This window comes from Synechococcus sp. O70.1 (genome assembly GCF_047462215.1).
Lineage (GTDB): Bacteria > Cyanobacteriota > Cyanobacteriia > Thermostichales > Thermostichaceae > Thermostichus.
Window position 1 is genome coordinate 1 of the sequence record NZ_JANSIT010000015.1, and the last position, 54,678, is coordinate 54,678.

The 54,678-nt window shown below is 60.1% G+C and carries 57 protein-coding genes and 1 tRNA gene; 35 read left to right on the top strand and 23 right to left on the bottom strand.

Annotated elements, in window-relative coordinates:
• On the bottom strand, window positions 1-1,606 hold a 1,606-nt coding region (locus tag NW833_RS08970), incomplete at its 3' end, for an FAD-dependent oxidoreductase (RefSeq protein ID WP_414412249.1).
• On the opposite strand from NW833_RS08970, the gene metG reads away from it, so the two are divergent.
• Window positions 1,584-3,140: a methionine--tRNA ligase gene (gene metG / locus NW833_RS08975; RefSeq protein ID WP_414412250.1), complete on the top strand. Its 1,557-nt coding sequence runs from the start codon at window positions 1,584-1,586 to the stop codon at window positions 3,138-3,140. The two genes, NW833_RS08970 and metG, sit on opposite strands and share 23 nt — an antisense overlap.
• Here the strand turns inward: metG and NW833_RS08980 are convergent.
• Together NW833_RS08980 and NW833_RS08985 are read right to left on the bottom strand one after the other, a co-directional pair.
• Entirely contained in the window at window positions 3,137-3,652 is a 516-nt protein-coding gene (locus NW833_RS08980) for a hypothetical protein (RefSeq protein WP_414406299.1), read from the bottom strand. The two genes, metG and NW833_RS08980, sit on opposite strands and share 4 nt — an antisense overlap.
• Window positions 3,649-4,020 carry a YtxH domain-containing protein gene (locus NW833_RS08985; protein ID WP_414406298.1) on the bottom strand — a complete coding sequence of 124 codons (372 nt, stop codon included), beginning with the start codon at window positions 4,018-4,020 and terminating at the stop codon, window positions 3,649-3,651. Before NW833_RS08985 ends, NW833_RS08980 begins: the two co-directional genes overlap by 4 nt.
• A 148-nt stretch (window positions 4,021-4,168) precedes the next feature.
• On the opposite strand from NW833_RS08985, the gene deoC reads away from it, so the two are divergent.
• From deoC to rpaB, 3 genes are all read left to right on the top strand, one after another.
• Window positions 4,169-4,870 (top strand): deoxyribose-phosphate aldolase, encoded by a 702-nt coding sequence (gene deoC, locus NW833_RS08990; RefSeq protein WP_414394546.1) that lies wholly within the window; start codon window positions 4,169-4,171, stop codon window positions 4,868-4,870.
• Window positions 4,867-5,769, top strand: coding sequence for a DNA repair protein RecO (gene recO / locus NW833_RS08995; protein ID WP_414412251.1), 903 nt, complete (start codon window positions 4,867-4,869; stop codon window positions 5,767-5,769). Before deoC ends, recO begins: the two co-directional genes overlap by 4 nt.
• A 419-nt stretch (window positions 5,770-6,188) precedes the next feature.
• Window positions 6,189-6,929 carry a response regulator transcription factor RpaB gene (gene rpaB / locus NW833_RS09000; RefSeq protein ID WP_414394542.1) on the top strand — a complete coding sequence of 247 codons (741 nt, stop codon included), beginning with the start codon at window positions 6,189-6,191 and terminating at the stop codon, window positions 6,927-6,929.
• Here rpaB and NW833_RS09005 read toward each other — a convergent pair.
• From NW833_RS09005 to NW833_RS09015, 3 genes are all read right to left on the bottom strand, one after another.
• Complete coding sequence (locus NW833_RS09005) at window positions 6,926-8,662, bottom strand: tetratricopeptide repeat protein (RefSeq protein WP_414412252.1); 1,737 nt, start codon at window positions 8,660-8,662, stop codon at window positions 6,926-6,928. The two genes, rpaB and NW833_RS09005, sit on opposite strands and share 4 nt — an antisense overlap.
• Window positions 8,663-8,768: 106 nt before the next feature.
• Window positions 8,769-8,969, bottom strand: coding sequence for a DUF2811 domain-containing protein (locus NW833_RS09010; RefSeq protein WP_414412253.1), 201 nt, complete (start codon window positions 8,967-8,969; stop codon window positions 8,769-8,771).
• Between the two features lie 543 nt (window positions 8,970-9,512).
• Window positions 9,513-10,187, bottom strand: coding sequence for a RibD family protein (locus NW833_RS09015; RefSeq protein ID WP_414412254.1), 675 nt, complete (start codon window positions 10,185-10,187; stop codon window positions 9,513-9,515).
• A gap of 74 nt (window positions 10,188-10,261) precedes the next feature.
• On the opposite strand from NW833_RS09015, the gene NW833_RS09020 reads away from it, so the two are divergent.
• Together NW833_RS09020 and clpS are read left to right on the top strand one after the other, a co-directional pair.
• Window positions 10,262-10,657 (top strand): hypothetical protein, encoded by a 396-nt coding sequence (locus NW833_RS09020; RefSeq protein WP_414412255.1) that lies wholly within the window; start codon window positions 10,262-10,264, stop codon window positions 10,655-10,657.
• 246 nt (window positions 10,658-10,903) lie between these two features.
• On the top strand, window positions 10,904-11,215 hold the full coding sequence (clpS, locus tag NW833_RS09025; protein WP_414409933.1) for an ATP-dependent Clp protease adapter ClpS: 312 nt from the start codon (window positions 10,904-10,906) through the stop codon (window positions 11,213-11,215).
• On the opposite strand, the gene cobT is transcribed toward clpS, so the two are convergent.
• Window positions 11,164-12,291: a nicotinate mononucleotide-dependent phosphoribosyltransferase CobT gene (cobT, locus tag NW833_RS09030; protein WP_414412256.1), complete on the bottom strand. Its 1,128-nt coding sequence runs from the start codon at window positions 12,289-12,291 to the stop codon at window positions 11,164-11,166. The two genes, clpS and cobT, sit on opposite strands and share 52 nt — an antisense overlap.
• A 124-nt stretch (window positions 12,292-12,415) precedes the next feature.
• Here cobT and NW833_RS09035 point away from each other — a divergent pair, with 124 nt between their 5' ends.
• The 5 genes from NW833_RS09035 to NW833_RS09055 all read left to right on the top strand — a co-directional run bounded on the left by NW833_RS09035 (window position 12,416) and on the right by NW833_RS09055 (window position 15,951).
• Complete coding sequence (locus NW833_RS09035) at window positions 12,416-12,739, top strand: DUF1825 family protein (protein WP_414412284.1); 324 nt, start codon at window positions 12,416-12,418, stop codon at window positions 12,737-12,739.
• Window positions 12,740-12,770: 31 nt separating this feature from the next.
• A complete protein-coding gene (locus tag NW833_RS09040) occupies window positions 12,771-13,187 on the top strand; it encodes a Fur family transcriptional regulator (RefSeq protein ID WP_414412257.1) in 417 nt (138 codons plus the stop codon).
• Between the two features lie 32 nt (window positions 13,188-13,219).
• Window positions 13,220-13,720: an AbrB family transcriptional regulator gene (locus NW833_RS09045; protein ID WP_414412258.1), complete on the top strand. Its 501-nt coding sequence runs from the start codon at window positions 13,220-13,222 to the stop codon at window positions 13,718-13,720.
• 171 nt (window positions 13,721-13,891) lie between these two features.
• Window positions 13,892-14,485, top strand: coding sequence for a chorismate pyruvate-lyase family protein (locus NW833_RS09050; RefSeq protein WP_414394521.1), 594 nt, complete (start codon window positions 13,892-13,894; stop codon window positions 14,483-14,485).
• A gap of 113 nt (window positions 14,486-14,598) precedes the next feature.
• Complete coding sequence (locus NW833_RS09055) at window positions 14,599-15,951, top strand: serine/threonine protein kinase (protein WP_414412259.1); 1,353 nt, start codon at window positions 14,599-14,601, stop codon at window positions 15,949-15,951.
• On the opposite strand, the gene NW833_RS09060 is transcribed toward NW833_RS09055, so the two are convergent.
• On the bottom strand, window positions 15,939-16,250 hold the full coding sequence (locus NW833_RS09060; protein WP_414405941.1) for a hypothetical protein: 312 nt from the start codon (window positions 16,248-16,250) through the stop codon (window positions 15,939-15,941). The two genes, NW833_RS09055 and NW833_RS09060, sit on opposite strands and share 13 nt — an antisense overlap.
• A 122-nt stretch (window positions 16,251-16,372) precedes the next feature.
• Window positions 16,373-16,669 (bottom strand): hypothetical protein, encoded by a 297-nt coding sequence (locus tag NW833_RS09065; RefSeq protein ID WP_414394512.1) that lies wholly within the window; start codon window positions 16,667-16,669, stop codon window positions 16,373-16,375.
• A gap of 301 nt (window positions 16,670-16,970) precedes the next feature.
• Here NW833_RS09065 and NW833_RS09070 point away from each other — a divergent pair, with 301 nt between their 5' ends.
• Genes NW833_RS09070 through NW833_RS09080 form a run of 3 tightly spaced genes read left to right on the top strand, consistent with a single transcriptional unit; the run spans window position 16,971 to window position 19,024 of the window.
• On the top strand, window positions 16,971-17,300 hold the full coding sequence (locus tag NW833_RS09070; protein ID WP_414394511.1) for a phasin family protein: 330 nt from the start codon (window positions 16,971-16,973) through the stop codon (window positions 17,298-17,300).
• Between the two features lie 48 nt (window positions 17,301-17,348).
• A complete protein-coding gene (leuD, locus tag NW833_RS09075) occupies window positions 17,349-17,954 on the top strand; it encodes a 3-isopropylmalate dehydratase small subunit (protein WP_414394509.1) in 606 nt (201 codons plus the stop codon).
• A complete protein-coding gene (locus NW833_RS09080; RefSeq protein ID WP_414412260.1) occupies window positions 17,933-19,024 on the top strand; it encodes an SAM-dependent methyltransferase in 1,092 nt (363 codons plus the stop codon). Before leuD ends, NW833_RS09080 begins: the two co-directional genes overlap by 22 nt.
• On the opposite strand, the gene NW833_RS09085 is transcribed toward NW833_RS09080, so the two are convergent.
• Window positions 19,000-19,194 carry a hypothetical protein gene (locus NW833_RS09085; RefSeq protein WP_414412261.1) on the bottom strand — a complete coding sequence of 65 codons (195 nt, stop codon included), beginning with the start codon at window positions 19,192-19,194 and terminating at the stop codon, window positions 19,000-19,002. The two genes, NW833_RS09080 and NW833_RS09085, sit on opposite strands and share 25 nt — an antisense overlap.
• Window positions 19,195-19,327: 133 nt before the next feature.
• On the opposite strand from NW833_RS09085, the gene NW833_RS09090 reads away from it, so the two are divergent.
• Window positions 19,328-19,561, top strand: a complete 234-nt coding sequence (locus NW833_RS09090; RefSeq protein ID WP_414394500.1) for a hypothetical protein — start codon at window positions 19,328-19,330, stop codon at window positions 19,559-19,561.
• Window positions 19,562-19,621: 60 nt separating this feature from the next.
• The gene (locus NW833_RS09095; RefSeq protein WP_414394497.1) at window positions 19,622-20,047 is read left to right on the top strand and encodes an NfeD family protein; all 426 of its coding nucleotides are present in this window, start codon (window positions 19,622-19,624) and stop codon (window positions 20,045-20,047) included.
• 20 nt (window positions 20,048-20,067) lie between these two features.
• Here NW833_RS09095 and ndk read toward each other — a convergent pair whose 3' ends face one another.
• From ndk to NW833_RS09110, 3 genes are all read right to left on the bottom strand, one after another.
• On the bottom strand, window positions 20,068-20,523 hold the full coding sequence (ndk, locus tag NW833_RS09100) for a nucleoside-diphosphate kinase (protein WP_414394494.1): 456 nt from the start codon (window positions 20,521-20,523) through the stop codon (window positions 20,068-20,070).
• Between the two features lie 88 nt (window positions 20,524-20,611).
• On the bottom strand, window positions 20,612-21,283 hold the full coding sequence (locus NW833_RS09105) for a HupE/UreJ family protein (RefSeq protein ID WP_414412262.1): 672 nt from the start codon (window positions 21,281-21,283) through the stop codon (window positions 20,612-20,614).
• Window positions 21,284-21,332: 49 nt separating this feature from the next.
• On the bottom strand, window positions 21,333-21,845 hold the full coding sequence (locus NW833_RS09110) for a hypothetical protein (protein WP_414394490.1): 513 nt from the start codon (window positions 21,843-21,845) through the stop codon (window positions 21,333-21,335).
• 66 nt (window positions 21,846-21,911) lie between these two features.
• On the opposite strand from NW833_RS09110, the gene NW833_RS09115 reads away from it, so the two are divergent.
• The 8 genes from NW833_RS09115 (at window position 21,912) to NW833_RS09150 (ending at window position 29,454) form a co-directional block, all read left to right on the top strand.
• A complete protein-coding gene (locus NW833_RS09115) occupies window positions 21,912-22,232 on the top strand; it encodes an MGMT family protein (RefSeq protein ID WP_414394488.1) in 321 nt (106 codons plus the stop codon).
• 107 nt (window positions 22,233-22,339) lie between these two features.
• A complete protein-coding gene (locus tag NW833_RS09120; protein WP_414412263.1) occupies window positions 22,340-24,397 on the top strand; it encodes a bifunctional metallophosphatase/5'-nucleotidase in 2,058 nt (685 codons plus the stop codon).
• 109 nt (window positions 24,398-24,506) lie between these two features.
• Entirely contained in the window at window positions 24,507-25,034 is a 528-nt protein-coding gene (locus tag NW833_RS09125; RefSeq protein ID WP_414412264.1) for a hypothetical protein, read from the top strand.
• A 40-nt stretch (window positions 25,035-25,074) separates the two neighbouring features.
• Window positions 25,075-25,533 (top strand): GUN4 domain-containing protein, encoded by a 459-nt coding sequence (locus NW833_RS09130; protein ID WP_414405948.1) that lies wholly within the window; start codon window positions 25,075-25,077, stop codon window positions 25,531-25,533.
• Window positions 25,534-25,546: 13 nt separating this feature from the next.
• Complete coding sequence (locus tag NW833_RS09135; RefSeq protein WP_414412265.1) at window positions 25,547-26,254, top strand: DUF1995 family protein; 708 nt, start codon at window positions 25,547-25,549, stop codon at window positions 26,252-26,254.
• 253 nt (window positions 26,255-26,507) lie between these two features.
• Window positions 26,508-26,996, top strand: a complete 489-nt coding sequence (gene sufU / locus NW833_RS09140) for a Fe-S cluster assembly sulfur transfer protein SufU (RefSeq protein ID WP_414405950.1) — start codon at window positions 26,508-26,510, stop codon at window positions 26,994-26,996.
• A 211-nt stretch (window positions 26,997-27,207) separates the two neighbouring features.
• The gene (locus NW833_RS09145; protein WP_414412266.1) at window positions 27,208-27,801 is read left to right on the top strand and encodes a hypothetical protein; all 594 of its coding nucleotides are present in this window, start codon (window positions 27,208-27,210) and stop codon (window positions 27,799-27,801) included.
• Between the two features lie 129 nt (window positions 27,802-27,930).
• Window positions 27,931-29,454: a S10 family peptidase gene (locus tag NW833_RS09150; RefSeq protein ID WP_414412267.1), complete on the top strand. Its 1,524-nt coding sequence runs from the start codon at window positions 27,931-27,933 to the stop codon at window positions 29,452-29,454.
• A gap of 18 nt (window positions 29,455-29,472) precedes the next feature.
• Here NW833_RS09150 and cysS read toward each other — a convergent pair whose 3' ends face one another.
• The gene (cysS, locus tag NW833_RS09155; protein WP_414412268.1) at window positions 29,473-30,978 is read right to left on the bottom strand and encodes a cysteine--tRNA ligase; all 1,506 of its coding nucleotides are present in this window, start codon (window positions 30,976-30,978) and stop codon (window positions 29,473-29,475) included.
• A 441-nt stretch (window positions 30,979-31,419) separates the two neighbouring features.
• On the opposite strand from cysS, the gene NW833_RS09160 reads away from it, so the two are divergent.
• The 4 genes from NW833_RS09160 (at window position 31,420) to NW833_RS09175 (ending at window position 36,075) form a co-directional block, all read left to right on the top strand.
• Window positions 31,420-32,889, top strand: coding sequence for a LysM peptidoglycan-binding domain-containing protein (locus NW833_RS09160; protein ID WP_414412269.1), 1,470 nt, complete (start codon window positions 31,420-31,422; stop codon window positions 32,887-32,889).
• A gap of 86 nt (window positions 32,890-32,975) precedes the next feature.
• Window positions 32,976-34,298 carry an FIST N-terminal domain-containing protein gene (locus NW833_RS09165; protein WP_414412270.1) on the top strand — a complete coding sequence of 441 codons (1,323 nt, stop codon included), beginning with the start codon at window positions 32,976-32,978 and terminating at the stop codon, window positions 34,296-34,298.
• 190 nt (window positions 34,299-34,488) lie between these two features.
• Window positions 34,489-35,244 (top strand): response regulator transcription factor, encoded by a 756-nt coding sequence (locus NW833_RS09170; protein ID WP_414412271.1) that lies wholly within the window; start codon window positions 34,489-34,491, stop codon window positions 35,242-35,244.
• A gap of 48 nt (window positions 35,245-35,292) precedes the next feature.
• Entirely contained in the window at window positions 35,293-36,075 is a 783-nt protein-coding gene (locus tag NW833_RS09175) for an S-adenosyl-l-methionine hydroxide adenosyltransferase family protein (protein ID WP_414412272.1), read from the top strand.
• 369 nt (window positions 36,076-36,444) lie between these two features.
• On the opposite strand, the gene NW833_RS09180 is transcribed toward NW833_RS09175, so the two are convergent.
• Window positions 36,445-37,506 (bottom strand): histidinol-phosphate transaminase, encoded by a 1,062-nt coding sequence (locus NW833_RS09180; RefSeq protein WP_414412273.1) that lies wholly within the window; start codon window positions 37,504-37,506, stop codon window positions 36,445-36,447.
• A gap of 85 nt (window positions 37,507-37,591) precedes the next feature.
• A tRNA-Asp gene (locus NW833_RS09185) sits at window positions 37,592-37,665 on the bottom strand.
• A gap of 49 nt (window positions 37,666-37,714) precedes the next feature.
• Here NW833_RS09185 and NW833_RS09190 point away from each other — a divergent pair.
• Window positions 37,715-38,191, top strand: a complete 477-nt coding sequence (locus NW833_RS09190) for a hypothetical protein (protein WP_414412274.1) — start codon at window positions 37,715-37,717, stop codon at window positions 38,189-38,191.
• Between the two features lie 9 nt (window positions 38,192-38,200).
• Here the strand turns inward: NW833_RS09190 and NW833_RS09195 are convergent, their stop codons facing one another.
• Window positions 38,201-39,862 carry a protein kinase domain-containing protein gene (locus tag NW833_RS09195; protein ID WP_414412275.1) on the bottom strand — a complete coding sequence of 554 codons (1,662 nt, stop codon included), beginning with the start codon at window positions 39,860-39,862 and terminating at the stop codon, window positions 38,201-38,203.
• A gap of 238 nt (window positions 39,863-40,100) precedes the next feature.
• Here NW833_RS09195 and alaS point away from each other — a divergent pair, with 238 nt between their 5' ends.
• A complete protein-coding gene (alaS, locus tag NW833_RS09200; protein ID WP_414412276.1) occupies window positions 40,101-42,752 on the top strand; it encodes an alanine--tRNA ligase in 2,652 nt (883 codons plus the stop codon).
• A gap of 48 nt (window positions 42,753-42,800) precedes the next feature.
• Window positions 42,801-43,760, top strand: a complete 960-nt coding sequence (locus tag NW833_RS09205) for a GDP-L-fucose synthase family protein (protein ID WP_414394442.1) — start codon at window positions 42,801-42,803, stop codon at window positions 43,758-43,760.
• Here NW833_RS09205 and NW833_RS09210 read toward each other — a convergent pair.
• From NW833_RS09210 to NW833_RS09220, 3 genes are all read right to left on the bottom strand, one after another.
• Window positions 43,757-44,494 (bottom strand): DevA family ABC transporter ATP-binding protein, encoded by a 738-nt coding sequence (locus NW833_RS09210; RefSeq protein WP_414394439.1) that lies wholly within the window; start codon window positions 44,492-44,494, stop codon window positions 43,757-43,759. The genes NW833_RS09205 and NW833_RS09210 overlap by 4 nt on opposite strands.
• Window positions 44,495-44,558: 64 nt before the next feature.
• Complete coding sequence (devC, locus tag NW833_RS09215) at window positions 44,559-45,737, bottom strand: ABC transporter permease DevC (RefSeq protein WP_414412277.1); 1,179 nt, start codon at window positions 45,735-45,737, stop codon at window positions 44,559-44,561.
• A gap of 8 nt (window positions 45,738-45,745) precedes the next feature.
• Window positions 45,746-46,909 (bottom strand): ABC exporter membrane fusion protein, encoded by a 1,164-nt coding sequence (locus NW833_RS09220; protein WP_414394433.1) that lies wholly within the window; start codon window positions 46,907-46,909, stop codon window positions 45,746-45,748.
• A gap of 208 nt (window positions 46,910-47,117) precedes the next feature.
• Between NW833_RS09220 and murC the strand changes: the two genes are divergently transcribed.
• From murC to NW833_RS09235, 3 genes are all read left to right on the top strand, one after another.
• Window positions 47,118-48,590 carry a UDP-N-acetylmuramate--L-alanine ligase gene (gene murC / locus NW833_RS09225; RefSeq protein WP_414409959.1) on the top strand — a complete coding sequence of 491 codons (1,473 nt, stop codon included), beginning with the start codon at window positions 47,118-47,120 and terminating at the stop codon, window positions 48,588-48,590.
• Window positions 48,591-48,643: 53 nt separating this feature from the next.
• Complete coding sequence (murB, locus tag NW833_RS09230) at window positions 48,644-49,651, top strand: UDP-N-acetylmuramate dehydrogenase (RefSeq protein ID WP_414412278.1); 1,008 nt, start codon at window positions 48,644-48,646, stop codon at window positions 49,649-49,651.
• A 376-nt stretch (window positions 49,652-50,027) separates the two neighbouring features.
• Window positions 50,028-50,810, top strand: coding sequence for a DUF3598 family protein (locus NW833_RS09235; RefSeq protein WP_414412279.1), 783 nt, complete (start codon window positions 50,028-50,030; stop codon window positions 50,808-50,810).
• Here NW833_RS09235 and NW833_RS09240 read toward each other — a convergent pair.
• Both NW833_RS09240 and NW833_RS09245 read right to left on the bottom strand, forming a co-directional pair.
• Window positions 50,776-51,558 (bottom strand): alpha/beta hydrolase, encoded by a 783-nt coding sequence (locus NW833_RS09240; RefSeq protein WP_414412280.1) that lies wholly within the window; start codon window positions 51,556-51,558, stop codon window positions 50,776-50,778. The two genes, NW833_RS09235 and NW833_RS09240, sit on opposite strands and share 35 nt — an antisense overlap.
• 36 nt (window positions 51,559-51,594) lie before the next feature.
• Window positions 51,595-52,368, bottom strand: coding sequence for a ZIP family metal transporter (locus NW833_RS09245; RefSeq protein ID WP_414412281.1), 774 nt, complete (start codon window positions 52,366-52,368; stop codon window positions 51,595-51,597).
• Window positions 52,369-52,673: 305 nt separating this feature from the next.
• Between NW833_RS09245 and NW833_RS09250 the strand changes: the two genes are divergently transcribed.
• Window positions 52,674-53,333 carry a hypothetical protein gene (locus tag NW833_RS09250; RefSeq protein ID WP_414412282.1) on the top strand — a complete coding sequence of 220 codons (660 nt, stop codon included), beginning with the start codon at window positions 52,674-52,676 and terminating at the stop codon, window positions 53,331-53,333.
• On the opposite strand, the gene NW833_RS09255 is transcribed toward NW833_RS09250, so the two are convergent.
• On the bottom strand, window positions 53,330-54,337 hold the full coding sequence (locus NW833_RS09255) for an aspartate-semialdehyde dehydrogenase (protein ID WP_414412283.1): 1,008 nt from the start codon (window positions 54,335-54,337) through the stop codon (window positions 53,330-53,332). The genes NW833_RS09250 and NW833_RS09255 overlap by 4 nt on opposite strands.
• Between the last annotated feature and the right edge of the window lie 341 nt (window positions 54,338-54,678).

A 54,678-nucleotide genomic window follows, 5' to 3' on the forward strand; every position in this document is an offset into this window, starting at 1 on the left:
CGTCTTGGTTGTGGCTGGGGGGCAGCGAAAAATCCGGCAGTAGACACTCGTGGAAGTCGATGGGGTACTGGCCCACCCCCACCGAGTCGTAGAAGATGAAGGGGCGACCGCGGTTCAACTCCGATTCCCGCGTGGTGATATCCGACTCGTAGATGGTGAACCCTCCTGGATAGGAGACGCTGGGCTGCCCGATGATGCGCCGCGACTCGCGAATATAGGGGTACTTGGAAAGACCACTGGCAGTTCCCATGGGGCTGTTGGGCCCTTTGAGGTAGCGATAGCGCAAGTAAAAGTCTTTTTGAAAGTTGGGATCCGCCTGCTGCAACAGAAAGTCCGTCCTTCCCGCTACCAGCCAGTAGAAGAAGCCCTTGGCATGCTGCTCGGCCCGACGCAGGGCTTCCACCCGCAAGCCCCCCATCCAGCCACCCGGCTGCAGTTGGCCCGAGGCCTGCAGTTGCTCGTGGGTGAGGATGAGGTTCATCTCTGGCCCGGTGATGCGCCAGTCGTTGCCCCAGGTCCAGTTCTGCATGGATTGATCCCCCACGCGGATGGCCTCTTCCCCGAAGCCGAATACCTGCCCCCAGATGCGGCGGTAGGTGAAGACCCTGCCAAAGTTAAAGCGCGGGTGTTCAAAGCTGTAGTAGGGGCCGTGCAGCGGGTCGTCGTAGAACTCAGGCTTGATGGGCACCTGCGGCACAGCGGAGCGCTCTATGACAAAGGTGTAGGTAAACCCCTGGGTGCAATAGGGATCCCTGTAGGGCTTGGAGCTGGGCTCCCAGCGGCTTTCCCCATCCGTGCCGAGACGGTAGGGCACCCGCGCCAGAGGCAGCAGCTCGCCGGTTTCGGTAGCATCAACCACTATCCAAGGCAGGGTTTTTCCCTGCCGCTCGGGAGGCGGCTCAAAGCGCAGGATCTCCTTATCCCAGTCCTTCGTGGGCTCCCAGCGGTAGAAGTCCAAAAAATAGCTAGAGAGATCCCCCCGCTGCTCCGGCGCGACGCCAGCGTGCTTGGGGAGGTTGCGGATAGCCACTACCCTGCGGATCTGGTAGCCCTCAATCTCCAAGTCCTTCACTACCGTCTCCGTAAACAGCCGCAACTGCCCCGACCGCAGATAGGGATCCAACATCTCCCGGAGTACCTGATGTCCCACCTGGGGAGAAAAACAGAGCACGCTCACCCAGCACTTGCCGGGGTTGGGATCCCCGCCATACTTTTCCCGCACCCGGCGGCGAAACTCTCTGTAGCCTCGCGGGAAGATCTCGTTTTCCCGCTGTAGGGGCCGCTCGTCCAAAGCCGAGACCCCTTGGGCGCTCACCTGGCCGCCAATCCAGTCGGTAATTTCGGTCATGCACACCTGTCGCCCCAGTTGCAGGGCCTCGTAGGCCGCTGCCACGCCTCCCAGCCCGCCCCCAGCGATGAAAATCTCACAGGGGATGCGGGTTGCCGACACGGGCTGAGCTAGGGCCGCCCCGGCGCCCAAGATCCCAGCCCCCAGGATGCCGCAGCTCCATCCCTTGAGGGTGAACATAGCCTGTCGGACTTTCCGGCAACTTTTATCATGGGGGAAAGCGCTGCGAGGGCTCATGCCGGGTTCCACTTTCGTCATCACCACACCGATCTACTACGTCAACGCTGCCCCCCACATCGGCAGTGCCTACACCACCATGGCAGCCGATGCCATCGCCCGTTACCACCGCCTGCGGGGTAGGGAGGTGCTGATGGTAACGGGAACCGATGAGCACGGCCAGAAGATCCAGCGCACCGCTGAGGAGCGCGGCCTTCCCCCGCAGCAGCACTGTGACGAGATCGCGGCCCAGTTTGCCCAGCTTTGGCAGTTGCTGGATATCCGCTATGACCGCTTCATCCGCACCACTGACCCTCGCCACAAAGCCATTGTGCGGGAGTTTTTCCAGCGGGTTTGGGATCGGGGAGATATCTTTGTTGGGCGGCAGCAGGGGTGGTATTGTGTTGCCTGCGAAGAGTTTAAGGACGAGTCAGAGCTCTTGGAAGGCGGGTTTTGCCCGATCCATCCCAACAAAAAAGTAGAGTGGAAAGACGAAGAAAACTACTTTTTTCGCCTCTCTCGCTACCAGGAAAAACTAGAAGCTCTCTACGCGGAGCATCCAGAGTTCATTCAACCAGAAAGCCGCCGCAATGAGGTCATTAACTTTGTCAAGCAGGGCCTGCGGGACTTCTCCATCTCTCGCCCTAGCGTCTCCTGGGGGATCCCCTTCCCAGTGGATCCCAGCCAAACCCTTTACGTCTGGTTTGACGCCCTCATCAACTACATCAGCGCCGCTCTAGATCCCGAGGACGAGCCGACGCTGGAGAATGCTCTGCGCCGCTACTGGCCTGCCGACGTGCACCTGGTGGGCAAAGATATCGTCCGCTTCCACGCCATCTACTGGCCGGCCATGCTCATGTCGGCGGGGTTGCCTTTGCCTAGGCAAATCTTTGGCCACGGCTTTCTCACCAAAGATGGCCTCAAGATGGGCAAAAGCCTGGGGAACACCCTGGATCCCTTTGAGCTGGTGCAGCGATACGGCGCCGATGCCGTGCGCTACTATTTCTTGACCGAAATTGAGCTGGGCAAAGATGGAGACTTTAGCGAGGGCCGCTTCATCGAGGTTCTCAATGCCGACCTAGCCAACGATTTGGGGAACCTGCTCAACCGCACCCTCGCCATGCTCAAAAAATACCAACCTGACTACCGCATTCCCGCCGTCGAGATCCCTCCGGATCATCCCCTCAAAACCTTGGCTGAGCACCTGGCCCCGACAGTGGCTGACGCCTACGAGCGGCTGGATCTCAGCTCGGCTGCCCGCAAGGCCCTCAGCCTGGCCCAGGCCAGCAACAAATACCTAGATGAGCAAGCTCCCTGGACGTTGCATAAACAGGGGCAAAGCCAACGGGTAGCGGAGATTCTCTATGCCGTTCTAGAAAGCGTGCGCTGGGTGGCGGTGGCCCTTTCGCCCATCATTCCCAACCTCAGCCTCAAGATCCTGCAGCAACTGGGGTTCCCCCTCACCGACATTACCCAACTGCGCTGGGATCCCGATGCTCGCTGGGGCCAGCTTCCCCCTGGTCAAGAGCCTCAGCCCCCTGTGCCTGTCTTTCAGAAAATCCTCAGGAACGCCTAGGACTTGGCAGCATTTGCTTGGGAAGGTTGGGCAGCCGCTTGTCCTCCCTTTGGTCTTAGCCGCTCGGCCAAAGGAGGGGCGTCCCTTCGGGAGAGAGGAGGAGCTGCACCCGAGCGCAAGCGAGGGTTGCTCACCTCAGCAGGAGGAGCTCCATGGGCAAGAGTCTGCCAGGCCGCTCGTACTCCCGCCCAAAAGCTGCGAACATTGACTTGGGCATCCCGGGCTTGGGTACGGGCTCCTTCCAGGGAGCGGCTGACCTGCTTCACCACCTGACCCGCCCCTTTCACCCCCTCGTCAAGGCTGTCGGCAATCTCGCTCACTTCCAGGCTCGTCAGGCGCAGAGCCTCTAGAGTGGGCGGCAGCTCCCGCAGCAGCGTATCGAAGAAGCGCTCCACACTCTGGGCGGCTCGACCCAGTTGAATGACGGCAGGCAGCAGGGTCAGGATCACCGCCAAAATGGCCACTGCCACCAGGCCTACCGAGAGGCCAAGCCAAAAGACCGGATCGCTCATCCCGCCGTCTCCTCTCCATCGCCGGCTTCCAAATCAGCTTCTTCCCCCCCAAGGGAACGCGAGTTTTGGGCTTGGAGCAGCTCCTTTCGCTTCTGCAACATGGCCTCCTTCCCCACCACCACTGCCTGCTGTAGCCGCAGCAGGGCCTCATCCAAACTGCGTTGAGCAGCGTCGAACAGTTTCTCTGACTGATACTGCAAGCTGCTGGCTACATCCTCTGCCACTTCTGGCAGCGCCTCTGCCGATTTTTTCAACAGTCGCCGCGTCTCCCGTCCGCTGCGGGGGGCTAGAAGCAGGCCAATGAGCGTGCCCACCGCCGTTCCCAACAGCAGCCCACCAATAAACGCGCCAGTCCGGTTTTCCGCCATGCCTTGCCAGAGTTGGTGGATACAAGTGGCCCCCCAACCAGACTATCAAAAAAAATCTGCTACCCTGCTCTGCCCAAAAAGGCCAAGTCGCGGCTGGGCTGCTGGGGGCTAGAGTAGAAATGGCGCTGTGGAAACTACCCAACAACCCATGGTCTCTTTGGAGCCCAAAGGCCTGGCGGAAAGGCCAATCAACTTGGCAGAGTACATCGACCACACGCTGCTGCTGCCTATGGTTACCCCGGAGGAAATTGAGGAGGGGTGCGAAATTGCCCTGCGCTACGGCTTCCCCACCTTTTGCGTACCTCCCTGCTATGTGCCGCGGGTGGTTGAGCGGCTACACGGGTCGCCAGTACGGGTGAGCACGGTGGTGGGGTTTCCCCTGGGTACCAACACAGCGGAGGCCAAACTCTACGAAGCTCAACTGGCTGTGGAGCAGGGATGCCAGGAACTGGATGTTCGCATTAACCTAGCCTGGCTCAAGGCGCGGGAGCTGGATTGGCTCCATGCCGAGATTGCCCAAATTGTGGAGGAGACGGGAGTTTGCGTCAAAGCCATTTTGGAGACGGCCCAGCTCGATGAGGAGGAAAAAAAGCTGGCTGCGGAGATCTGCATGGATGCAGGAGCTGCCTTTTTGATGACCTCCACCGGCTGGATGGGAGGGGCAACCTTGGCGGATGTGCAACTGCTGGCGCAGCTTAGCCGGGGCCGAGTGGGGGTAAAAGCTTCAGGCGGCATTCGCACTCTGGCTCAGGCAGAGGCAATGATTGCCGCAGGAGCCACCCGGATCGGCACCTCTTGGGGGTTGGAGCTAATGCAAGAGCTGCAGGCTAGGGAAGCTGGCAGAGCATGAGCGGGCAAACCTACCGGGTTACCGGCATCACTCTCAAAGGCATCCCCTTGGGGGAGTCGGATCGGGTGGTTACCATCCTAACTCGCGAGCAGGGGTTGGTGCGGGCAGTAGCCAAGGGATCCCGCAAGCCGTCTTCCAAGTGGGGAGGGCGACTGGAGCCCTTTGTCATTAACGACCTGCTGCTTGTTCGGGGGCGGTGGTCAGCTCAAGCCGATGCCTCCCAGCGTCTGCAGCGCATTGTCCAGGCAGAAACCCTGCAGAGTTTTCCCCGTCTGGGCCGCAGCTTGGCCCACCTCACAGCCGCCCAGTACCTGGCAGAGGTGGCTTTGCTGTTGGCCCTGCCAGATCAGGCTCAGGAAGAGCTGTTTGTGCTTTTGGTAGAACACTTGCAGCGCATCGAGCAGGCCCCTACACAAGAGGCAGTTCTGCCGCTCCTTGTCCATGGGCTCTACCACCTTTTGGCGGTGGGGGGGGTTGCCCCCTCGCTACAAGCCTGTTGCTCCTGTGGGTGGGAGTTGGCGGACGAGGTCTTCTTCTGTCCCAACCTGGGCGGCCTGATCTGCGAGCCCTGTCAGAGAGCCCAGCAGCCCACCTCCCTTGCCCGGCTCTCCAGTGCCGTCCTGCAGGCCCTGGGATCCCTGCCCAACCCCACCTTGCCACCGCTGGCCGACAGAACGTTGCCTTTGACCGCTTGGCTAGGGGCAGAGCGCTTGCTGCGCCAAATTTTGGAGCAGCATGCCGAGCGAGAAATCCGGTCTGCCCGCCTGCTAGCTGGCTGTTACCCTACTGCCGGCGCTGCAGTTGTCTTCCCCACTGCAAACGAGCAGGGATCCCCCCTTGCCCCAACCTTTTCTGAGGGCAATTCCAAAAGAATTGGCGGCCGGCTGAAGAAGTTGTGAAGACATGTATCAAGTTGAGCCGAATGGCGGCAGAATAGAGCTCTGGGGTGGATTAAGTAGCCGCTTCCAGATGATACATTAGGTTCTATGAGGTAAATTCTTAACAAGGTTAACAAGGGCTTCTCAGCTTTGGCCGCGGTCAGCCGCGAGGGTTTGAAGAGAAAGCAACAGCTAAAGGGAAGGGAAGCCGGTGTCTTTCCAACCTATTGCCAAACAGGCCTTCTGGGTTCCTTAGTGGGGGGTGTCCTGGGCTGCAGTTTCTGTTTCTAAGCATGGGTTTGGCAGCTTTCCGTGGGGAGGCCGAGTCTGCTTGTCCAGAAACATCCCTCAGCCACCTGCTCGCCGGTGGCAGGAGGTAGCCTTTATCCTAACTTTTCCAAGCCAAGTTATTAGAAGTGAAGTACAGGAGTTGTAGCACCGTGGAAGCCCAGCGTAAAGAACGAATTCTCGTGGTTGATGATGAGGCTAGCATCCGCCGCATTTTGGAAACTCGCCTCTCGATGATCGGCTACGAGGTGGTTACTGCAGCCGACGGCGAAGAGGCCCTGCAGGTCTTCCGCAAGCAGCATCCCGACCTGGTGGTGCTGGATGTCATGATGCCAAAGCTGGATGGCTATGGGGTCTGTCAAGAGTTGCGCAAAGAGTCCGACATCCCCATCATCATGCTCACGGCTCTGGGGGATGTGGCCGACCGCATTACTGGGTTGGAACTAGGGGCGGATGACTACGTGGTCAAGCCTTTTTCACCCAAGGAGCTGGAGGCCCGCATTCGCTCGGTGCTGCGGCGGGTGGCCCGGTCTAGCCATGAGGGGATCCCTAGCTCTGGGGTTATCCAGGTTGGGGATCTTTGCATTGATACCAACAAGCGCCAAGTTTACAAGCGGGGCGAGCGCATCCGCCTGACAGGAATGGAGTTTAGTTTGCTGGAGCTGTTGGTCAGCCGCTCGGGGGAGCCGTTTTCCCGCGCCCAGATCCTGCAAGAGGTATGGGGCTATACCCCAGAGCGCCATGTGGATACGCGGGTGGTGGATGTCCACATCTCGCGGCTGCGGGCTAAGTTGGAGGATGACCCAAGCAACCCTGAGCTTATCCTGACAGCCCGCGGTACTGGCTATCTGTTTCAGCGCATCGTGCCAAAGGGAGAAAAAGGAGAGGGCTAAGAAGGGATCCCTGCCAAGTGCTCCTGCAGGGCCCTTCGCATCTGCTGTAGCGGTTCAACCCAGTTGCCGCGGGCTTCTTGGCGAAATAGGCGCATTACGCCGGGGTACCAGGGGCTATCTTGTCGCTGCAGCAGCCAGCGCCAATCGGCTGCAAAGGGCAGTAGAACCCACACGGGCTTGCCCAGCGCCCCAGCTAGGTGGGCAACGGCGGTATCGACGCTAATCACCAGATCCAACTGGGCAACTGCCCTAGCAGTATCAACAAAATTCTGGAAACGGGATCCCAGCTCCACCACCTGGTGCTGCTTGAGGAGGGGTTCTAGCTGGCTTAGATCTTCACCCACCTGCAGGCTAACCCACTGCACCTGGGGCAGATCAAGGTACTCGAGAAAGAGGCTGAGGGGACAGCTTTTTAACCTCTGCACCCGGTTGAGGGCAAGATCGGCGCGGCGGCCACTGGCCCACACCAGCCCTACCTTCATCCCCTTCTGAGGAACCTCAGGCCATTCTTCTGGCCAGGCGGAGCTCTCCGGGGGACAGACCAGGTAGGGAAGACAGGCAGGGATCGTCTCCAGAGTGGTGCCTAGGCGATGGGGCAGGCTGAGCAAGGGCAGGTGCCAGTCGAAGGGAGGCAGGGGATCCGTCTCCGAAATAATCTGAACCTGAGGAAAGGAGGCCCGCAGCAGCTCGACTAGGGATGGCGAGCAGCGAAAGTAGAGGGAGGCCTGCGGATGGGCTGCGGCCAAAAGTGGCAGGTAGCGCACAAACTGGATGGTGTCCCCCAAACCTTGTTCGGCGTAGATGAGCAGAGTCTGCTGGCCCAAGGGGGATCCCGTCCACAGAGGCTGGGGAAAGCGGGGGTAGGCCGCCCCCTGGCGCTGCAGCCGCCATTCGTACTCCCGCCACCCCTCCTTGTAGCGGCCTAGGGTGAGCAGGGCAGTGGCCAGGTTGTAGTGGATCTCTGGCGAATCAGGGGCTAGTTGCAAGCCCCGCCGATAGGACTCAAGGGCGGCCTCGAGGCAGTTTTGCTCTTGCAGGATCGTGCCCAAGTTGTTGTGGGGCTGAGCATCCTTGGGCAGCAGCGGGATGGCCTGTTGCAGGCAGTCAGCTGCTTCCTCCAGACGATCTTGCAGGTGGAGGCAGTGGGCGAGGTTGACGAGGATCCGCCCCTCCTGGGGCAGCAGGGCAAGGGCTTGGCGAAACCAGCCTTCAGCTTCCTCAAGCTGGTTCTCGAACATCAGCGCATTGCCTAAGGCGGCTAGAGCATAGGGCTGGGGAGGGTGCGCTGCCGCAGCCTGGCGCAGGACTGCAATTGCCCGCTGCCGCTGCCCCAAGGCCAGCCAACAACTGCCCAGCCGGAATAGCAGTTGCCCATTGCCGGGAGCAAAGGCCAATCCCTCCTGATAGGCGCGCGCTGCCTCCGCCGGGTTGCCCAGCAGCATCCAAGCATCGCCCAGCTCCTGCCAGGCAGGCACCCAGTCCTTCCTCAGGTGTACAGCCAACTGTAGGGGGGTCAAGGCTTGACGGGGATCTCCCATTTGCAGATAGAGGGATCCCAGTAGCGCTTGGGCAGCAGCCAGGTGCGGATGGGCGCGGGTGAGCTGTCGACAAAGGCGCAGCGCCGCCCCCAGATCCCCTGCTTGTCGGTGGCGCTCGACCAAAGCCAGAGCCGCCTCTGGGGAGGGGAAAGAGGGCAGGCTGGCTCCTTGTCCTGAGTTCTGAGGCCCAGCCACCTGCCGCTTGCCTTTCCCTCGACCAAAGCCCTGTGGCACGGTTTGACCTACCGGGGTTAACAGGACGTTCCCAATAGCCCTAAGTTGGGATTCCGACAGCTTTAGCCTAGTTGCGGCGAAAGAGGCTGTCTAGGTAGATGCGCGCAGCGCGCCGATCGGCATCTCCGCTTTGGAGCAAGAACAGCGAGAGGGCTGCTGTTACAACCCGATCTTGATCCCAGTCGGGATGACGAGAGAGGTAGTTTTCGAGGGTCTCGTGGAGCTCCTTGGGAATTTCGCTCGAAATGCTGACGGTAGGAGAATCCATAGCTCAACCACCTACCTAAAGTCAACACTCAAACAGTCGCAGCAAAAAGAGGCTCTACCTTGGGCCACAGCTAAGCCGGCCTAGGAAGGAATTGAACAAGCTCAGCCAGTCCTCTAACTTGGGTACCTTAGAGACCGCACTGTCTCCTCAAGAAACGGGGTAAAAGGGCTTGCCCATTGGCCGCCTGCAAGCGGCTGGGGAGGTCCTAGCAGCTGCCGGGGAAGCCTCCTCCTCACCTCGGGTGGGGCTATTCTGCCCTCTGCCCTAGGGGGGATGTCAATCCTAGGCGGGAGTATCCAACAGAACCAGAGCTCTCCCGTGGCCTTGATGGGATCGGAAAAAGCGGCGCGATCCCGTTACGTTTCTCAAGGTGTAATCGCGTGAACCTTAGCAAGGGCAACTTTTCCACAGAACCCTTCGAGGCGGCTTCTAGAGCGAAAGACGTTGTGGAAAACAACCCGCCTGCCTGTGGAAAGTCTGGGGAAAACCTGTGGATTTTTGGGAAATCTCAATGTGTCCAAAAAAATTTTCTCGACTGCTCCCTCAGCTCCACTCAACTCGATAGTGCAAAAACAGCTCTTGGGAACCGCGGCGGCACTCAAGCAACTCCAGGCGGGGCGGGGATCCCTGCAGTTGCCAGCCCTCGATGCTAGCCGGGGCATCAGCGTAGCCACTCAGCAGCACTGGCGCCAGCGTCACCCACAGCTCATCCAAGGCTTGCGCCTGCAAAAACGCCCCCAAGAGCCGCCCCCCGCCCAGGAGGCCCACCCGTTCGATCCCCCGCTGCCGCAGGCGGGCTAGGCGAGCGGTCAAATCCCAATCCGCGGCCACCCAGATCTCGGCAAAATCGGGCCGTCCCTGCCACTGGCGAGAGCCCGCCGGCGTCGTCCACAGCCAGCGAGTGAGGGGCTGGCGAAAAAACGGCAGCTCTTCCGGAATCTCGCCGCTGCCGGAACAGATGATCGTCAGGGGCTGAGGGGGGAGACCCTGTGCAATTCGGCGTTGGATGAGCTCCGGATCCCGCAGGCGGAGAGCAGTGCCGTAGGCCCGCAGCGTGGCTGCCCCCATGATTAAAGCCTGTTGCCGAGCAGCTTGGGTTTCCAGGTGCCGATAGTCTTCAGGGCTAGGGAAATGGGGCCTTTGCCCGCGGTGGGCGGCGAGCTTGCCATCCAAACTTTGGGCCAAGATGGCCACCAAGTGGGGACGAGGGGCTTTCAAAGGCAGATCTCTAGCAATCAGCACAGGATAGACTCAGGGGTATTGACCAGCCTGTGCCCTGGCTCCAGGGTTATATGCTAGGAACGCTCCAGTCCTCCACTATCCGCATCGCTGTCGAGGCCAGTTCCTCGACTCTGCAGCGTTGCCTAACAGAGGTGGAACTTCTGCAGCAGTGGATTTGGCCGCAGCAACTGCAGGGATCCCTTCCCCCCAAGCTAGAGCAAGGCAGCACCTTTGCCGCCCAGTGGGGCCCTATCTCCATCCTGCACCAGGTGGAAATCCTGCTGCCCCAACGGCTGCGGCTGGTGATGTGGGGTGGTGCCGATGGCTACTGCGACTGGCGGTGGGGGAACGGCTGGGTGCAGTTGCGGGTAGAGGCCGTCTCACTTCTGCCCTTGGGCTTAGGCCAACTGCTAATGCTGCGGCAGCTGCAACAGTTTGCCCAAGGCCAAGAACGACGGCCCTCTTAGGGCTTGATGTGCTGCCAGAATCCGCGTGATATTTAGCGCTTCCGCAAGAGCCCTAGCTGCAAACTGGTGCGGGAATCCGCAGGCAGGCGCAGGCTGACCATAGCTGCAAAACTGGCTAAAAATAGCTAGTAGTAGTAATCACAAGCGGGCGGCTTTCACAGCTTGGCTTGAGTGGTCAAGAAGCCGCTGCCGGAAGCTGGGTCATTAGTTCCAAGCACCTAGAGGTTGTCTCACTCCTGAGCTGCCATGACCGCAATCACGGAAACTCCAACCCGTACCATGCAGCAGTTGTCTTCGGTTACAACACGGGTTCGCAAACCCTACCCCAACTTCAAAGTGATCGTCCTAGACGACGACATCAACACCTTCCAACACGTTACCGAATGCTTGCTCAAGTACATCCCCGGCATGACTTTGCCCTTGGCGCGGCAACTGACAATGCAGGTGGACAGGGAAGGGCAGGCCGTTGTCTGGGTCGGCCCACAGGAGCAAGCGGAGCTCTACCATCAGCAGCTGCTGCGGGAGGGTCTGACGATGGCTCCGCTGGAGCCGGCCTGAAGCAGTAGGTGCTCGTAGCTGCGCTCAACGGCAGCCAATAGCTCTGCCTGACCCCAGCCAGCATACAGGCTACTGGCAATCGCTAGGCCGCCAGCCCCCACCCCCTCTTTGACATAGCCTCGCTCATAGGCTTGAAGAGAGGAGTAGCGACTCTGGGCAAAGCTTAGTTGGGTGGCCAAGAGGCAGACATTGCCCAACAGCTCCGCCAGAGCCACGGTGTTGCCAGAGGGATCCTCCGCCACCCAGCGGGTGGTGCCTACCACCACGTTTTCAGGGGGCCAGGGGATCCCTTCCTCTTCTCCCCAGCGCCGCATTAGGGCCAGCACTGCCAGCATTTGCGTTCCTCCCGCCAGCAGCACCGGCCCCCGCTGGGCTGCTGCCATGGCTAACCCGGCGATGAAGGGTTGCACGGGATCCCCCACGGCAGCCACTACCTCTGGCGCAGGGGCAGTGGGGGAGAGATTGGCTAGACCCCGCTGGGCCAAGGCCAGCTTTTGGGCGTGGTTACAAACTGGATGGCTGCTGTTGACCATGCCGTTTGCCTGCCAGCCCAGCCCTAGCAGCACCGCCAGCGCTGTTGCAGTACCGCCGGCCACGCACTCTCCGACGACCCAGTAGCTGGCTTCCAGTTGGGATCCCCGCTCATACCCCTCCTGCCACAGGGATCTCACCTGTTCCACGGACAAGGCCTGGCCGGTGCTCAGACAGCGGGCTGGCCCTCCAGAAGGCACCTTCTCTGCGCCTGGCAAAGGCTCTAGCAGACCACAGTCGAACACGCGGCAGGGGATCCCTAGCTCGCTTAAGATGGCGCGGCTGATGACCACCGGCGAGGGATAGCCCTCGGGCGAGGCGGGCAAGCGGCAAGAACGGCCGGTCAGCAGCACCTCCCCATCAGCCAGGGCGGTGTAGCGCCGCAGAGAGGGCGTGGCGCCAGCAGCAGAGATGCCTGGAATAAGGGCTGTTTCCGTAAACCCCAGGCAGGCCAAAAACAGAGGCCGGGATCCCTGCACCCGTTGGCACCACTGCTGGGCCAAAGCCGGCTGAGTGTAAGCCTTAACACAGGGAAGGAGGAGCATAGCCAATAATTACCTGCAGGACGGGATCCCGCACTGGCCAGAAGATAGCAACGCCTGCATTCCCCAAGGCAATCGGATAGGATAGGTATATCGAATGTCGTTTGTTGGGGGCAAGGGGAAAGCCATGGGCTTCTTCGACTCGGAGATTGTTCAGGAAGAAGCTAAGCAACTGTTTCGGGATTTCCAAAACCTGATGCGACTTGGCGAGCGCTACGGTCAATTTGACCGGGAAGGCAAAAAGATCTTTATCCAGCACATGGAAGAGTTGCTGGAGCGCCAGCGCATTTTCATGAAGCGGCTGGAGCTTTCCGACGATTTTATGGCCCAACTGACCATTAAGCAATTGCAAACCCAACTGGGGGGGTTAGGGCTCTCTCTTTGCCAAATGTTTGACCAAATGCGCCAAACCCTGGAGCGCATGAAAGCTGAAGCCGACGCTGAGCGCTGACTCTCCCAGTAACCCCCAAGGGAAAAGGCTCATGTCCTCCTCCCGCCAGACCCGCAACCGCCAATTGATCCTGGAGGTGTTGGAGCAAAGCGAGCGGCCCCTCTCGGCCCAGGAGATTTTCCTGAAGCTGCGCAATGCCAACCACACGGTGGGCTTGGCCACTGTCTATCGGGTCTTGGAGGCGCTGCGCAACGAGGGCGAGCTGCAGGCCGTCCACTTGGGGGATCAGCAAACCTACTACCAGCTTCTGCCCAGCAACGGCCACAGTCGCCATCACCTGATCTGCACTGAATGTCGGCGGGTGGTGCCTCTGTCAGATTGTCCCGTGGGGGATCTAGAGGAGCAGATTGCCAGCCGTTACCAATTTGTTATCGAGTACCATGTGCTCGACTTCTACGGCATCTGCGCTGAATGCCGTGGAGGGAGCAGGCCCAACCCCAACTGCTAGTCATCCTCTTGCCTTGAGGCCAAGCCGCAATGATGAGCTATCTCTGGACGGTGTTGATTGGGTTGGCAGGTGCCTTGATTGCAGTCAAGCTGAGGCTGCCAGCAGGAGCTCTAGTAGGCTCGATGGTGGCAGTCGGCTTGGTCAATGTCTGGGGGGCCATCCCGATTCCCACTCCTCCACCTGGAATCCGCTTTGTCCTGCAGGTGATGCTGGGTATTCTCTTGGGCAGTAAGCTTACCGCCGAGACATTGCTCGCCCTCAAGGATCTGTGGCGGCCAGCCCTAGTGTGTACCGTGATTGCGGTGAGCACCGGCGTTCTATCGGGGTTTTTGATCTCCCGCTGGTTGGGGATCGAGCGCCTTACTGCCATCTTGGGCACGGCCCCAGGGGGTATCTCCGATATGAGCTTAATTGCCCTGGACATGGGGGCCCAGGCCAGCACGGTGGTAGTTATGCACCTAGCTCGTCTGATTAGCGTCATCGTGGTCGTCCCCTGGGTGGTGCGGCTGCTGATTCAGCCGGGTACGAGCTAGGAAAGTCCTCGGAGGGGAGAGGGGGAGTGGGCTAGACTAGGGGTCGATACAGAACTTCACAACCGCACCGCCATCTTGGAACTTTCTCCCCCTCCCTCCATCGACCATGCTCCTGGGGCAGTATCCCCTTGGCCCTCGGCTTGCTCTGCCAAGGAGACTTTCCTAGGCAACATGGGTCAAGCCGAGTGGTGGCCGCTGCGGTTGCAGTGGCAGGGAGAGGCTGACCCCCTTCAGCCGGAGCTGCTAGGGGTGGATCCCTTGTTGCGGTTGTTGCTGCTGGGGGATGGCTTGACCACTCGCAATCTGGCCACTCTGACCCTGGAACCAATTCAGGCCCATCTGTTAGATACGGCCCAGGTCGAGCTACTGGCCGAGCAAAGCGCTGTCCCCAAGTCCATGCCACAACTGGCTAGGGATCTGGCGCGGCTGGGATCCCCCTTGATGCGGCGGCGGGTTTGGCTGGGCGGAGCGGCCTCGCAACAGCCCTTGCTCTATGCCACCTCTTGGTGGAACGCGGAACATCTGGCTCAATACTTGCCCCATCCCGATTTGCCCATCGGCCAAAATCTAATCCAAGAAAAACTGGAGACCTTTCGCGAGGTGCGTCGCCTCTACTACGGCGAAGCCGAGCCCATTGCCCGGCTGCTCAACTGTCCTGGCCCTTTCTGGGCTAGGCATTATCTTTTGCTGCACCGAGGCCAAACTTTGACGGTTATTTACGAAGTTTTCTCCTCGCGCCTAGGGGCCAAGTTTTTGACCGGCTAGGGCAAATCCAACGGCACACGGCTGCCCTTGGTGCCGTTAGCCTGCTGCAGGTGGGTTTGGGTGAGCGGCTACTATGGAGCTGAGCAAAAAAAGGGCCCCAGAAGCAAAGGAGTATGGCTTCAGAGCTTCCCGTTTTGCGCCAGCGGTATCAGCTGGAGCGGCGGCTGAGCAAGCGCAGCGGCAGACACACCTACCTGGCACGGGATCTCCTCACCTCAGAGCCAGTTGTGATCAAGCTGCTCCTGTTTGGGCCGGATTTCAACTGGGACAATCTGAAGCTATTTGAGCGGGAAGCCCAAGTCCTACAGACCCTCTCCCATCCAGCCATTCCCCGGTACCGCGATTGCTTTGAGATTGCTCTGAAAGGGGGGCGCGGCCTGGCGCTGGTGCAAAGCTACATCGAGGCTCCCTCCCTGCAGGAGTGGATGGAGCGAGGGCGGCGTTTTGCTGAGCCGGAGGTGCGCGACTTGGCGCAGAAGCTGCTACGCATCCTCATCTACCTCCACGAACTCCATCCGCCGGTCATCCACCGGGATCTCAAGCCCAGCAACATTCTGTTGGCAGCCGACGGGCAGGTGTACCTGGTGGATTTTGGCTCTGTGCAGGCTGCTGCCCCCCGGGAGCAGGGATCCTACACTGTGGTGGGAAGCTACGGCTACATGCCCCTGGAGCAATTTGGCGGCAGAACTGTGCCCGCCTCCGATCTCTACAGCCTGGGCGCCACGCTGATTCACCTGCTCACGGGCCAGCATCCGGCGGACTTGCCCCAGGAGGGAGCCCGGATTGCGTTCGAGCAAGTGGTGCAACTGAGTCCACCTTTTCGCGACTGGCTGCGGTGGTTGACGGAGCCTCTGGTGGCGAATCGTCCCGCCTCCGCCCGGCAGGCCCTGGAGGCCCTGGAGCAGTTGGATCGCCGACCGCTGCCGGTTGCTTCAGCAACAGCCGCCCTTTCTCCTCAACAGCCGGCAGACAGCCGGATTCAACTGCACAAGCCCGAACAGATCTATGAGGAGGTGATCCGGGCCAGTCAACTCCGCGCCTTGGTTGCGTTCGCCATCGTTTGGAACGCTTTCATTGCCTTTTTCACAATCATGGCAGTTGTGCTTGCCCCTTTTCCGGTGAATCGGGTGGCTGTCCTGCTCATGCTGCCCTTATGGAAGGAGGGGTTGGCGATGGTGATCAAGATCCTTTCCAGCTTATCCGGTAAGACTCACCTGAATATCGAATCCCTAGAAGTGGTTCGTTTTCGCGGAGTTACCCCTGGTCGGCAAGCCCATACTGACCGGCTGGAGCTGATCCTTACCCGACGCGATTCCAATCAAGATCGGGTGATCGGACATCCGGGCAGGCAACCGCAAGGGCAAGCCAAAGGGTCTGCAAGAGCTAGAGCTGGAGAGGTTGACTTCGGACTGAACCGTTGGCTAACTCGATTGAGCGGCAGAAAGGGTAGCCCTCAGTCCAGGTAAGCGCTCAGCTCCTGCTCCAAGGTGGGCAATTGCACCTCTTCCCGCTCTAGCTCCTCCAGATCTTGCAGTTGCCTCCTCAGGCGGGCAATCCGCTCTCGGAGATACTCTTTGATGCCCTTGGCCCCCAGACTAAGGCAACTGCGGCAGATCTCGCCATAGATTTGGCCGCGGTCGTTGTAGACTACCGCCAGCAGCACCTGCTGCCCCTTCCTCTGGATAGGGGTGACCCATCCGCCGCAGATAATGCAGGGCACGCGGCCATTGCCCGCGTAAATGCTGCGTTCCCAGACAATTTTCACGCTCGGCCTCGCTAGACTTTTGCCCACCAGGATAAAAACTGCAAGGGATCTCTGGCCAGCCTAAATCCCTTCCCCTCTCCCTCAAGGAGAGCAGTTGGGGATGACGGCAAGATCGCTGGTGTCTAGGCGTTGGGTTGGGCCGGCTGGCTAGGCTGGGAGCGATCGATGGTGCGGTAGGTGAGGCTGGCTGCTACCTCTAGGGCTTTGGCAGCGTCGCGGAAGTAAAACCCCAGCTCCTCATCTTTCTCCGTGCGGTTGGGCTTATTGAGCTTGGCCTTGAACTGCACATTGCAATACATGGCCAACCCCACCAAAACCTCGGACAAACCATGCTGGTTGATCAACCGTTCCAGATCCGTAAGCAGGCTTTTGATCAGGGCATTGGCTACCGGTTCTGGCAAACTGTCCAGGTCGTGCATTGGGTTTCCTCAGCAAACGAGATAGTAGTGGGATCCCGGTCCCTTACTCCTGATCTTCCCGCATCTTTTGGGGAATGCTCAACGCTATTGCCAGCGCTTTGGCGTTTTCACTGAGGGCAAGGATTCCTGCAGGCGCTCCGCGCTGCCAGCAACAGTTCTGGGCCGAAGCCCAAGTACTCTTTTGAGTTGGCAGAGGCCATTTGTTATGATGGCAGAAACCGTCCCGAAGAAGGGGGCTGGAAATCCGGTCTTTGGTCATGGAGACCCGTGCCGTTGGTCAAGCGTTCTCGGGAGGGCAGCATTGGACAACAACAGTATCTTACGTCAGCTCTTGCTCGTGGGCGTTGGCACCACTACGCTGCTAGCGGAGCAGTTGAAGAAGGCTGCCGATGAGCTGGTGCAAAAGGGGCAGCTTAGCTCAGAAGAGGCCTCTAACCTCCTCAACAACCTGCTCAACCAGGTGAAATCTGAACAGAGCAACCTGGAATCCTACGTGCAGCGGCAGGTGCGCAACGTTTTGCAGGACTTAGGCGTGCCTTGCCAGTCGGAAATGGACGAGCTGCGCGGGCGGTTGGATCGCCTGGAGCGACAAGTGCGCAACTTGGAGAACCAGCTCTATCGCCGCTTCTGACCGTTAGCCAATCTCTAGGCTGAGGCTGAAGTTCTCGCAAGAGTTTGCATGGCAAGCGAAGTTTTAAGCATCACAGGCCGAGGGATCCCGCTGGTGGGCAATGACATTGACACCGACCGGATCATCCCGGCCCGCTTCCTCAAATGCGTCACCTTTGATGGCTTGGGCCAGCACGTGTTTGCTGACGACCGCGCCCAGGCGGCTGGCCAGCACCCCTTTGACCTGCCTCAGTACCAGGGTGCGGAGATTCTACTGGTCAACGCCAACTTTGGCTGTGGCTCCAGTCGAGAGCATGCCCCCCAAGCCCTGGCCAAGTGGGGGATTCGAGCCCTCATTGGCGAAAGCTTTGCCGAGATCTTTTTCGGCAACTGCCTGACTCTAGGGATCCCCTGTGTCACAGCGCCTGCGAGCGTGATTCAAACTCTCCAAGAGGCAGTGGCCAGAAACCCAGAGCTCCAGTTAACGCTGGATCTCCTCAACAAACAGGTGCGCTGGGAAGACAAAGCCGCCGCCGTCGAGATCCCCCAGGGGGCTTGGCAGATGCTGGTGCAGGGCACTTGGGATGCCACGGCGCAGCTGCTAGCTGCCCGCGACCGCATTCAGGAGGTAGCTGCCTCTTTGCCCTACCTGCGATGGCAGCGAGGAGCCCGCTGAGCAGGTCGCTTTCCCCTGCTACCCACCAGTGGCTGGGCAGCGCTGACCCAAAGTTTCTGGATCTGGCAAGGCGGGAAATCGTGGCTGCGGATCCAGAGGCCGTCGTCCAGCTCCTTCCCGAGGCCACGGGTTTGATGTGGGTGTGCAGCCGGCGTTCCTTTGCCGACCTTGCCCAGAGCTGGCAGGCCAACCCACCTATTTTTTTGCGCCACATCTGTCCCATCCAGCGGGAGCTTTGGCTGGACGAGGGATCCCTGGCAGGACTCCGCCTAGATGAAGAGCTGCTGGCCGCCATCAACCCGGCCCTCAGCTTTTCCGTACAGACGCGCCTATTTGGCAAGCTCAACTTCAAGCCCTTTCAGATCAACGAAGCCCTGGCAGCCCAGGTAGTGGCGGCAGTGGGATCGCCGCTGCAGGTCAGGGATCCCCAACAGGTGATCTCGGTGGTGATCCTGGCTAACTCGACAGGGATCCGAGTTTGGCTAGGCTTGTCGCTGGCTGAGCAAAACCTCTCCAACTGGGCGGGCGGCATCCATCGCTTCCGCCGCGATCCCGGTCAGATTAGCCGCTCTGAGTTCAAGTTGCTGGAAGCCATCCAGGTGTTCCACATCCCTTTGCAGCCAGGAGGGCGGGCTTTAGATCTGGGGGCAGCACCAGGGGGATGGTCGCGCATCCTGCGCCTCTACGGGCAGGAGGTAACAGCGGTGGATCCGGCGGCATTGGACGAGCGTCTCCACTCCGATGCCGGCATTTGTTACCATCGCCTCAGCGCTCAAGCCTACCTGGCCCGCTGTAGGGAGCGGTTTCACCTCATCCTCAACGACATGCGCCTGGATGGCCGCACCTCTGCCCACCTGATGACAGCCTTTGCCCCTCATCTGGAGCCAGAGGGGGCAGCCCTGATGACCTTAAAACTTCCCTCCCGCCGCCGCCTGCGGGTGCTGCAGCAAACGCTCGATATCCTAAGCGGTACCTTTGCCGTGGTGAGGGCACGCCACCTGTTCTATAACCGCAGCGAAGTCACCCTCTACTTGCGAAAGGGAGCTCAATCGGCGGTTTCCACTACCTGAATTTCCCGGTGCAGCACCTTCTCGCGGATGGACTCTAGCAAGCGCAGCTCCTCGGGGGAGATTTTGCCATCGGAGCGGATAGCGCTGACGATTTGCTCCAACTCGGTGCGGGTTAACTTCTTATCTTCTAGGGCCTGCTCTACTAGGGCCTGCAGTTGTGCAAACTCCATGGAATTGCTGCTCCTCTTGAGCAGCTCTCCTCACCCCCTCTACCCTATCCCCGCCAGCTCTGATCCCCGGCAAGCGCAAGATTCTCTTCAGGTATCCTAAAGAAAAGATGAAACCGCAGGAGAGGAAGACTCTATGGCTGGCCCGGATCCCCAAAGCTTTGAGCACGACTGCGCCACGCTGTGCCGGGATGGATGTGTCCTGGGCGAGGCCTGCCCCCACCGAGAGGCAGCCCGTCGAGCGGTGGACTTCATCATGAATACAGACTGGGAGACGCTCATGCGGCTTGCCGAGTCCAGGAACCTGCCCAAGACTCCTCCCCAGGAAGATCCCTTGCAGTTTTTGGAGAACTACCGCCTAGGCGGCTAGTCCCTGCCCAGCCTCCAGGTGCCGCGGCTCATAATAAACGTAGTGGGATCCTTGGGCTCTATGGTATGGCCTTGGCTTGCCTTTGGCTTGCTTCTGGTTGCCTCTGAGCTGTTTTTGCCGGGACTGGTGGCTGGTCCAACGGGTGTGGCGGCGCTGGGAACTGCTCTTTTGGCTTATTGGGGGCTGCCGGTTTGGGCCCAGTTCTTGGCCTGGGTGCTGCTCTCGATTGCGCTGATCCTCCTCAGCCGACGCCTGGTACCTAAGGGCCCGGCCCAGTTGGAGGATATCCTGCAAGAATCGCGGGAAGCGCGGGCAGTTACAGCCATTCCGCCAGGGAAGCAGGGGCGAGTCTCCTATCTTGGCTCCACCTGGAACGCCAAATGCAGTATTCCTGACGTGGAGATCCAACCCGGCCAGGAGGTATACGTGGTCGATCGCAAGGGCAATACCCTCATTGTGATGCCAACCCAGCTGTTTGAATCTTGAGGCTTGGAGCTCTCTGGCATTTAGGGCTCCTCATAAATCCAGCTTTGGGCAGCAGGGATCCAGTTCACCAGCTCGGAATCTCGGAACCAGAGGGCAATCTCTCGCTGGGCGGTTTCCGGGCCATCAGAGCCATGGACAAGGTTGCGGCCAATGTCAATACCAAAGTCGCCGCGGATGGTGCCCGGCTCGGCTTCTAGGGGATTGGTTTTGCCGATTAGCTTACGAGCAGCAGCAATCACCCCTTTGCCCTGCCAAACCATAGCCACCACCGGCCCCGAGGTAATAAACTTTACCAAACTGGGGAAGAAGGGGCGCTCCCTGTGTTCAGCATAGTGGGCTTCTGCCAGCTCTTGGCTTACCTGCACCAGCTTCAGGCCTACCAATTGGTAGCCCCGACTTTCCAGGCGCTGGATGATGGTGCCCACTAGACCCCGCTGCACGCCGTCCGGCTTGATGGCGATAAAGGTGCGCTCCATGGGATCTCCCCTTTTTGTTACCTATCTTCACCGTTATCCTTGTACCGGATCGGGGATCCCGAGCGCAAGGGAGCAAAATTAGTGCTTTTTACGCGCCCACCACTGCCAAGATCAGGAAGGCAGCCCCCACCACTGTAATCGCCCAGCCGGCCCAGCGAGTTAAGCCAGGGATCCGCAACCCCCAGCGTTCTGCTGCCCAAAGGGCCAGGAGAGCTACCCCATACTGGACGGTGCTCAACCCCAGTAGATATCCCACCCAAGGCATGGGTTGGGCGCCGATAATGGTTTCGGCGTAGGCATAGCCATGGAATAGCCCCGCCAGGGATCCCCCTATTAGCAAGAGCCAACTGGGGATCTGCCGCGGTTGCACCAGCAGCAAGCCGAAGAGAACCACGGAAGAGGCAATGGCCAGCTCCGTCAGTCCCAGGGGATCCCAGCCGGCCAGGTGGATCCCAGTGCCCACCAGACCTGCCAACACAAAGCCCAAAGGGATCCCGTAGCGCCAGGGCTGCCCCGCCGCCACAAGACCGATGGCCACGACGAAGGCCAGGTGATCCAAGCCAATGACAGGGTGAGCCAGCCCGGAGAGAAATCCCTCCCAGGCCGTTGCAGGCAGTTTCCCTCCCAGGGCGTGGTGGGCAAAAGCCGGCGAAAAAAACCCCGTAACTGCCAGTGCACCCCCAGCAGCGGCAAAGCTGGGGATCCCTTCCTTCCGCCACCGCCTAAGCGGCGATGGGACTTGCTGCCACAGCCAAGACATGCTTTTGGACCTCCCTGAGTTCTCTCAATAGCTGCCCAGATCTCCCAGTCTAGGGGCGCTCTCTGTACCCCTGCAGATTTTCCGGCTCAAACTGGCGCAAAATCCGCGTGGCCTCGCGGAGGCGGGTTTCATTCTCTTCCTCCACAATGAGTACGTACTTACCCGCATTGAGGCGGTTGCGGTAGGCCAAGGCATCGCCGGAGCCACTGGTCAGGCCCACCCCGCCCCCCACAAAAAAGCTGCCCATGGCCCCGCCCAGCGCACCCAACAGGCCGCCGATCAGATGGTTGCCTATAGGTCCCGCCCAGGCAAAGGTATCCAAACCACTCAAGACGCTGAACCCCACCCCAGCCAAAAAGCCAAAGGGCACTAGCCAAATGGCCAGGCGCTGCATCTGGCGGCGCGCGGCTTGGGCCGGGTCGATTAGCCCAAACTCATCCGCAGTTTTGTAGCCTCGCCCCAGTAGGTGCAATCGCTCCAGGGGGAAACCGGCCTGTTCCAGGGCGCTGTAGGCCGCCTCGGCAGCCAGGCGATCCGGCAGTACCGCAATTAGGTAGCTCATAGGTTAAAGGGTCGGTGCCCGTCATCAGCCAATTCCATTGTCTACAGAGTTTAGGGAGGGATCCCTGTGAGCCTCTACCAGCGCTTCTATGAAGTCGTGCGGCGGATCCCGCCGGGGCGTGTAGCTACCTATGGGCAGGTGGCGCGGCTTGCCGGCTGTCCTGGCTATGCCCGACAGGTGGGCTATGCCCTGTTTCGCCTGCAAGGTCAAGAGACCGACATCCCCTGGCATCGGGTAATCAACGCCCAAGGGCGCATTTCCTACTCCCCCTTTCGCCTTGGCTACGACGACTTGCAAAAAGTCCTACTCCAAGCTGAAGGGATCCCCTTTGACGCCGAAGGTCGGGTGGATCTGCAGCAGTTTGGCTGGGATCCCCGGGAAGCTTAACCTGCGCTTGACCTAACCTTAAACAGGTCATAGCGAAATCTCCTGTCCAGCCTTGGTAACGTGAATGCGGATGCGTCCTCTCTTGGGGATGGAGTGAAGGAATTGTCATGAAACCAGCTTGTCGTGCTCGAGGGGCTGCCCCTGCTGAGGGAGGGCTTCCAGCTTGGCTGAACGCTCTGGCCAAGTTCCTGAGGGTTGGGCTGTGCTGCTTGCTGCTGAGCCTGGCCAGCGCCTGCGGTACCACCGACAGTAGCTCAGTTCCTCCAGCCGGCGGCGGGGCAGGGTTTATCGCCTCAGATCCCAACGTTAGGCTCTCCTCTCAGCCGCCCGCTTTTACCCTGCAAATCCTACATGCCAGCGACTTGGAAGCCTCGATCGCTGCCGTACAAGATGCGCCGCGCTTCTCGGCGGTGGTGAACGCTCTGCGCCCCCAATTCCCAAATACGGTGGTGCTCTCCAGTGGCGACAACTACATTCCCAGCCCCTTCTACAACGCCAGCGCGGATCCCTCGCTGCGGGGCCGGTATGACCGCACCCCTGGCAAAGCCGACATGGAAATCCTCAACGCTATCGGTTTTGAGGCGGCTGCCTTTGGCAACCACGAGTTTGACCAAGGCACGCGCCAAATTCGCGACTTGATCCGACCCGACACCAGCCGCGGCTACGCAGGTGCCCGCTTTCCCTATTTGAGCGCCAACCTCAGCTTCAGCGGCACTGGCGAGTTGGCCAGCTCTGACTTCGCTGCCGATGGCCAAGAGGCCAGCTCCATCCGCGGCAAGATCGTCAAGACAGCGGTGATTACCGTGGGAGGAGAGCGAATTGGCCTGGTGGGGGCCACGACCACGCGCCTAGCTGCTATTTCTAGCCCCGGCCCTGAGGTGAGGGTGGAAGGCAGGGTGGACGACACCGACCAGGTCAATGCTGCCCTCATCCAAAACTTCGTTAACCAACTCACTGCGCAGGGCATCAATAAGATCATTCTCCTAGCCCACCTGCAGCAACTCCAGAATGAGGTGACCCTGGCCACCCAGCTGCGGGATGTCGATGTCATCATTGCGGGTGGCTCCCACCGCGTCCTTGCCAAGCCCACTGACCGCCTGCGCCCTGAGGATGTGCGCACGGGCGACTACCCCATTCTGCGCACCTCGGCTAGCGGTCAACCGGTGGCAGTGGTGAACACCGGCGCCAACTACCGTTACGTGGGCCGCTTGGTGGTTAGCTTCGACGCCAACGGGGTGATTGCCCGCATCGATCCGGTGAGCGGCGCCTACGCCACTGATGACCAAGGGGTGGCAGCCGTGCGCGGCACTCCCAATCCCGAGGTGGTGCGGATCGCCAACGAAATCGGCAGCATCATCCGCGCCAAGGATGGCCGTACCTTTGGCTCTACCACCCAATTCCTCAACGGCTTGCGGGCCGAGGTGCGCACTGAGGAAACCAACTTGGGCAACCTCACGGCCGATGCCAACTTGGCCTACGCCAGAACTGTTGACCCCACCACCGTCATCTCCCTCAAAAACGGCGGCGGCATTCGCGCTCCCATTGGAGCTACCACCGGCGGCGGCGGCGGCGAGCCAGTACGGCGGATCCCTCCGGTGGCCAACCCTGAGGCTGGCAAGCAGGCGGGCCAAATTTCGCAATTGGATATTGAAACTGCCCTTGCTTTCAACAACGGCCTGTCCTTGGTGACTGTCACCGCCGAGGAGCTCAAGCAGATAGTAGAACATGGGGTGGCCCAAACCCAGCCGGGAGCTACACCAGGCCGCTTCCCGCAAATTGGCGGCTTTGCCTTCAGCTTCGATCCCTCGCGGCCACCGGGATCCCGCGTCATCTCCCTGCGGGTGGATACGCCCAGGGGCCCGGATGTGGTGGTGCGCAACGGCCAGTTGCAGGGAGATCCCCGCCGTACCTTCCGCATGGTGACGCTGGACTTCTTGGCCAACGGTGGGGATGACTATCCCTTCCCGCGCCTGTCCAACCCCAACCGGGTGAACTTGGCCCCCGGCTCCGGCCTCACCTTCGATACCCCTGGCAGCGAGCAGGACGCTCTGGCTCGGTACTTGCGGCAGATCGGCGTGTTTACTCAAGCCGACACCCCGGCTGCCCAGGATACCCGCATCCAGAACCTCTCGGTGCGCCAGGATACGGTGCTGCAGGGTTTGTAGTCGGAGCCGGTTCAGGCACGCTGCCCCTTCCCTAGGTGGGGAGGGGGTTAGCGTTGGATTGGAATTACACTACTATCGAGCAAAGCCCACCTTCCCTCCTCTCGCCCTCATGACCCTGGAAACGTTTTTTACTCAGCTCAACGACAACGGCTCGACGATTGCCCTCTTGCTCTTTGCTGCCCCCTGGTTGGTTTGGGTTCTCTGTCACTGGATCCCTGGGCAGTGGGAAGAGCCGTTTCTGCTCAGCCTAAACCTCGGCTTGGCAGCGGTAAGCCTTGTCCTCTGGGCGGGTTACTTGGCCTACGCCACCAACACAGCCGGCTGGGCAGCGGTGGTGAAGCAGGCGAATATGTTCCTGTTGCTGGTGCCTCCTTACTATTTCCTCGCCTCCATCTGGGTGGCCCGCCAGCGCATGCCCCTCTCGCGGGTGCCAGCTTTTCGCACGCTGCAAGGGATCGGCCTTTTAGCGGCAACCTATCTGATTTTTTCTTGGCTCAGCCGCCGGGTTTATGTTGTCTTCTTTTCCCGCCTACCCTTCTCGACTTTCCTGTGGATCCTGGCGGGGCTGTTGGGGGTAGCCTACATTGGCTATCGCCTCCTCCTCGGGGATCCACCCCGGTACCCGCCCGAAAGCTGAGGGGACTAAGATATCGAGGAAGACCTTAGGCAGCTGGGCAATGGTAACCGTCCCTCTGATCTCAGCCCTGAACATCGACTACCGGCCTTTGCAGGAGTTGTTGTCGGCGGGAGCCTGGCGGGAGGCGGATCGCCTAAGTCTGCAACTATTGTGTCGCGCAGCAGGAGAGGGGGCAGTGCGGCGGGGCTGGCTGTATTTTTCCGAGGTGAGCCGGATCCCGGCAGAGGATCTGCGCACCATCGATCGCCTCTGGCGGGCAGCTTCCGGAGATCGCTTTGGCTACTCGGTGCAGCGGCAGCTATGGCTGGGGGTAAATCGCAATTGGGAGCGCTTTTGGTCGCTCATTGGCTGGAAGCAAGGCTACCACTGGACCCGCTACCCTGACGAGTTTACCTGGGATCTGTCTGCGCCCAAGGGCCACCTGCCCCTTTCCAACCAACTGCGTGGGGTGCGGGTGTTGGAGGAGTTACTCACCCACAGGGCTTGGGAAGAATCTTAAGTTGGATTGACCTGTGACCGAGCACCTACAACTAGCCCAATTTCCTAATTTACCTGTCGACCTAGCCCAGGCCTGTGAGCAGGCCATCCAGGCCACACAGCTGGCCATACAAGCAGGGTATCGCCGCCTGCTCATCGAGATCCTCGCTCCGGAGATTAAGCCAGAAGTCTTGGCTCGTCCGTTCTTGCAGTTGCTCCAGCCACCGGCCTTGGTGTTGTTTAGTGATGCCGGCGGAGCAGCGCTGGCCCAGCGGGAGTGGGGATCCCTGCCCGAAGGAGTGGAACTGCAGAGCCTAACGGCCCGTACCCAACCCACGCCAGACCAGAGCCTTCTCTTCGTCATGCCCGCCGTCTACAACTTGGATCAGGTGGAGCGAGTTTGCCAGGCGGTCAGCAGCAGGGATCCCAAGCCCGTTGTTCTCCTCAACCCGCAGCTCCAGGATGCGGCCACGGTAGGAGTAGGGTTAGCCGGTCGGCGGCTGCGCCAACGCTTCCTGAGTACCTTTGAGACCAGCTACTACCTGCGCTCGCTGGCGGAAGGGGCGCTGTTTCGCGCCTATCCGGATCCCTGGAGCGTGTGGCAGCAGGAGGAGTCCGGCCTCTACAGCGTCCTCCAGACCTTTAGAGCCCGGCCCAGTGGCGAAGAAGTGGCCGAGCTGTTCCAGGCTCGCCGAAAAGGAACTCCCTGGTGGAGCTGGCGGCGCTGGTTGGGATTCCTCTGAAAGCCGTTTGCGGCCCCGACTAGACCTCTGCTGGTTCTAGCCGACTGTAAGCCCCTTGCTGGTTTGGCCACCGACTTAGGCCACAGCTTGTGGGGGAGCCACGCTCCCCAAAGTAGCCTCGCCATGGCTCCTGCCTAAAGCAGATGGGGATTGCCCCCTTTGCAAGCCCAACTTTGCCAGGAGCGAAGTTAAGATTAAGTTAGGCTCCTGAGGTTTTTATCTCTCCGGCCAAAGCGGCGACCTGGGAACAACGATGCCTCTTGACAACCTGCGCGGACTCTATCAACAAGTTATTCTCGAGCGCTACAAAAAGCCTCGCAACTTTGGCAGGGTAAATCCAGTTCATCGCCACCAACGTGGCCACAACCCCTCCTGTGGCGACACCATTGATCTCACTTTGCAACTGGATCCCAACCAGGAGCGGATCGTCGATATCAAATTCGAGGGAGAAGGTTGTGCTATTGCTCTGGCTTCCGCCGATTTGATGGCTGATGCTGTGCGGGGGCGTACCATCCCCGAAGCTCTACAGTTGGTGGAGCGCTTCCAGGCCATGATGCGGGGCGGCGAAGAGTTCCCTCGGGAGTATCGCTCCCTCAATGCCATGAAGGGAGTCGCCCAGTTCCCAGTGCGCATCAAGTGTGCCAACCTGGCTTGGCATGCTCTCAAACATGCGCTGCAATCCCCTGCAACCGATGACTCTGCAGAGGAGCCAGGTTTTGTTAGCAACGAAAGCATTGACTGAATCCTCATGGCTCAAACCGATAAATCTTAACTTGCAGTGAGACCTTAGCTGCCCCAAGAGCACAGGAGGAGGCAACTAGAACTGCTCAAAGTTGAAGGCAAGGCTGCTCGGCTCGGAAAAAGAGCCGGAACTTTGACTGGATAAAATGTAGAGGAAACAGGCTGGCTAGCGCGGAAGGGTTGTGAGCCTCTATCTAACAGGGGATTTTGCGATGAGAGCCATTCTAGTAGCAGCCGCAATTGGTTTAACCGGGATCCCTGGGCTAGTCTCTTTGCCGGTGAAGGCGCAGGCCCTTTTCGAGTTGGGAACCTACCGCCTTGATCAGGGGACCATTATCCCCGTCGGCAGCCTCAGCAGCGAAGGACCGCAGTACTTTTATCCAGATACCCTCTATCCCCTGGAGGTGGCTGTTACTGAGAACATTTTCGACAGCCAGGGGCGTTTAGTAATCCCAGCCGGCAGTCGCGTTTTCGGACAAATGGAGCCAGCCCCCGGTGGATCCCGCTTTGTGGCCACCTCCATTGTCCTTGGCGGTCGCACCTATAGCCTGCGGGCTTCTTCCAGTGTCCTTCCCGACGAGAAGGATCCCCGGCAGTACACACCTAGGGCCATTGCCGAAGATGCGGCTATCGGGGCAGCCGCCGGCGTGTTGCTGGGGGCCCTCACAGGCAACCTCTCGCCAGGTAACGTTCTGGGGGGCGCGGTAGCTGGAGTGGTGGTGGGCAATGTTACCGCTCCCCGGGTGGTGGTGCTGCGTCCTGGTCAGTCTTTTTATTTGACCTTAGAAGCTCCGCTGGCTTTGTAGGATTGGTGGACGTTGCTTCATCTAGCCAGCTAGGGGATCCCTCTAGCCCAGTGGTAGGGGGAAGCTAAAGGCAGCGCAAGCCCCGGCATTTACGCCCAGCGCTCTGCCCCAATGGAGGAACCTCAGACTATGGCAGCAGAACCCAAGTCCACCCCTGCCCTGCACGTTACTGAGCACATCTTTACCGCTGGCGGAGAGCCCTTCCCCTACAAGGCCTTGGCTGGCTGGCAAAGGCTCTTCCGCCGAGAAAAGCCCGTAGCAGAGATCTTCCACGTCGCCTATTTGCAGCAGGACTCTGACCCCCAGCACCGCCCTCTTACCTTCGTTTTCAATGGAGGGCCAGGGGCCGCCTCTGCCTATCTGCACATGGGATCCCTGGGGCCAAAACGCATCCGCTTTGGGCCCAACGGCAGTCTGCCGCCCTCGCCAGTGCAACTGGTGGATAACGCCGAAAGTTGGCTGCCCTTTACCGACCTAGTTTTTGTTGATCCAGTAGGAACCGGCTTTAGCCGCGCCCTCACCGAAGACTCCCAATCCTCCAAAGCGTCCCAGGAAGCAACGGCAACCTCTGCCCCCAAGCCTGCTCCGCTGCAGGACAAGGAGGAGCCTCCCAAAGAAGCGCCCTTCTGGGATGTGGAGCGGGATCTCCAGTCCTTGGGCGAGTTTATCCAGGGCTTCCTCTCGCGCCACAAACGCTGGCTCTCTCCGATTTTTATCGCTGGTGAGAGCTACGGGGGGTTCCGGGTAGCACGGCTGGCCAAGGAGCTGCAGTCCAAGTTTGGCGTGGGCCTCTCAGGGGCGATTCTCATTTCGCCAGCGCTTGAGTTTGGGTTGCTGGAGACCAACGACTACAACCTCAGCACCTGGGCCATGCTTTTCCCTTCCTATGTAGCCACGGCGGCCCATCATGGGCGATGTGGCTGGGGGGAGGATTTGCAGATCCTGCTGCCCAAAGCGGAAAACTTTGCCCGGCAACGTCTGTTGCCTCTTCTGGCCATGGGGGAGGCGATGCCGGAGGCAGAGCGGCAGGCTATCTACGCCGAGATGGCGGCAGGGATCGGCCTGTCGGCGGAGTATGTGGCCCACAAAGGGGGGCGGATCGACCCGGCTAGCTTTGCCCGCGAGCTGTTGCGCTCCCAGCGGCTGGTGTTGGGGCTTTACGACGCTTCTGTAACCACCGTGGATCCCTTTCCGGATCGACCTACCTTCGAGGGATCCGATCCCACCCTGGATGGGATAGATCGCCTGTTTACTGCTGCCATCAACAGTCACCTGCGGGAGACCTTGCAGGTGGAGACGGAGCTAACTTACCACCTCCTCAACCTGGAGGTGTTCAAGTCGTGGCGCTTTACTCCCAAGGGGGAGCTGAAGCAGGGCTTCATTGGCGCCATGGACGAGCTGCGCAGCAGCATGGCCCTCAACCCCCACATGCAGGTGAGCATCCATCACGGCTTTTACGATTTGGTTACGCCCTACTTTGCCTCCAACCACTTGGTGGATTTGATGAAGTTGGATCCCCGCCTCAAGGCCAACCTCCGCTTGCGCCACTACCGCGGCGGCCACATGTTTTACACCTGGGATCCCTCGCGGGCTGAGTGGTTTGCTGAGATGCGCGAGTTCTACCGCCAGGCCACCGCTAGCCTTTCAAGATAGACCGCTACCCCAGGCTTCCTACTCCCGCAGCCAACGAGTGGTGCCATCTTTTTGATCGATGAGGGTAATCCCCAAGGCCTTTAGCTGCTCTCGAATCCGATCCGCCTCGGCAAAGTTCTTTGCCCTGCGGGCTGCCGTGCGTTGGGCCACCAGCTCCTCAATCTGCGCATCTTCAAGAGGTGGAAGCTTGGCCAGTTCTCCCTTGGCAACGCCTTTCTCAGATCCCTGCGCAGTGGCAGGCTGGGTCCAGCAGAAGCCTAGGGTGGCCAGGATCTCCAGCAGAGCGGCGCCTTTTTGCCTTAGCACCTGCGGCTCCAGGTGGGTGCAGCCCTCGTGGGTCAACAGGTTGTGCTCGCGGATAAGTTCCTTGGCCAGTTCAAAAGCAAGAGCCAGTGCCCCAGGGGTGCCAAAGTCATCGTCCATGGCCTCCTGGAAGGCTTGCATGGCCTCGGCAGCAGGGGAGGCCGTCTCCCCTTGGCAGAACTGCTGGGCGCAGTGGATCCCTTTCTCGAGGGTTTCCCAGCCGCGGCTAGCCGCCTGCATTCCAGCCTCGGTGAGGTCAATCGGGCTGCGGTAGTGGGTCTGCAACAAGAACAGCCGCAGGGCCATGGGGTGGTAGAGGGCAAGAGCCTGGCGCAGGGTGGTAAAGTTGCCCAACGATTTGGACATCTTCTCGCCGTTGACATTGACAAAGCCGTTGTGCAGCCAGTACTTGGCTAGCGGCTTGCCAGTAATCGGCTCCGATTGGGCCAGCTCGTTCTCGTGGTGGGGAAAGATGAGGTCTGCACCGCCAGCGTGGATGTCGATGTGATCCCCCAGGTTTTCCCGCACCATGGCAGAGCATTCGATGTGCCACCCTGGCCGCCCCCAGCCCCAAGGGGACTCAAACCCCGGCTCCGAGGGGGGAGCCGCTTTCCAAAGGGCAAAATCGAAGGGATCCCGTTTGCCGGCTCCTTCCTCTCCTACCCGGCCACTGGCCCCTGCCTCCAGCTCCTCCAGCTTGCAACCGGAGAGCTGACCGTAATCCGGGAATTTACGGACGGCGTAGTAGACGTCATAGCCTGAGATTCTCTCCTGGCAAGCCCGCACTCGATAGGCAAAGCCCTTGAGCTCCAGGGACTGGATTAGCTCAAAGATTGCCGGCAGGGAGCGAGTTACCCGGGGGTAGAGATCGGCCCGCTTGATGTTGAGGCGATCCATGTCCTGGAAATACTCGGCGATGAAGCGTTCTGCCACCGCCTGCATCGACTCGCCCCGCTCCAGCGCCCGCTTGAGGATCTTGTCGTCCACATCGGTAAAGTTCTGCACATACTTGACCCGGTAACCGCGCCACTCTAGGTAGCGGCGCACTGTATCCCACACCACATAGGTGCGCGCATGGCCCAGGTGGCAGAGGTCGTAAACCGTAACGCCGCAGACATACATCCGCACCAAAGGCTTCTCCCCAGGGGGCGTTTCCGCGGCAGACAGGGGCTGAAATACTTCTTTGCGCCGGGTCAAGGTGTTATAGACAACCAAAGCCATGGAAAGTCCCAGTTTGTAGTTGTAGTTTCAGATACAGCAAAGTGGGCTCTGTTTCCAAGAAGCGCTTTCCTCCTCCCTTGGATGAGGCTAGGCAAAATCGCAAGGGGTAGAAGGCTGGAATCATTGCAGGACAAGCATCTTAGCGGAGATTACCTGCGAAGACTTGTCTAGATTTACTAACTACGGTAACCTAACCTGAGTACAAAGCTTCGTTACATTGGCTTGAGCCTTGCCGCTTGCAAAGGCAGCTCATTGCTAGGGGCCTATTGCCTTGTTTTTGGCTTCTTCTCTTGCACTCTAGCCGTTGGTGTGAGGATGCCTCCAAAATCGACGCTCTCCAATTCCCAGAGGGAGGAGCTAGACATCCCGAGGGCTTTCTCTCCAGCCGAGGATTGGTTAGAGACCCCGCCAGCTCCGGATCCCTCTGTGGAAGGAGGCAGGGTGCTCTCCGCTCTATCCAGGCAGTGGTGGCCTGGGCTAGCCCTTTCTCTCAGCTTAGCTGGCCTGGTGTGGCTCCTGAAGCGGGAGGCGGATCCCGAGGCAGAGGCCTGGCAAGAGTCGCTGCCCAGTTCCTCTCAGGAACCAGCCTCTCCAGAGACAGGGGCTCCCTCGCGAGGGCATCCAGCCTGGGCCACCAGTCTTCTGCTGATGTTGGGCTTGGCAGGGGCTGCTAGTCTGCAGCAACGCCAGCTTTCTCGTCACCCTTGGGGAGCGAAGCTGGCCGAGCCGATCCCACCCTCCGTGTATACCCTGTCTAGTGCCCTGCAGCAGAACTACGAGCTGAAAAAAGCCCAACTGCGGCAAGCCTTCGAGGCCGGCCAGATCCCAACGGGGGAAGGGCCTAGAGGCATTCTCGAGCATGAGGTGCAACCGGGAGAGACCCTCTGGCGCTTGAGCCAGATGTACCAGCTCGATGCTGCCGCCATTACGGTCTCCAATCGCATTCAAGCGAGTACACCGCTGCAGCCAGGGCAAAAGTTGCTCATCCCCAGCCAGCCGGGGTTGATCTACACCGTCAAGCAGGGAGACACCCTGGAAGACATTGCCAAGCGCTATGGGGTTCCGCAGCAGCGGATCATCGAGGCTACTCCCTTGGATCGGCCCGAGTATCTGCGCATTGGTCAACGGCTGCTCATCCCTGGCGATGTGGGCGAGCTGATCCGGCGCGAGAAGGAGATGATCGCTGCCCAGAAGGCCCGCGAAGAGAAAGCCCAGCGCCAAGCTGCAGAACAGGCTCGACTCCAAGCCGAGGAGCGACGCCGCGCCCAGCGGAGGCCGCTAGAACGTCAGGAGGGATCCTTGACCCACACGGTGGAAGCTGGTGACACCATCGAGCGGATTGCTGCTCGCTATGGGGTAACCCAGCGGTCGATCATCCAGGCCAACAACCTGCACAATCCCCATTGGCTGCGCATTGGCCAACGCCTGACGATTCCGGCCCCTGGCAGGCAGCTCCCCCTCCCGACTCCCGCGCACCAAGCCTGGCGACAGTCCCAAGCTCGGCCAGCGCTGGCAGCTCCGCCTCCCGTGGCCCGCAGCAGGGGCTTTATCTGGCCAGTCCCAGGGCAGGTCACCTCTGGCTTTGGCTACCGTCGCGGTCGCTTCCACTCGGGGATCGATATTGCCGGCCCGCTAGGAACCCCGGTTGTGGCCGTTCAGGAGGGGGTTGTGATCTTTGCCGGCAATGCCGGCGATGGCTATGGCAATTACGTGGATATTCGCCATCCCAACGGGATCGTTACCCGCTACGCCCACGGCCACCAGATCTACGTGTCCAAGGGCCAGTACGTGCAGCAGGGCCAGGTGATCATGAGCCGGGGCAACACGGGCCACAGCACAGGGCCTCACCTGCACTTTGAAGTCCGCCCCGGGGGGGGCGCGCCTGTGGATCCCTTGCTTTACCTACCCTGATCCCAGCGGGGCTAGCTGAGAACAACCACTCCGGGTATAAATTGCTAGCCTAAAAGAGCAAGCTCCCAACCTCTGAGAACAGGCCGATGCAGTGGGCAAACGCACTCTCCCAGCTTCCTTCCCTGGAAGCGGCTCTGCAGCAGGTGGTGGAGGAAGCCAAGGCTAAACTTCAGGCAGCTCAGCTCAAGAGTGCCTTGACGCGGCAGGTACAGGTGGTGGGATCCGGCAGCTTGCCAGGAGTGCTCACGGGCTACCTTCCCCCCCAGCCGCTGCGGCCCAACTTAGGGATCCTGTTTGTGTCAGCAGCCTTTGCCAGCGAGTACCTTCGCGTGCTGCCCTTATTGTCTGACTTGCTCGAGGTGGACGTTTTAGTTGGCTGCTCGGGTAGCGGCATTGTTGGCGGCGGTCAGGAAATTGAAGAAGGGCCGGCGGTGTCGCTCTCTTTGGCGGTGCTGCCGGATGTGGCGTTGCACCCCTTTCATCTGCGCGGGGATCAACTGCCAGACTTGGATGCCCCGCCTTCAGCCTGGATTGAGCAGGTAGGAGTTGCGCCCCAGGCCCAGCCCCATTTCTTGCTCTTAGCCGATGGATTTTCCTCCCGCATCTCCGAGCTGGTGCAGGGTTTGGATTTTGCCTATCCCGGAGCTGTCAAGGTGGGGGGATTGGCCAGTGGTGGCCGCGGTCCTCGGGGCAATGCTTTGTTTTTGCTGGATGCACGTACCTCCGCCCCCCGGCGGGAGTTGTATCGAGAAGGAACAGTGGGGCTAGCTCTCTCCGGCAACGTGGTGCTGGATGCAGTGGTAGCCCAGGGGTGCCGTCCCATTGGGGATCCCTTGCGCGTTACCGAAGCAGAGGGCAATGTCATCCTCAGCTTGGAAGGACGGCCTCCCCTAGCGGTTCTGCAGGATTTGGTGGAACGGCTGAGCCCAGCGGATCGCCAGTTGGCTCGCCACGCTCTCTTCATTGGCCTGCTGATGGATGAGTTTAAGTTGGATCCAACGCCGGGGGATTTTCTCATTCGCGTGATTCTCGGCGTGGATCCGCGGGTGGGAGCCATAGCCATTGGGGATCGGGTGCGCTCCGGCCAGACCGTGCAGTTTCATCTGCGAGATGCCCAGACCTCGGCAGAGGACTTGCGGTCGGCTCTCAGGCGCTATTGCCTTGAGCGCAACTTGGGGCAAGACCCTGCCCTAAGCCCGCAGCCCTGGGGGGCGCTGATGTTCGCCTGTTTGGGGCGAGGCAAGGGGCTGTATGGCGTCCCCAACTTTGACTCGCAGCAGTTTCGAGAAATCCTGGGAGAAGTGCCGCTGGGAGGCTTTTTTTGCAATGGGGAGATTGGCCCCGTGGGGGGATCCACCTTCTTACACGGCTACACCTCCTGCTTCGGCATTTTCCGGCCCGCCCGCTAGCTTGTCTCCAGGTGCCCACCAACCGGAGGCCAGAGGCAGCATTCTATTGGGTTGAAAAGCTCTGGCCTCTAGCCGTGCTTGCTGGCTGCAATGGCCGTAGAATGCCAGTAAACTTTGAGTTGTAAAGCTTCGATTCTTTGTTAGCGACTTTAACAAAACGTTTTATCCGCAGTTCGGGCTGCAATCCTCTATGGCTCGCATACTCATCATTGAGGACGATCCTTCAGTCCTAGATATTCTGCGTATCAATCTGGAGTTGGCGGGCTACGAAGTTGTCACGGCTACGGATGGGGTTCGGGGTCAGGCGCTGGCTTTGCAAACTCTCCCCGATCTCATCATTCTCGACCTGATGCTACCCCAAGTAGATGGACTGACAGTTTGCCAACGGCTGCGGCGGGAGGAGCGCACCAGCGATATTCCCATTTTGATGCTGACTGCCCTTGGCCAGACCCGGGACAAGATCGAGGGCTTCAACGCCGGTGCCGACGACTACCTGACCAAGCCCTTTGAGGTACAGGAGCTGCTGGTGCGGGTACGGGCTCTGTTGCGCCGCGCCGACCGGATCCCGCAAACGGCCAAGCACGGCGAGATCCTCACCTATGGCCCCCTGACGTTGGTGCCGGAGCGGTTTGAGGCGGTGTGGTTTGGCAAAACCGTTAAGCTCACCCACCTCGAATTTGACCTGCTCCACTGCCTCTTGCAGCGCCACGGCCAGACAGTCTCCCCCAGCGAAATCCTCAAGGAGGTATGGGGCTACGATCCCGACGATGACATTGAAACCATCCGTGTCCATATCCGCCACCTGCGCACCAAGCTGGAGCCGGATCCCCGCCACCCCCAGTACATCAAAACTGTCTATGGCGCAGGCTATTGCCTGGAGTTGCCCAACATCGCCGAGCCCCTTCCGCCCCAGCCGGAGCTGGCAAAAGACTCCCCCTCCACGTGAAAACCCCCTGCAGGAGCAGAGGGTAGGCAAGCGCTGCTTGACCCGCCCATGAAAATCATTAGCTTACTCACGGATTTTGGTCTTCAGGATCCCTACGTGGGCATTCTCAAAGGGGTGATTTGGGGGATTGCACCCCAGGTGCAGTTTATCGACCTCAGCCACGAAATCCCGCCCCAGGACGTGGCAGCAGCCCGTTTTGCCCTGATGACGGCTTACCCCTATCTGCCTCCAGGCAGCATTCACCTGGCGGTCGTGGATCCAGGGGTGGGAACTCGGCGGCGGGCAGTGGCCATCCAAACCCAGACTGGCTACCTGGTGGGCCCCGACAATGGCCTTTTTAGCGGCATTTTGGAGCAATCTCCGCCTCTAGCCGCTGTGGAACTCACCCGGTCTCAGTACTGGCGCACTCCCTCTCCCAGCCGCACCTTCCACGGGCGGGACATTTTTGCCCCTGTGGCTGCCCATCTGGCCAACGGGATCCCCTTGGCAGAGCTGGGGGATCCCCTAGACGTGGCCGAGCTGGTTCGCTGGAGCTGGCCACCACCGCAGCTGGAGGACAACGGCTGCCGGGGAGTCATCCAGGCTATCGACCACTTTGGCAATGGCATCACCAACCTGCCGGGTCAGTGGGTGGAGGGACGGCACTGGAGAGCCTGGATCAAAGGCGTTGCCATTCGTTCTGCAGCCACCTTTGCCGAGGGAAGCGAAGGCGAGCTACTGGCTTTGGTGGGCAGCGCCGGCTGGGTGGAGATTGTGCAAAACCAAGGCAACGCCAGCCGCACCCTCGACTTCAAGGTAGGGGAGGAAGTGCGCTTGGAGTGGCTTGGCTAGCTTCCTCGCCGCCAACTTCCTGGGAGAGGGAAGGCCCGGCAGGTTGGCTTTCGACCGTCCCAGCCTCTGGCGCAGTTACCCCTCCTTAACAACCTGAGCGGCTTCGGCCTTGGGCAGGGTATGGCCAAGTGCTGAGCGGTGGCCTCAAGGTGGAAGCGCTCCGGATTAGCTCCCGGCACCCACCCTTGAACAGTGTAGGCTTCGCCGCTTTCCAAGACCTGCAGTGGCGTGGGGAGAACGCCTCCCTGCGTCAGCCAAACAATCGCTTGGATCCCGCTTCTTTAGAGAAGAGAAGTCGGAAAAGGTGCTGCCCTCAAGTGGGATCCAGATCCACTTCCATCCTCCAAGACCGCCGTTTTAGGGATCCCCTTACCTCCCTGACTGTAAAATCTGCCGCAAGCGCTCTAAGGCCCGTTGGTTCTCCTCGGAACTACCCACTGTCAGGCGTAGCCCGCCGCCGCTACAGCGCACACAGGTTCCTAGCTCCTGCCAGGCCCGCTGCAACTCTTGGGGATCCCAGCCGGCTACCCGAAAGTAGAGAAAGTTGGCTTGGCTAGGCCACACCCGCACCCCCGGCAGCTCTTGCAAGGCATGGTAAAGGGCTTCCCGCTCCTGACGAATGAGGGCCACATCGGCCAAAAGCTCGTCGGCATGCTCTAAGGCAAGCTGGGCGGCCCACTGGGAAATGGCCGAGAGGTTGTAGGGTAGGCGGATGGCCTCTAGCACCTGGATGAGCTGAGGATGGCCAATGGCATAGCCCACTCGGTGAGCTGCCAGGCGAAAGGCTTTGGAGAAGGTGCGTAGGATAACCCAGTTGGGGTGCTCTGCCAACTTGGGCAGGGCCGTGTGCTGGCTGAACTCGAAATAGGCTTCATCCAGGATGACCAGGACTTCCTCCGGCAGCCCCTCCACCCACTCCCACTCAGCCGCCGTTAGACCATTGCCGGTGGGCGAATTGGGATCCACCAAACACACCACCCGCACCTGCTGCCCTGTCATAGCCTCTTGGCACTGCTTTAGATCTAGGGCAAAGGTCTCGGGGTGGCGGGGCACGCGCACCACCGGGATCCCCAGGCTCTCCGCCAGGATGGCGTACATGGAGAAGGTGGGCTCTGGCACCAAAATGCCGCCCCTGTCGCCCAGGCAGGTGGCAATCAAGAGGGATCGGATGAGCTCGTCGGAGCCGTTGCCCACGCTAATCTGCTCAGGAGCCGCCCCTGCATAGGCTGCAATGGCCTGCTTGAGGCGCCGATGCTGGGCATCGGGATAGCGGTTGCTCAGGATCTCCTCTTCCCAGAGGAGAGAGAGCTTCTGCTTAAAGCCCACCGGCCAATCCCAAGGAAACTCGTTGGCATCCAGCTTGTCGGCCGTCAAGGGCGGCACGGCAGCGTAGGGCTGCAGCTGAAGCAAATCTGGGCGCAGATACCGCAAGGCACATCTCCCTGACGGGGCAGGGTACCTATGGTAGCAGGGCTGACCTCCTTGCCAAAGTAGGCTAGAGTGTTCCCAATGGGTACGGGGCTGACGGGGCTCGAACCCGCAACTTCCGCCGTGACAGGGCGGTGCTCTAACCAATTGAACTACAGCCCCAGGAGCTGCGAATACTCATTCTGAACCTAAGTAAGGGTGGTTGTCAATCATGGTACCTAGTCTGGCGGCCCAGGCCGCGACGCTGGTGGAGGAAGCTCCGCAGAACGGGATCCCGGCCGCAGCGATGCAGCAGGTAACGGCAGTGCTTACCCAGGTGGCTCAGCATCTGGATCACCTGCAGTACACCATCCTGCGCTACCCCGATGGCGGTTGGATAACGGCACGAGTGGAGGAAAACTCTCCAGGAAGGGAGCCCATCAGCCATCTTTGGATCCCAGCTTTTGGCCATCTGGAAGATGCCCAGGCGACGCTGGCAGAGCTGCGGGAGCAGGCACCGGAGCTGGAGGCGGCCTCTTTCAAGGTTTTGGAGCTGTTGTTCCTGTCCCTGGGGTTTTCCCACGCCGAGGGCATTGTCTTTTATGACCAAGCGGGGGATCGGCGGCAAGGGAAAGCCGTCAATTGCCGGCTTTTAACAGAACAGATCAACCAGGCCCTGCGCCAAGTCATTCCTCCCCCTCTTGCCTGAGGCAGAACGTCAGTTCAAGATGGCTCCCTGGCGGCGGGCAAACTTACGCAACTTCTCATCCATTTGGGCTCCCCGCAGGTCAGCTTTGGAGAAGTTGGTGAAGCGCTTGTCCTTTTCCTCAGACTGATGCAGCAGCGAGGCCCTGCTGCCTACAGACCAGAGCACGGAGCTGGCCACCGCCACCGCGATCCCGGCTGCTCCCAAGGCGTAAGCCACGTTGCGCGTGGTGAGATGGATAAGCAAAAACCCCAGGCCCGCCGATCCCAGAAGTCCTCCCAGGCCTGCTAGGATTCCGCCCAGGGTCTTGGCCGAGCCCAGAAGCCGGCTCAAAAAGCGCAGCCAGCGGGGCTGAGGGGTGTTGAAGCGAACCCCCCGCAGATCGGCTCCCTGCAGGTTGGCTCCCGAGAAATCGGCCCCCCGCAGATCGGCGCGGCGCAAATCGTAGCCGGCCAAGTTCCGGTTAGCAAAGGACTTGCCCCGCAGATCCGCTCCAGCCAAAGACGGGATCCGCGGAGGGGTAGCCGGCTTCATGCGCCCGCTGCCGGCAATGCGGCTAGTCAGACCCACGTGGGTAGAGTCGGTAGGAATGGATCCTGGAGGCAGTAGGCCCCCCGCTTCGGCCTGAGGGAGTGGCTTAGGCGAAAACCCATCGGTTCGAGGTAGAGGAGGAGAGGTTAAAGGTCGCCTGGCCCAATGGTTTGAGATCAGCGAGGGGCTGGAAGGGGCAGCCAGGGGAGAGCTGGGCAAGAGAATTGGCTGGGAGATCCGACCCTCTTGCACTGGGATCGGGATCCCTTGTAGAGCCCGCAGCACCTCGGTAGCCGTGGCAAAGCGCTGGCTGATGGCCGGCTGCAGCATACGGCGCAAAATGGCGTCGAACTCAGGGCTGAGCTGCAGGCGATCCGACCAATCCCACTGGCCTGTGTTGTGGTTGTAGAACTTGGCCGGCGACTCCAGCGTCATCAAATTGAGGCAGGTAGCAGCCAGCGCGTAGAGATCGCTAGCGGGGCCTACTGCCTGGCCAGCCATCTGCTCCGGCGGAGAAAAGCCCGGGGAGCGGATGGCCGTTCCCTCCTCCGACACCTTGTGGCCGGGCCCAAGCTGCTTCACGGCCCCAAAGTCAATGAGCACCAGGCGGCCATCTTCCTTGCGGCGAATGAGGTTGGCCGGCTTGATATCGCGGTGGACAGTGTTGTGGCTGTGGACATAGCTGAGGATGAGCAGCACCTCCTGCATCACTTGCCGGGCTTGTTCTTCGGAAAAAGGCCCGTTACGCCGCACCTCCTGGGCAAGGGTGATTCCCTCGATAAACTCCTGCACCAAGTAAAACTTGCCGCCTTCCTGGAAGTGGGCATAGAGCGTGGGGATTTGCGAATGCTCCCCCAGGCGCTCCAACACCTCGGCTTCGCGGTTAAACAGCTCCTCCGCCAGCTTGGCCAGTTGGGGCGAATTTTCCACTGGGCGCAACTGCTTGATCACCCGCCAGGGCTTGGAGGGCATGTCCTCATCTCGAGCTAGGAAAGTAGCGCCAAATCCCCCCTGTCCCAAGCGCTTGAAGGCCCGGTAGCGATTGCGCAGCAGCAGCGGCTGTCCACAGGCAGCACAGGTGGAGGCATCCGGCGGATTTTCTGGCTGCGGACAGTTTGGGTTGAGGCAGTAGCAGCTCAACATTTAGCGCGCTACCGGCTAACGCCTAGAGAACCAAGAGAGGAAAGCTAGGTAGGCAAGCGCGTTTAGGCTAGACCCAAGAGAAATCTGGCGCATCTAGCTCAACTAGGCTGATTCTATGCGTTTGCCTACTTGCGGTCCATCGGCGAAATCGCTTAGATTTTGCTGCTTTCAACTGCCCCAGAGCTAGAAAACCTAGAATGGAGAATATTGATCAATGCAGTCACCCTTTGCCTTGGCCATGTCTTCGTCCTTCTCCGGGGCCGCCATCCGGCAGGCTTTTCTAGATTTCTATGCCCAGCGGGGCCATCAAGTGTTGCCCAGCGCCTCCTTGGTGCCGGAGGATCCGACAGTGCTGCTAACCATTGCCGGCATGCTGCCCTTCAAGCCCATCTTCCTAGGGCATCAGGATCCGCCCTACCCGCGGGTGACAACTGCCCAGAAATGCGTGCGCACCAACGACATCGAGAACGTGGGACGGACAGCCCGCCACCACACCTTTTTTGAGATGCTGGGCAACTTTAGCTTCGGCGACTACTTCAAAAAAGAGGCCATCACCTGGGCTTGGGAACTGGTGACAGAAGTGTTTGGCCTGCCGCCGGAGCGCTTGGTGGTGAGCGTCTTCCGGGAGGATGAGGAGTCGTTTGCCCTCTGGCGCGATGAGATAGGGATCCCGCCCCAACGCATCCAGCGCAGGGGGGAGGAAGACAACTTCTGGGCTGCTGGCCCCACTGGCCCCTGCGGCCCTTGCTCGGAGATCTACTACGACTTCAAGCCGGAGCTGGGGGACGAGCAGATCGACCTAGGGGACGACTCCCGCTTTCTCGAGATCTACAACCTGGTGTTCATGGAGCTCAACCGGGACAGCGAGGGCCACCTCACCCCCTTGGCCAAGCAAAACATTGACACGGGCCTAGGGCTGGAGCGTCTGGCTCAGGTACTCCAGGGAGTCCCCAACAACTATGAGACGGATTTGCTCTTCCCCATTGTGCAGAAGGCGGCCGAGATCGCCCAGGTGGACTACTTCCAGGCCAGCCCCGAGCAGAAAGTCTCCCTCAGGATCATCGGGGATCACGCGCGGGCGGTGATGCACCTAATTGCCGATGGGGTGATCCCCTCCAACGTGGAGCGGGGCTATGTGCTGCGGCGGCTGATCCGGCGGATGGTGCGCCACGGGCGCCTCTTAGGGATTGGCGAGCCCTTTACCCTGCCGGTGGTGGAGACGGCCATCCAGTTGGCGGAGGCTGCCTATCCTGAGGTGCGGGAGCGGGAGGCGGTGATCAAAGCCGAGCTGCAGCGGGAAGAGGAGCAGTTCCTCAAGACTCTGGAGCGGGGGGAACGGCTGCTGTTTGATTTGTTTGCAGACGTTACAGCCAGTGGCGCGCCAAAGCAGATCTCTGGGGCCGACGCCTTCAAGCTCTTTGACACCTACGGCTTCCCGTTGGAGCTAACCCAAGAAATTGCCCAGGAGCACGGCTTCAGTGTGGATCTGCAGGGCTTTGAGCAAGAGATGGAAAAACAGCGGCAGCGGGCCCGCGCCGCCCACCAAACCCTTGACGTCATGGCCCAGGGATCCCTGGACGAGCTGGCCGAGTTTTTAATCGAGACGGAGTTTCTTGGCTACAGCCAGTCCTCTGCCCGCGGCGTGGTCGAAGCCCTGCTGGTGGAGGGGAAATCCGTGCCCCAAGTGGAGGCGGGGCAAGTGGTGCAGGTGGTTTTGGATCGCACACCTTTTTATGCCGAATCCGGGGGCCAGATTGGGGATCGCGGCTACCTGGCTGGGGATGGAGTACGGGTGCGGGTGGAGGACGTGCAGAAGCGAGGAGATCTGTTTGTCCACTTTGGCCAGGTGGAACGGGGGATCCTGCGGGTGGGGGATCCCGTGCAGGCCCAAATTGACCTGGCCTGTCGGCGGCGCGCCCAGGCCCACCACAGCGCCACTCACCTACTGCAGGCAGCCCTGAAGAAGGTGGTTGATCCCTCTATTAGCCAAGCCGGATCCCTGGTGGCTTTTGACCGGCTACGTTTCGACTTTACCCTCTCGCGTCCCCTCACCCCCGAAGAGCTGCAGCAAGTTGAGGATCTGGTCAACACCTGGATTGCCGAGGCCCATCCGGCTCAGGTAGCCATCCTGCCCCTGGCAGAGGCCAAAGCCAGAGGGGCAATCGCCATGTTTGGGGAAAAATACGGCGCCGAGGTGCGGGTGGTCGAATTTCCGGGGGTGTCGATGGAGCTCTGCGGCGGCACCCACGTCAGCAACACCGCCGAGATTGGCCTATTTAAGATCATCTCTGAGACGGGCATAGCTGCCGGGATCCGCCGCATCGAGGCTGTAGCCGGGCCGGCGGTGCTGGAGTACTTGAACGAGCGCGACAGGGTGGTGCGGGAGCTGAGCGCCCAGTTCAAGGCCAAGCCCCAGGAGATCCCAGAGCGCGTTGCCGCTTTGCAGGCGGAGCTAAAGGCCGCCCAGAAGGCCCTTGAGGAGGCCCGCAGCCAGCTGGCCTTGCTCCAGGCAGAGCAGCTCTTGCCCCAGGCTGTAGCCGTGGGCCCTCTGCAGATCTTGGTGGCGGAACTGGGAGCCACTCCCCCGGAGGCGCTGAAAACCGCCGCCGAACACCTACTCCACAAGCTGGGGGAAGGGGCAGTGGTGCTGGGATCGGTGCCCGAAGCGGGCAAGGTAAGCTTTGTAGCGGCTTTTAGCCCGGCTGTCCAGAAACTTGGCCTGAAGGCGGGCTCCTTTATCGGCGAGATTGCCAAGCTCACCGGCGGCGGTGGCGGGGGGCGGCCCAACCTAGCTCAGGCTGGCGGCAAACAGCCGGAGAAACTGGCGCAAGCTCTCCAAGCGGCTCAAGAGCGGCTGCAGGCAGAGCTGTCTTCAAGCTTGGGCAGTTAGGAGCTGCCGCCCTGCCATAATGAAAGCCGGGAATTTTCCGCGCCAGCCATGTCCACTGCCATCGATCTCAGCCAAAAGCGCATCTTGCTGACCGGAGGGAGTGGCTTTTTGGGCAAACATGTCCTGCAACAGTTGTACCTCCTGGGCGTCAAGCCGGAGCAGGTGCGGATCCCACGCTCCCGCACCCAGGATCTACGCCGCTGGGAAGTTTGCCAAGAGGTGGTGCAGGGACAGGACATCGTCATCCACCTGGCGGCCCACGTGGGGGGCATCGGCCTCAACCAGGCCAAGCCAGCAGAACTCTTCTACGACAACCTGATCATGGGATCCCAGCTTATCCATGCTGCCTACCTGGCGGGCGTGGAGAAGTTTGTCTGCGTGGGCACCATCTGTGCCTACCCCAAGTTCACTCCTGTCCCCTTCAAAGAAGAGGATCTCTGGAACGGCTACCCGGAGGAGACCAACGCCCCCTACGGCATTGCCAAGAAAGCCCTGCTGGTGCAACTGCAGGCCTACCGGCAGCAGTACGGCTTCAACGGCATCTACCTCCTGCCGGTCAACCTCTACGGCCCCATGGACAACTTCGATCCCGAAACTTCCCACGTCATCCCCGCTTTGATCCGCAAGGTGCATGAAGCCCAGCAGCGGGGCCAGAACTACGTGGAGGTGTGGGGAGATGGCAGCCCCACGCGCGAGTTTTTCTACGCCGAAGACGCAGCTCGGGGGATCCTTCTAGCCACCCAGCTCTACAACAGCCCCGAGCCCCTGAATTTGGGCACCGGCGAAGAGATCTCCATTCGGGATCTGATTGCCCTCATCTGCGAGCTGATGGGGTTTCAGGGAGAGATTCGCTGGCGAACTGACAAGCCCAATGGCCAGCCCCGCCGCTGCTTAGATGTCTCCAAGGCCCGCGAGAAGATTGGTTTTGTGGCCAAGGTGGGGTTGCGGGAAGGGCTGCAGCGCACCATCGACTGGTACCGCCGTCACGCCTCCCAGGGAGCAACCTAGGCAATGGGCTGGCTCTCCAGCCGTCCATCCTCCATGTGCAGCACCCGGTCAGCAATGTCAAGGATGCGGTTGTCGTGGGTTACCAGCAGGATGGTGCAACCTTGCTCCCGCGCCAACTTCTCCATCAGGGTCACCACCTCGCGGCCCGACCTGCTATCGAGGGAGGCCGTCGGCTCATCCGCTAGCACCAACTTGGGGTGGCTAACGAGGGCGCGGGCAATCGCCACTCGCTGCTTTTGACCCCCTGACAGCTGTTCCGGGTAGTAGTGGACGCGATCCCCAAGACCCACCGCTGCCAGCATTGTTTCTGCCCGCCGTTGGCTCTCCTGGGGAGACAGGCCGTTGTGCAGCTCCAGGGCCATGCGCACATTCTGGGCTGACGTCAGGGATCGCAGCAGGTTGTGAGCCTGGAAAATATAGCCAATTTTGCGGCGAACCTGGACGAGGGTGCTGGGCTTGGCTCCCCGCAGCTCCTGCCCCAACACCTGCAGGCTGCCCTCTTGCACCGAGCGCAAGGCTCCTAGGAGAGTGAGCAGCGTGGTCTTACCGGAGCCAGAGGGTCCAGTCAACAACACAATCTCCCCCGGGTGCAGGACAAAGTTGATGTCAAAAAGGACTTGCCGGCGCAGGGATCCCTCACCGAAATAGTGATTTAGCCCTTCGACTTTGACCACGGGCTCAGCGGTATTTTGAGTGGAGGTAGGGGCAGTTTGATTGAGAAGGGAAGTCAGCATAGGAAGCTCAGAATCTCAAATTACTAACTAAGGAAGCCACCATTCTGGATTCCTGCTTCAGCAGTTAGAAAATGTCGGCAGGATCAGCAGCCCGCAGCCGCCGCACAGCAATGGCTCCTGAGATAAAGCACATACTCACCGTTAGCCCCAGGACCAACATCGCTCGGTTAAAGGTCATGGCAATGGGCAATAGGGTAGCATTGGCCGTCAAATCGTAAAGCAAAACAGCCAAGGCAAAGGCGGGAATGTAGCCCAAAACAGCCAGCAAAAGGGCCTCCTGAAGCACCACCCCCAACAGGTAGGTGTCAGTGTAGCCCATGGCTTTGAGGGTGGCATACTCCGCTAGGTGATCAGATACATCGGTGTAGAGAATCTGATAGACAATCACAATGCCGACGATAAAGCCCATAGCCACCCCCAGGCCGAAAATAAAGCCGATGGCCGTGCCTTCCTCCCAATAGCTCCGCTCCATGTCAATGAACTCTGCCCGCGAGAGTACTCGCACGTCCTCGGGCAGCAGAGCCCGCATCTGCTCCAGCAGCGGCTTGGGATCTACCCCTGGCTGGAGTTGCACCACGCCAATATCCACCAGGCCACGCTCGCGCTGAGGAAAAATCCGCAGGAAATTGAGGTCACTGGTAAGGATGGTGCCGTCGGCGCCAAAGGTAGCCCCCATCTCAAACAATCCCCCTACCCGCACCCGGCGGTTGCCCACTTCGGTAACGACTTCTTGTCCAGCCTCAAACCATTGGGCAATTGGACCAAACTCGCTGCGGGAGCGGCGGTCAAAGAGCACTACGTCAGCTTTTTTAATCTCCTCCAGCTCGTCGGGGGTTAGCCCTGGCAAATCCACAAGGTCGGCAGAGGGATCCACCCCCACGACAAAAATGCTGCGAGTGCGACGGGTCTCAGGGTTTTTCCAGAGGGCAAAGCCCAAATACACAGGCGAGACAGCTTGCACTCCCTCAAAGCCCAACGCCTGATAGAGCCGCCGCTGCGAAAAGGTGTTCATGGCAATAAGGGCGTTGGACTGGGGACTGACCAGGAAGATCTCCCCTTTGAGGGCAACATGGAAGCGGATGGCACTCTCCAGCAAGCTGTCCTGGAAGCCCAGCTGCATGAACATGAGGATGCAGGCAAAGGTAATGCCTGCTAAAGCCACCAGCAGGCGGATCTTCTCCCGCATCAACTGCAGCCAGGCTAGGGGAATGCGGCGCCCAATAAAGCTGAACAGGCTGGACATCGCCCTCTCTACCCCTCAGCATCAATGGCCACGTTCACCTGCAGGTTGGTCAGGCCGGCCACGCGGGCACTGCTTTCTGGATCCAGGCGGATGTACACTTCCACCACCCGCGCATCTACGTCAGCAGCAGGGTCAGTGTTGAGCACGTCTTTCTTGCCAATTTGCAAGCCTACCCGCTCCACTCGGCCCTGTAGGGTTTCTGGCAGCACGCGGTTGCTGATGGTAGCTCGTTGTCCTGGTCGCACCCGCAGGATGTCGGTTTCGTAAACTTCGGCCACCACCATCATCTGGTCGGTGTTGCCCAGCTCGAGAATCCCTTGGTTAGCAGCGATCACTTCCCCCGGCCGAGTGTGGATTTTCAGCACCTGGCCAGCCCGGGGGGCACGGATGAGGGTGCGCTCCAAGCGGGCTTCCGCCAGTTCCAGGTTGCGGGCCAAAGACTGCAGCTGCACCTGCGCTTGGGCCCGTCTCAACGCCGCTTCAGCAGCTTGCACTTGGGCCTGGGCATTGCGCAGATCCCGCTCGCGGGCAAGGCGCAGTTGGTTGAGGGTGGCCTCGGCAGCTTGTAAGTCCTCCTGGCGCTGTCGCACCACCAGAGCCTTTTGATCGAGTTCCTGCTGCGAAATAGCTCCCTCCTGCCAGAGAGCCTGAAAGCGAGCCAGATTGGCCTCAGCATCGGCTAGCTCCGCCCGAATGCGCTCCACCACGGCTTCCTGGGAGCGGATCTGCAACTGTTGGGGCTCGTCCAGCCGGCTAAGGCGAGTGCGTGCTTCTTCAATTTGAGCCTGGCCAAAGCGGGTCTCAGCCTCTAGACGGGCACGGGCCTCTTGCAGTTGGGCGGCAGCGTACTCCCTCTCCGCTAGGCGCTCGCTGTAGCTTTCCAGACGGGCCAATACCTGCCCCGCCACCACCCGCTCCCCTTCGGCTACCAACAGCTCCCCCAGTCGTTCGCCAGGAGGGCCAGCAACACGGATAACGCTCCCCTCCGGCTCCAGACGGCCCAGAGCCCCGACCGAGGTAGCCAACGGCGTTGCCCCGCCTGCTGCCGGAGTTTCGGCTGGCGGCGGCGTTGCTCCTTGGGTGGCTCCTTGTTGGCTCAACCCTAAGGTAGCTAGCGCTGCCCAGCCAACCAGCCCAGCTCCTGGCAGTAACCACAGCAGTTGGGGTCTCATTTTGCCGTCAACTTCAAGCCTACAGCTACCCCTTCATTAAGAAGCTTAAAGCTTTGTGGAAAAGAGTGTCAAGTTCGAAATTGCACTTTAAGCAGCTCTTTTTCCTTAGGCTTTGCTTCCCTGCTGCAGAAGGCGAAAAACTGCTGATATGATCTGCCTTGCAGCAGCTTTGGTTTTAGGTGTGTGCGAGGAGTGAGGCAACGTTGCAATGGTGGAGACAGCGGGGGGAGAAGATCCCGGCATTTCGGTGCAGGCTCCGTCTTCATCTCTACTTGGGCAAAGCTTGGAGCTGTCGAACTCCTCCCTTTCGGCCTATCACTTTGTTGGAATTGGGGGGGTCGGCATGTCTGCTTTGGCCTATATTTTGGCGAAGAAAGGGTTTCGCGTTTCGGGGTCCGATATTGTTGCCAATAACCGCACTCGCCGCTTAGAGGCGTTGGGGGTGCGCGTTATTCAAGGTCACACGGCAGAGGGGTTGATTGGGAATCCCCAGGTGGTCTACTCCAGCGCCATTCGCCCCACCAACCCGGAATTAGCGGCGGCTCTAAACAAGGGACTAAAGGTTTGGCACCGAGCCGATTTACTAGCGGCTTTGTTTAACCATCGCCCCAGCATCGGCGTGGCGGGCACTCACGGCAAAACCACCACCAGCAGCATGATTGGCTACATGCTGCTTGCTGCGGGCTGGGATCCCACCCTCATCATAGGCGGGGAGATGGAGGCGTGGGACGGCAACGCTCGCCTAGGCCAGGGAGAATACCTGGTGGCGGAGGTGGATGAGTCAGACGGATCGCTGGTGCGTCTTTATCCCAAAATTGGCGTGATCACCAATGTTGAGCTAGACCACCCAGATCACTATGCCAATCTGGAGCAGGTCATCCGGGCCTTTCAGCAGTATGGGCAGCAGAGCCAAACCCTAGTGGCCTGCCTGGATTGCCCCAACGTGGCCACCCACCTCAAGGTGGACGTGGGCTACAGCCTGGCCGGACATCCCCAAGCCCAGTACCAAGCGCGGCAGATTGTCTACAAGGGCAATTCCACTGCCGCCGAGATCTGGGAAAGGGGATCCCTGCTGGGTCAGCTACGGCTGCAAGTGCCGGGATCCCACAACCTCAGCAATGCTCTAGCAGCGGTTGCCGTTGGGCGACAGTTGGGCTTGGAGTTTCCGGTAATTGCCTCTGCCCTGGCCGAGTTTCGAGGGGTGCAGCGCCGCTTTGAGGCCAAAGGGGAGGTGGGCGGGGTTACCTTTATCGATGACTATGCCCACCATCCCAGCGAGATTCGCGCTACGCTGCAGGCAGCACGGCTACAACAGCGGCGCGTGGTGGCAGTATTTCAGCCCCATCGCCATAGCCGCTTGGCTGCCCTGTTTCAGGATTTTGCCTGCTGCTTTGAGAATGCAGATGTGGTGGTGATTGTGCCCACCTACGGGGCAGGAGAGCCAGCGTCGGAGCATTCTGACAGCTTGCGGCTGGCCGTGGCGGTGGCGGAACACCATCCCCAGGTGCGCTATGTGTCTTCTTTAGCGCAACTGCCGCAGGTGTTGACCTCCATTTTGCAAGCCGGGGACCTCGCTATCTTTCTGGGTGCAGGCGACCTCAATCAGCAGATAGCGGCTACGATGCGGGCATATGCAGCCCAGGTGGGGGAACAGCTCCAGACTCCTCCGGAGGGAGAATAGCCTGGGCAAAGAACCCACGCTTTCAACATGGCTGCTTCTGAGGTATCAACACTATGACGACAGCTCCGCTGGTGCCTCAGCAGAACAGGTCCTGTGGGCCCGACGCCGCAGGCCATGCTGGTAACGAGGAGCTTCTTCCTGCTGGGCAAGAAGCGCTGCTGTCTGGACGGATTCGCCCAGGGATCCCCTTGGCCCCTCTGACCACTTTGCGGGTGGGGGGCAGGGCGGAGTGGTATTGTGAGCCCGGCAGCAACCCGGAGCTGCGGCAGTGTTTGGCTTGGGCGCGGGCAGAAGGGATCCCTGCCACTCTGGTGGGGGCAGGCAGCAATTTGCTCATCAGTGACGCCGGTTTGCCGGGGCTAGTGATCCACACCCGGCGTTTGCGCGGGCTGCAACTGCTAGAGGGGGGGAGGATCTGGGCCGCTGCCGGAGAACCTTTGGTCAACCTGGCGCGGGCGGCTGCCAAGCAAGGCTGGAGTGGACTGGAGTGGGCGATTGGGATCCCAGGCACGCTGGGGGGAGCAGTGGTGATGAATGCTGGCGCCCACGGGCACGCCATGGCAGACGTGGTGGTGGAGGTGCAGATTTTGGATGAAGAGCAAGAGCCCTGCCGCTTGAAACCCGCCGACCTGCAATTTGGCTACCGCCGCTCGCGGCTGCAGGACTTGCCCTGGACGGTTATAGGGGCAACATTGCAGTTGATCCCGGGCCAAGATCCAGCCCAGGTGCAGTGGGAAACCCAGCGCCACCTCAACCAGCGCCTAAGCTCTCAGCCCTATCATCTGCCTAGTTGTGGCAGCGTCTTTCGCAACCCCGAAACCTATCCCGCTGGCTGGTTAATTGAGCGAGTGGGTCTAAAGGGCTACCGAATCGGCGGAGCCCAAATCTCCGAGCGCCATGCCAACTTCATCGTCAATTGTGGCCAGGCCAGCGCCAATGACATCTACCGCCTAATTCGCCTAGCCCAGGAAAAAGTCTATCAACAATGGTCGATCCTGCTGGAGCCAGAAGTACGCATTCTGGGATCTTTTGAGGATTCTTCGATAGCTAGTTTTTTCTGACTTAATCTGCTCTTGCTACCCCCTTAACAGTTTACGGGTTAGGGTATGGCTGCTTTGCGTCGATGCCACCATGTGGAGTCCTACTTCAGACTGGTAAACGACGAAAACTTGAAAGAACTCCTTCCCGCTATGGCAGCGGGATCACAGAAGCTATCTCCAAGCTCCATTTTTATAACCCCATTAGGATCCAAGGTACTCGGTGTCCTATTCGTTCCACTAAAGCCTCCGCAACTGCAGGCTGCATCGTCATTTTTTGAGCCGCGGTAAACCACAACCCTTTCATCAGAAAGCTGATGTTATCCCCAAAAGGTAAAATACCACCCCGGAGCTTCTTCCCCATCGGCTCTGTCTTCAACGTTGCACTTCAGGCTTCTTCATGAAAACCCCGATACAATGCCTAGCCCTACACTTGGGAGAATGGCACGGCCTCTTTTCTGACTATCGACCTACTGCCCACGGTGGTTGGGAGCTAGTAGGCCAAAAGCGCAGCCTCATTACCTTTGAGGCTTTGGAGTTGGGCGCGATCCGCCAAACCAATGCCTACTACCCCCTGGAGGGATCCCCTAACCCAACAAGCCGCCAGAGCTGGGTTTACCGAGATTTCTCGCCCGGACTGCGCTTTTTCCCCGATGGCTCCTTTTCTAACGGGCGGCTGCAACTAGCGCCGTTTAGCGACTTTGCCGTTGAGCAAGGCTTTCTCTGGGGAGATCGCAAGGCGCGGCTGGTGCAACAGTGGGATGCCCAAGGTCGTCTGGTAGAGGTAACCGCGATCCTGGAGCGGCGCGGCCAACCTTTGGATCCCGTTGCAGACTGTTCACCCCTGAGCAAAGAGCGACTGAGAGCCTGCCTCCAGGGGAGATGGCGGGGGATCGCCCAGAGCTTTGCGGTTGCCGAGGGCCGGTTTGCCGAAACCGAGGTGGACTGCTCGGGGGCAGAGTGGTTGAGCAACTGGGATCCCTTGCCGGGAGGGCTGTGGATTGGCGGGCCGGATCCCTTGCCCATCCCTACCCTTCATCGGGATCGCCGCTTTTCCGTCAGCCTAAGCTGGTTTCCAGAAGGGCCGGAGGGCCGCCACCTGCTGCGCCTGGTGCGTGACTACGACGAGCGCGGCGCTTGGCAGCGGGTTACCCTAGTGCGGCTGGAGCGGGATCCTGGGTGAGAAAAGCACAGACCTGGGCAAACACGGTCTCCCGCTCGCAGTCCAAAGTGAGAACGTGGTCGGAGCGCTCCAGCCACTGCAGGCTCTTCTCGGCGGATCCCAGTTCCCGATACAGCCACACCGCTTGGTCGGGATCCACCACCGTATCTTGGCGCGGCTGCAGGATGAGGGTGGGCACTTGAATGCTGGCTACCTCCCCCTTGACCTGCTCGATGAGCTCGAGGGCGCTGCGCACCGCCGTCAGATTGAAGCTGCGCAAATAAGCCACTTTTTCTGCCAAAGCGCGGACCTCGCTATCCCGGATCGGCAGGCGGAAGCGGGGGACATCGTCCAAAAGCCAGCCCAGGCTGTTGAGGTACTGCTCCAGGCGAAAGAGGTAGTACCAGCGGTGGCGAATGGCAAAAAACGGCGCCAGCAGCACCAATTTGTGGACAGGATGGGAAAAGGCCAGGTGCAACGCCAACAGGCAGCCGGTGGAAAACCCCACGAGCGAAAGGCGCGGGTACTCCTGGCGCAGAGCTAGGTAATGTTCCAAAGCCCGCCCATACCACTCCGTCCAGCGGGAAGGGGGCATGCGGGGTGCTGGGCGGTCATGGCCGGGGTAGTTAAACCCCTGCACCGTTAGGCCGGCTGCCAACAGCCGCTCCGCCAGCCACTGCAACTCGTAGACGCCACCCCCCAACCCGTGCAGCAGCAGGCAGGCGTGCTCCCCTGATCCCCGCCACAGAAAAGGCTCGTTGCTCAGCATTGAAAACCTCGCGTCAAGACAGGACAGGATCCCTTTCTAGCCCAGCGCAATATCGAGCAGCAGCATCAACACAAACCCACTGAGAACGCCAAAGGTGCCCTCCCGCTCCAACCCCTGCCGGTGCGACTCAGGGATGATCTCACCCGAGATAACAAACAGCATCGCGCCGGCAGCAAAAGCCATGCCCCAGGGCAGCAGCGGCTGAGCCAAGGCAACCACCGTCGCTCCCAAGATGCCACTGATGGGCTCCACCAAACCCGTCAGCAGAGCGATGGCAAAAGCAAACAGCCGCGAATACCCCTGGCCTGCCAGCGACAAGGCCACCACCAGCCCCTCCGGTATGTTATGCAGGCCAATCCCCAGCGCCAGCACCAACCCATCGCTGACTTGGCCGGTAGCGAAACCCACTCCCACCGCCAGTCCTTCCGGGAAATTGTGCAGGGCGATGGCAATGATGAACAGCCAAATCCGTTTCAAATGGGCGCGGTTCTCCCCTTCCACCCCTTTGAAAAAGTGCTCGTGAGGAAAGAGGCGGTGGGCACTCTCCAGGAAGATCGCCCCCAACAACAGGCCCGCCCCCATAATCACCGCCGCCTCGAATTGGGAATGTCCCAGCGCCAGGGCCGCTTCGGTACCCGGCACCAGCAGCGAAAACGAGGTGGCTGCCAACATCACGCCACCCCCAAACCCTAGCAAGATCCCTTGCACCCTCTCCGAGAGTGAGGGAAGAAACAGCGCCGGCAAAGCCCCCAACCCCGTTGCCAAGCCGGCCACAAAGCTAGCCAGGGATCCCGTTGCAATTGGATGCACAGATCACTCTCCGTCAGGGCTCAATGCCTCTCAATTTTCCCCTTTTTCCGGCTAATTCCCATTCACCGCCTCTTTCTCCTCTGAAAATGACTCCCCAGTAGCGCTAGGCTCACCCCTACGGAAAACGCACTTCTAGTGTGTTCAATTGGCGATGACTAAAAGGAAAGCAGAGATGACAAGAAAAGCGATTACAAGGCATTTAACCCCACCTCCCCGACCCAACCAACACAACCGCCCTGCCGCTGACTGGCCTCTCTTTCTCCGATCCACTCCCTGCCGGCCTAATCGTTGCCAATCCTAATAACTTGAACAACGACTGTGGCGGGACGGTGGCAGCTCCCCCCGGGGCAAACTCCATCTTGCTGGTCAATGGCACCCTAGGAGCTAATGCTAGCTGCACCATCCGCTTGGATCTTCAAGTTACGGCCACCACAGCGGGATCCCTGACCAGTCCAGCGGTAGTCCTCAGCAGCAACCAGGCGCCCAATGCCACCGCAGCCGCCATTACCCTGACGGTGACGGTGCCAGCTCCCGCCTTTACCATGGACTTTCTTCCCAACCCGCTTGGCCCAATTGGCCCACGTCCCGTTACCGGGAATGGAACTTTGACGTTTACAATAACCAACAACGCAGCCATTCCATTGACGGGCTTGGCCTTTAACCACACCTTGCCGGGAAGGCCGCCTCCTTTAACCGTAGGGCCTGGTGCACCTCCTCCCTTACCTGCTTCCTGTGGTGCTGGAGCTAACCTCACAGCCTCGGTGGGTGGGAACACCATTCAATTCACCGGAGGACAAGTAGCCCCAGGACAAACTTGCACAGTGACCATCCCTGTCCAAGTCACATTCGCAGCTACGGACTCAGCCGGCACCTACAACTACACCAACTCCCCGGTGACGTTGAACAGCACTGAGGCTGCCCCTGTTACAGCGGGGCCAGTAACCTGGACAGTTGTAGTGAATTAGTCCTTCAAAAGCAGCTCGGCAATTTGAATGGCGTTGAGGGCCGCACCTTTGCGGATTTGATCCCCGCACAGCCACAGCTCTAGGGCCTTGGGCTCGGAGATATCCTGGCGGATGCGGCCCACCGCCACCTCGTCTTTGCCGGCTACATCAATGGGCATGGGGAAGCGGTTGTGTTCCCAATCTTCAATCAGCACTACCCCAGGCGCTTGAGCCAAGATTTGCCGAGCTTGTTCTACTGGGAAGGGCTGTTCAAACTCCAGGTTGAGGGCCTCGGCGTGGGTACGTAGCACCGGCACCCGCACACAGGTAGCTGTCAGCCGCAGGTTGGGGGATCCCATAATCTTGCGGGATTCGTTGACCATTTTCATCTCTTCCTGGCAGTAGCCGTTCTCTTGCAGGGGGCTGTTGTGGAGGAAGAGGTTGAAGGCGATGGGGTAGGGGAACACCTGGGGCTGAAAGGGCTGGCCTTGCAGGTAGGCGCGGGTTTGCTCCTCTAGCTCCACCATCGCGCGGGCCCCAGCTCCACTCGCCGATTGATAGGTAGCAGCCACCACGCGGCGCAGGGGGATGTGGCGATGCAGGGGGTAGATGGCCACGCACATTAGGATGGTGGTGCAGTTGGGGTTGGCAATGATCCCCCGGTGGCAAAAGGCTTCCTGGGGGTTGACCTCGGGCACCACCAGCGGGACATCGGGATCCAGACGAAAGGCGCTGGAGTTGTCGATCAGCACCGCTCCTGCCTCGACGATGGTTCTGGCCCAGGTTTTGGAGACACTAGCACCGGCAGAGGCCAGCACCAGATCCAGGCCCCGGAAGGCCGCTTCTGAAACCGGCTCCACCGGGATCCGTTCCCCCTTGAAGGTCAAATAGGTGCCCGCTGAACGGGGCGAGGCCAACAGCTTCAACTCTGCCACCGGAAAGTGGCGCTCTTCCAGCAGTTTCAGCAGCTCCGCTCCTACTGCTCCTGTGGCCCCCAAGATGGCCACCCGTTGTTGCCGTCCCATGCTTTCTTGTCCTCAGGTTTTCCTCATTCTATGGCTCTCCTCTAGTCCTTGATTCCCTGGACAATCAGCCACTTTGTGGCATAACCAACCTCCTGCCTTGGCGGAGATGGGCTGAGCTAGTAGGCTTACGAGTACATCTTTTCTGGTAGGCACTTTGCCTAGGCTAAAGTTGGCTCCGTCTTTAGCCGGTGTGCCTTATGGGGGCAAGGAGCACCTACCTGCAGCTCGCGGGGAAGTTACGCCTGTGGAGATTCCTCTGGCGGGGTGGTAGGGGTAAACTCTGCCACTAGCTGCGGGTCGTGGAAGCAGGAAGAAAGCGTCAACCTGGAGCAAAAGTCCGC

Excerpts from the sequence above, each read along its gene's own strand:
- metG (WP_414412250.1), top strand. The coding sequence starts at position 1,584 with ATGCCGGGTTCCACTTTCGTCATCACCACACCGATCTACTACGTCAAC.
- NW833_RS08980 (WP_414406299.1), bottom strand. The coding sequence starts at position 3,652 with ATGAGCGATCCGGTCTTTTGGCTTGGCCTCTCGGTAGGCCTGGTGGCA.
- NW833_RS08985 (WP_414406298.1), bottom strand. The coding sequence starts at position 4,020 with ATGGCGGAAAACCGGACTGGCGCGTTTATTGGTGGGCTGCTGTTGGGA.
- deoC (WP_414394546.1), top strand. The coding sequence starts at position 4,169 with ATGGTCTCTTTGGAGCCCAAAGGCCTGGCGGAAAGGCCAATCAACTTG.
- recO (WP_414412251.1), top strand. The coding sequence starts at position 4,867 with ATGAGCGGGCAAACCTACCGGGTTACCGGCATCACTCTCAAAGGCATC.
- NW833_RS09010 (WP_414412253.1), bottom strand. The coding sequence starts at position 8,969 with ATGGATTCTCCTACCGTCAGCATTTCGAGCGAAATTCCCAAGGAGCTC.
- NW833_RS09020 (WP_414412255.1), top strand. The coding sequence starts at position 10,262 with ATGCTAGGAACGCTCCAGTCCTCCACTATCCGCATCGCTGTCGAGGCC.
- clpS (WP_414409933.1), top strand. The coding sequence starts at position 10,904 with ATGACCGCAATCACGGAAACTCCAACCCGTACCATGCAGCAGTTGTCT.
- cobT (WP_414412256.1), bottom strand. The coding sequence starts at position 12,291 with ATGCTCCTCCTTCCCTGTGTTAAGGCTTACACTCAGCCGGCTTTGGCC.
- NW833_RS09035 (WP_414412284.1), top strand. The coding sequence starts at position 12,416 with ATGGGCTTCTTCGACTCGGAGATTGTTCAGGAAGAAGCTAAGCAACTG.
- NW833_RS09040 (WP_414412257.1), top strand. The coding sequence starts at position 12,771 with ATGTCCTCCTCCCGCCAGACCCGCAACCGCCAATTGATCCTGGAGGTG.
- NW833_RS09045 (WP_414412258.1), top strand. The coding sequence starts at position 13,220 with ATGAGCTATCTCTGGACGGTGTTGATTGGGTTGGCAGGTGCCTTGATT.
- NW833_RS09050 (WP_414394521.1), top strand. The coding sequence starts at position 13,892 with ATGGGTCAAGCCGAGTGGTGGCCGCTGCGGTTGCAGTGGCAGGGAGAG.
- NW833_RS09055 (WP_414412259.1), top strand. The coding sequence starts at position 14,599 with ATGGCTTCAGAGCTTCCCGTTTTGCGCCAGCGGTATCAGCTGGAGCGG.
- NW833_RS09065 (WP_414394512.1), bottom strand. The coding sequence starts at position 16,669 with ATGCACGACCTGGACAGTTTGCCAGAACCGGTAGCCAATGCCCTGATC.
- leuD (WP_414394509.1), top strand. The coding sequence starts at position 17,349 with ATGGCAAGCGAAGTTTTAAGCATCACAGGCCGAGGGATCCCGCTGGTG.
- NW833_RS09080 (WP_414412260.1), top strand. The coding sequence starts at position 17,933 with ATGGCAGCGAGGAGCCCGCTGAGCAGGTCGCTTTCCCCTGCTACCCAC.
- NW833_RS09085 (WP_414412261.1), bottom strand. The coding sequence starts at position 19,194 with ATGGAGTTTGCACAACTGCAGGCCCTAGTAGAGCAGGCCCTAGAAGAT.
- NW833_RS09090 (WP_414394500.1), top strand. The coding sequence starts at position 19,328 with ATGGCTGGCCCGGATCCCCAAAGCTTTGAGCACGACTGCGCCACGCTG.
- NW833_RS09095 (WP_414394497.1), top strand. The coding sequence starts at position 19,622 with ATGGTATGGCCTTGGCTTGCCTTTGGCTTGCTTCTGGTTGCCTCTGAG.
- ndk (WP_414394494.1), bottom strand. The coding sequence starts at position 20,523 with ATGGAGCGCACCTTTATCGCCATCAAGCCGGACGGCGTGCAGCGGGGT.
- NW833_RS09105 (WP_414412262.1), bottom strand. The coding sequence starts at position 21,283 with ATGTCTTGGCTGTGGCAGCAAGTCCCATCGCCGCTTAGGCGGTGGCGG.
- NW833_RS09110 (WP_414394490.1), bottom strand. The coding sequence starts at position 21,845 with ATGAGCTACCTAATTGCGGTACTGCCGGATCGCCTGGCTGCCGAGGCG.
- NW833_RS09120 (WP_414412263.1), top strand. The coding sequence starts at position 22,340 with ATGAAACCAGCTTGTCGTGCTCGAGGGGCTGCCCCTGCTGAGGGAGGG.
- NW833_RS09125 (WP_414412264.1), top strand. The coding sequence starts at position 24,507 with ATGACCCTGGAAACGTTTTTTACTCAGCTCAACGACAACGGCTCGACG.
- NW833_RS09130 (WP_414405948.1), top strand. The coding sequence starts at position 25,075 with ATGGTAACCGTCCCTCTGATCTCAGCCCTGAACATCGACTACCGGCCT.
- sufU (WP_414405950.1), top strand. The coding sequence starts at position 26,508 with ATGCCTCTTGACAACCTGCGCGGACTCTATCAACAAGTTATTCTCGAG.
- NW833_RS09145 (WP_414412266.1), top strand. The coding sequence starts at position 27,208 with ATGAGAGCCATTCTAGTAGCAGCCGCAATTGGTTTAACCGGGATCCCT.
- NW833_RS09150 (WP_414412267.1), top strand. The coding sequence starts at position 27,931 with ATGGCAGCAGAACCCAAGTCCACCCCTGCCCTGCACGTTACTGAGCAC.
- cysS (WP_414412268.1), bottom strand. The coding sequence starts at position 30,978 with ATGGCTTTGGTTGTCTATAACACCTTGACCCGGCGCAAAGAAGTATTT.
- NW833_RS09165 (WP_414412270.1), top strand. The coding sequence starts at position 32,976 with ATGCAGTGGGCAAACGCACTCTCCCAGCTTCCTTCCCTGGAAGCGGCT.
- NW833_RS09170 (WP_414412271.1), top strand. The coding sequence starts at position 34,489 with ATGGCTCGCATACTCATCATTGAGGACGATCCTTCAGTCCTAGATATT.
- NW833_RS09175 (WP_414412272.1), top strand. The coding sequence starts at position 35,293 with ATGAAAATCATTAGCTTACTCACGGATTTTGGTCTTCAGGATCCCTAC.
- NW833_RS09190 (WP_414412274.1), top strand. The coding sequence starts at position 37,715 with ATGGTACCTAGTCTGGCGGCCCAGGCCGCGACGCTGGTGGAGGAAGCT.
- NW833_RS09195 (WP_414412275.1), bottom strand. The coding sequence starts at position 39,862 with ATGTTGAGCTGCTACTGCCTCAACCCAAACTGTCCGCAGCCAGAAAAT.
- alaS (WP_414412276.1), top strand. The coding sequence starts at position 40,101 with ATGTCTTCGTCCTTCTCCGGGGCCGCCATCCGGCAGGCTTTTCTAGAT.
- NW833_RS09205 (WP_414394442.1), top strand. The coding sequence starts at position 42,801 with ATGTCCACTGCCATCGATCTCAGCCAAAAGCGCATCTTGCTGACCGGA.
- NW833_RS09210 (WP_414394439.1), bottom strand. The coding sequence starts at position 44,494 with ATGCTGACTTCCCTTCTCAATCAAACTGCCCCTACCTCCACTCAAAAT.
- devC (WP_414412277.1), bottom strand. The coding sequence starts at position 45,737 with ATGTCCAGCCTGTTCAGCTTTATTGGGCGCCGCATTCCCCTAGCCTGG.
- NW833_RS09220 (WP_414394433.1), bottom strand. The coding sequence starts at position 46,909 with ATGAGACCCCAACTGCTGTGGTTACTGCCAGGAGCTGGGCTGGTTGGC.
- murC (WP_414409959.1), top strand. The coding sequence starts at position 47,118 with ATGGTGGAGACAGCGGGGGGAGAAGATCCCGGCATTTCGGTGCAGGCT.
- murB (WP_414412278.1), top strand. The coding sequence starts at position 48,644 with ATGACGACAGCTCCGCTGGTGCCTCAGCAGAACAGGTCCTGTGGGCCC.
- NW833_RS09235 (WP_414412279.1), top strand. The coding sequence starts at position 50,028 with ATGAAAACCCCGATACAATGCCTAGCCCTACACTTGGGAGAATGGCAC.
- NW833_RS09240 (WP_414412280.1), bottom strand. The coding sequence starts at position 51,558 with ATGCTGAGCAACGAGCCTTTTCTGTGGCGGGGATCAGGGGAGCACGCC.
- NW833_RS09255 (WP_414412283.1), bottom strand. The coding sequence starts at position 54,337 with ATGGGACGGCAACAACGGGTGGCCATCTTGGGGGCCACAGGAGCAGTA.